This window comes from Bacillus sp. AM1(2019), assembly GCF_009906915.1.
GTDB lineage: Bacteria > Bacillota > Bacilli > Bacillales > Bacillaceae > Bacillus > Bacillus velezensis.
This window is the reverse complement of sequence record NZ_CP047644.1, coordinates 4146887-4203782: the sequence shown is the minus strand read 5'-3', so window position 1 is coordinate 4203782 and position 56896 is coordinate 4146887. Positions and strand designations below refer to the sequence as shown.

The 56896-nt window shown below is 43.7% G+C and carries 61 protein-coding genes and 2 pseudogenes (1 of these 63 only partly in view); 48 read left to right on the top strand and 15 right to left on the bottom strand.

What is annotated here, in order from left to right; all coding sequences use genetic code 11:
- Window positions 1–476: 476 nt before the first annotated feature.
- The 10 genes from rpmH to GNE05_RS20865 all read left to right on the top strand — a co-directional run bounded on the left by rpmH (window position 477) and on the right by GNE05_RS20865 (window position 9845).
- Window positions 477–611 carry a 50S ribosomal protein L34 gene (gene rpmH, locus GNE05_RS20910; protein ID WP_003178075.1) on the top strand — a complete coding sequence of 45 codons (135 nt, stop codon included), beginning with the start codon at window positions 477–479 and terminating at the stop codon, window positions 609–611.
- Between the two features lie 153 nt (window positions 612–764).
- A complete protein-coding gene (rnpA, locus tag GNE05_RS20905; protein WP_004392944.1) occupies window positions 765–1115 on the top strand; it encodes a ribonuclease P protein component in 351 nt (116 codons plus the stop codon).
- 160 nt (window positions 1116–1275) lie between these two features.
- Window positions 1276–2025: a YidC family membrane integrase SpoIIIJ gene (spoIIIJ, locus tag GNE05_RS20900; RefSeq protein WP_007409906.1), complete on the top strand. Its 750-nt coding sequence runs from the start codon at window positions 1276–1278 to the stop codon at window positions 2023–2025.
- Window positions 2022–2663: an RNA-binding cell elongation regulator Jag/EloR gene (jag, locus tag GNE05_RS20895; RefSeq protein WP_017418434.1), complete on the top strand. Its 642-nt coding sequence runs from the start codon at window positions 2022–2024 to the stop codon at window positions 2661–2663. The genes spoIIIJ and jag overlap by 4 nt, the downstream gene beginning before the upstream one ends.
- 289 nt (window positions 2664–2952) lie before the next feature.
- Window positions 2953–4332 (top strand): tRNA uridine-5-carboxymethylaminomethyl(34) synthesis GTPase MnmE, encoded by a 1380-nt coding sequence (gene mnmE / locus GNE05_RS20890; RefSeq protein WP_007409903.1) that lies wholly within the window; start codon window positions 2953–2955, stop codon window positions 4330–4332.
- Between the two features lie 16 nt (window positions 4333–4348).
- Window positions 4349–6235 carry a tRNA uridine-5-carboxymethylaminomethyl(34) synthesis enzyme MnmG gene (gene mnmG / locus GNE05_RS20885; RefSeq protein WP_007615086.1) on the top strand — a complete coding sequence of 629 codons (1887 nt, stop codon included), beginning with the start codon at window positions 4349–4351 and terminating at the stop codon, window positions 6233–6235.
- Between the two features lie 13 nt (window positions 6236–6248).
- Window positions 6249–6968, top strand: coding sequence for a 16S rRNA (guanine(527)-N(7))-methyltransferase RsmG (gene rsmG, locus GNE05_RS20880; RefSeq protein WP_160183181.1), 720 nt, complete (start codon window positions 6249–6251; stop codon window positions 6966–6968).
- Window positions 6969–7089: 121 nt separating this feature from the next.
- Entirely contained in the window at window positions 7090–7941 is an 852-nt protein-coding gene (gene noc / locus GNE05_RS20875) for a nucleoid occlusion protein (RefSeq protein WP_007615083.1), read from the top strand.
- A 298-nt stretch (window positions 7942–8239) separates the two neighbouring features.
- The gene (soj, locus tag GNE05_RS20870) at window positions 8240–9001 is read left to right on the top strand and encodes a sporulation initiation inhibitor protein Soj (protein ID WP_007409899.1); all 762 of its coding nucleotides are present in this window, start codon (window positions 8240–8242) and stop codon (window positions 8999–9001) included.
- A complete protein-coding gene (locus tag GNE05_RS20865; RefSeq protein ID WP_014419388.1) occupies window positions 8994–9845 on the top strand; it encodes a ParB/RepB/Spo0J family partition protein in 852 nt (283 codons plus the stop codon). Before soj ends, GNE05_RS20865 begins: the two co-directional genes overlap by 8 nt.
- Before the next feature lie 30 nt (window positions 9846–9875).
- Here the strand turns inward: GNE05_RS20865 and yyaC are convergent, their stop codons facing one another.
- Together yyaC and GNE05_RS21360 are read right to left on the bottom strand one after the other, a co-directional pair.
- The gene (yyaC, locus tag GNE05_RS20860; RefSeq protein WP_004392969.1) at window positions 9876–10490 is read right to left on the bottom strand and encodes a spore protease YyaC; all 615 of its coding nucleotides are present in this window, start codon (window positions 10488–10490) and stop codon (window positions 9876–9878) included.
- 265 nt (window positions 10491–10755) lie between these two features.
- Window positions 10756–11007, bottom strand: coding sequence for a GNAT family N-acetyltransferase (locus GNE05_RS21360; RefSeq protein WP_228903505.1), 252 nt, complete (start codon window positions 11005–11007; stop codon window positions 10756–10758).
- A 250-nt stretch (window positions 11008–11257) separates the two neighbouring features.
- Here GNE05_RS21360 and GNE05_RS20850 point away from each other — a divergent pair, with 250 nt between their 5' ends.
- The 12 genes and pseudogenes from GNE05_RS20850 to GNE05_RS20795 all read left to right on the top strand — a co-directional run bounded on the left by GNE05_RS20850 (window position 11258) and on the right by GNE05_RS20795 (window position 20421).
- The gene (locus tag GNE05_RS20850; RefSeq protein WP_088056347.1) at window positions 11258–12283 is read left to right on the top strand and encodes a YkvI family membrane protein; all 1026 of its coding nucleotides are present in this window, start codon (window positions 11258–11260) and stop codon (window positions 12281–12283) included.
- A gap of 85 nt (window positions 12284–12368) precedes the next feature.
- A complete protein-coding gene (locus GNE05_RS20845; RefSeq protein ID WP_004392973.1) occupies window positions 12369–12575 on the top strand; it encodes a DUF951 domain-containing protein in 207 nt (68 codons plus the stop codon).
- A gap of 46 nt (window positions 12576–12621) precedes the next feature.
- Window positions 12622–14625, top strand: coding sequence for a molybdopterin-dependent oxidoreductase (locus GNE05_RS20840; RefSeq protein ID WP_160183180.1), 2004 nt, complete (start codon window positions 12622–12624; stop codon window positions 14623–14625).
- Window positions 14626–14751: 126 nt separating this feature from the next.
- Window positions 14752–15852: a redox-regulated ATPase YchF gene (ychF, locus tag GNE05_RS20835; protein ID WP_004392975.1), complete on the top strand. Its 1101-nt coding sequence runs from the start codon at window positions 14752–14754 to the stop codon at window positions 15850–15852.
- A 111-nt stretch (window positions 15853–15963) separates the two neighbouring features.
- A complete protein-coding gene (rpsF, locus tag GNE05_RS20830) occupies window positions 15964–16251 on the top strand; it encodes a 30S ribosomal protein S6 (RefSeq protein WP_004392977.1) in 288 nt (95 codons plus the stop codon).
- Between the two features lie 39 nt (window positions 16252–16290).
- Window positions 16291–16809 (top strand): single-stranded DNA-binding protein SsbA, encoded by a 519-nt coding sequence (gene ssbA, locus GNE05_RS20825; RefSeq protein WP_004392979.1) that lies wholly within the window; start codon window positions 16291–16293, stop codon window positions 16807–16809.
- A 43-nt stretch (window positions 16810–16852) separates the two neighbouring features.
- Window positions 16853–17092: a 30S ribosomal protein S18 gene (gene rpsR, locus GNE05_RS20820; protein WP_004392983.1), complete on the top strand. Its 240-nt coding sequence runs from the start codon at window positions 16853–16855 to the stop codon at window positions 17090–17092.
- Between the two features lie 192 nt (window positions 17093–17284).
- The gene (locus GNE05_RS20815; protein ID WP_014419384.1) at window positions 17285–17866 is read left to right on the top strand and encodes a bifunctional transcriptional activator/DNA repair enzyme AdaA; all 582 of its coding nucleotides are present in this window, start codon (window positions 17285–17287) and stop codon (window positions 17864–17866) included.
- Entirely contained in the window at window positions 17863–18420 is a 558-nt protein-coding gene (locus GNE05_RS20810) for a methylated-DNA--[protein]-cysteine S-methyltransferase (RefSeq protein ID WP_014419383.1), read from the top strand. The genes GNE05_RS20815 and GNE05_RS20810 overlap by 4 nt, the downstream gene beginning before the upstream one ends.
- Window positions 18417–18983 (top strand): annotated as a pseudogene (locus GNE05_RS21580) (endonuclease/exonuclease/phosphatase family protein). The gene GNE05_RS20810 and the pseudogene GNE05_RS21580 overlap by 4 nt, the downstream one beginning before the upstream one ends.
- Before the next feature lie 62 nt (window positions 18984–19045).
- Window positions 19046–19984 carry a LacI family DNA-binding transcriptional regulator gene (locus GNE05_RS20800; protein WP_022554058.1) on the top strand — a complete coding sequence of 313 codons (939 nt, stop codon included), beginning with the start codon at window positions 19046–19048 and terminating at the stop codon, window positions 19982–19984.
- 56 nt (window positions 19985–20040) lie between these two features.
- Window positions 20041–20421, top strand: a complete 381-nt coding sequence (locus tag GNE05_RS20795) for a VOC family protein (RefSeq protein WP_014419381.1) — start codon at window positions 20041–20043, stop codon at window positions 20419–20421.
- A gap of 31 nt (window positions 20422–20452) precedes the next feature.
- Here the strand turns inward: GNE05_RS20795 and GNE05_RS20790 are convergent, their stop codons facing one another.
- A complete protein-coding gene (locus GNE05_RS20790) occupies window positions 20453–21784 on the bottom strand; it encodes an MFS transporter (RefSeq protein ID WP_159353682.1) in 1332 nt (443 codons plus the stop codon).
- 214 nt (window positions 21785–21998) lie between these two features.
- Between GNE05_RS20790 and GNE05_RS20785 the strand changes: the two genes are divergently transcribed.
- Window positions 21999–22895 carry a CPBP family intramembrane glutamic endopeptidase gene (locus GNE05_RS20785; RefSeq protein ID WP_160183179.1) on the top strand — a complete coding sequence of 299 codons (897 nt, stop codon included), beginning with the start codon at window positions 21999–22001 and terminating at the stop codon, window positions 22893–22895.
- Here GNE05_RS20785 and GNE05_RS20780 read toward each other — a convergent pair.
- Both GNE05_RS20780 and GNE05_RS20775 read right to left on the bottom strand, forming a co-directional pair.
- On the bottom strand, window positions 22892–24961 hold the full coding sequence (locus GNE05_RS20780) for a thioredoxin domain-containing protein (protein ID WP_160183178.1): 2070 nt from the start codon (window positions 24959–24961) through the stop codon (window positions 22892–22894). The two genes, GNE05_RS20785 and GNE05_RS20780, sit on opposite strands and share 4 nt — an antisense overlap.
- A gap of 149 nt (window positions 24962–25110) precedes the next feature.
- Window positions 25111–26022, bottom strand: a complete 912-nt coding sequence (locus GNE05_RS20775) for a DMT family transporter (protein WP_072176780.1) — start codon at window positions 26020–26022, stop codon at window positions 25111–25113.
- A gap of 128 nt (window positions 26023–26150) precedes the next feature.
- Between GNE05_RS20775 and GNE05_RS20770 the strand changes: the two genes are divergently transcribed.
- Complete coding sequence (locus GNE05_RS20770) at window positions 26151–27599, top strand: aminotransferase-like domain-containing protein (protein ID WP_160183177.1); 1449 nt, start codon at window positions 26151–26153, stop codon at window positions 27597–27599.
- Window positions 27600–27641: 42 nt separating this feature from the next.
- Here the strand turns inward: GNE05_RS20770 and GNE05_RS21340 are convergent.
- Window positions 27642–27783 (bottom strand): annotated as a pseudogene (locus GNE05_RS21340) (DUF255 domain-containing protein); the annotation flags it as partial.
- Between the two features lie 395 nt (window positions 27784–28178).
- Here GNE05_RS21340 and GNE05_RS20760 point away from each other — a divergent pair.
- From GNE05_RS20760 to GNE05_RS20750, 3 genes are all read left to right on the top strand, one after another.
- On the top strand, window positions 28179–29168 hold the full coding sequence (locus GNE05_RS20760) for a S8 family peptidase (protein WP_022554051.1): 990 nt from the start codon (window positions 28179–28181) through the stop codon (window positions 29166–29168).
- 14 nt (window positions 29169–29182) lie between these two features.
- Window positions 29183–29968 (top strand): SAR2788 family putative toxin, encoded by a 786-nt coding sequence (locus GNE05_RS20755; RefSeq protein WP_160183176.1) that lies wholly within the window; start codon window positions 29183–29185, stop codon window positions 29966–29968.
- A gap of 62 nt (window positions 29969–30030) precedes the next feature.
- On the top strand, window positions 30031–30489 hold the full coding sequence (locus tag GNE05_RS20750; protein ID WP_014419373.1) for a hypothetical protein: 459 nt from the start codon (window positions 30031–30033) through the stop codon (window positions 30487–30489).
- Window positions 30490–30617: 128 nt separating this feature from the next.
- On the opposite strand, the gene GNE05_RS20745 is transcribed toward GNE05_RS20750, so the two are convergent.
- The gene (locus GNE05_RS20745) at window positions 30618–31163 is read right to left on the bottom strand and encodes a hypothetical protein (protein ID WP_014419372.1); all 546 of its coding nucleotides are present in this window, start codon (window positions 31161–31163) and stop codon (window positions 30618–30620) included.
- Between the two features lie 304 nt (window positions 31164–31467).
- Here GNE05_RS20745 and GNE05_RS20740 point away from each other — a divergent pair, with 304 nt between their 5' ends.
- The 3 genes from GNE05_RS20740 to GNE05_RS20730 are packed head-to-tail and all read left to right on the top strand — an operon-like array spanning window position 31468 to window position 33013.
- Entirely contained in the window at window positions 31468–31920 is a 453-nt protein-coding gene (locus GNE05_RS20740; RefSeq protein ID WP_022554050.1) for a hypothetical protein, read from the top strand.
- A 14-nt stretch (window positions 31921–31934) separates the two neighbouring features.
- On the top strand, window positions 31935–32363 hold the full coding sequence (locus GNE05_RS20735) for an NUDIX domain-containing protein (RefSeq protein ID WP_022554049.1): 429 nt from the start codon (window positions 31935–31937) through the stop codon (window positions 32361–32363).
- A 2-nt stretch (window positions 32364–32365) separates the two neighbouring features.
- Window positions 32366–33013, top strand: a complete 648-nt coding sequence (locus GNE05_RS20730) for an HAD family hydrolase (RefSeq protein WP_021494604.1) — start codon at window positions 32366–32368, stop codon at window positions 33011–33013.
- Window positions 33014–33258: 245 nt separating this feature from the next.
- Here GNE05_RS20730 and GNE05_RS20725 read toward each other — a convergent pair whose 3' ends face one another.
- Together GNE05_RS20725 and GNE05_RS20720 are read right to left on the bottom strand one after the other, a co-directional pair.
- The gene (locus GNE05_RS20725; protein ID WP_021494606.1) at window positions 33259–34125 is read right to left on the bottom strand and encodes a DUF1259 domain-containing protein; all 867 of its coding nucleotides are present in this window, start codon (window positions 34123–34125) and stop codon (window positions 33259–33261) included.
- Between the two features lie 335 nt (window positions 34126–34460).
- On the bottom strand, window positions 34461–34892 hold the full coding sequence (locus GNE05_RS20720; protein ID WP_160183175.1) for a GNAT family N-acetyltransferase: 432 nt from the start codon (window positions 34890–34892) through the stop codon (window positions 34461–34463).
- A 120-nt stretch (window positions 34893–35012) separates the two neighbouring features.
- Between GNE05_RS20720 and GNE05_RS20715 the strand changes: the two genes are divergently transcribed.
- The 8 genes from GNE05_RS20715 (at window position 35013) to GNE05_RS20680 (ending at window position 41213) form a co-directional block, all read left to right on the top strand.
- Window positions 35013–35465, top strand: a complete 453-nt coding sequence (locus tag GNE05_RS20715; RefSeq protein WP_160183174.1) for a MarR family winged helix-turn-helix transcriptional regulator — start codon at window positions 35013–35015, stop codon at window positions 35463–35465.
- Window positions 35466–35647: 182 nt separating this feature from the next.
- The gene (locus GNE05_RS20710) at window positions 35648–36526 is read left to right on the top strand and encodes a YitT family protein (protein WP_014306188.1); all 879 of its coding nucleotides are present in this window, start codon (window positions 35648–35650) and stop codon (window positions 36524–36526) included.
- Window positions 36527–36663: 137 nt separating this feature from the next.
- Window positions 36664–37098: a MarR family winged helix-turn-helix transcriptional regulator gene (locus GNE05_RS20705; RefSeq protein ID WP_004393037.1), complete on the top strand. Its 435-nt coding sequence runs from the start codon at window positions 36664–36666 to the stop codon at window positions 37096–37098.
- A gap of 13 nt (window positions 37099–37111) precedes the next feature.
- On the top strand, window positions 37112–37750 hold the full coding sequence (locus tag GNE05_RS20700) for a nitroreductase family protein (RefSeq protein WP_004393039.1): 639 nt from the start codon (window positions 37112–37114) through the stop codon (window positions 37748–37750).
- Between the two features lie 30 nt (window positions 37751–37780).
- Entirely contained in the window at window positions 37781–38149 is a 369-nt protein-coding gene (locus GNE05_RS20695; protein WP_058906496.1) for a DUF1304 domain-containing protein, read from the top strand.
- Between the two features lie 301 nt (window positions 38150–38450).
- Window positions 38451–39344, top strand: a complete 894-nt coding sequence (locus GNE05_RS20690) for a DMT family transporter (RefSeq protein WP_053285368.1) — start codon at window positions 38451–38453, stop codon at window positions 39342–39344.
- A 91-nt stretch (window positions 39345–39435) separates the two neighbouring features.
- Window positions 39436–40653, top strand: coding sequence for an MFS transporter (locus GNE05_RS20685; RefSeq protein ID WP_021494615.1), 1218 nt, complete (start codon window positions 39436–39438; stop codon window positions 40651–40653).
- Window positions 40654–40703: 50 nt separating this feature from the next.
- Entirely contained in the window at window positions 40704–41213 is a 510-nt protein-coding gene (locus GNE05_RS20680) for a DinB family protein (RefSeq protein ID WP_021494616.1), read from the top strand.
- A gap of 77 nt (window positions 41214–41290) precedes the next feature.
- Here GNE05_RS20680 and GNE05_RS20675 read toward each other — a convergent pair whose 3' ends face one another.
- The 5 genes from GNE05_RS20675 to GNE05_RS20655 all read right to left on the bottom strand — a co-directional run bounded on the left by GNE05_RS20675 (window position 41291) and on the right by GNE05_RS20655 (window position 47449).
- A complete protein-coding gene (locus GNE05_RS20675; protein ID WP_104843016.1) occupies window positions 41291–41953 on the bottom strand; it encodes a GntR family transcriptional regulator in 663 nt (220 codons plus the stop codon).
- A 79-nt stretch (window positions 41954–42032) separates the two neighbouring features.
- Window positions 42033–43577: a glycoside hydrolase family 32 protein gene (locus tag GNE05_RS20670; protein ID WP_160183173.1), complete on the bottom strand. Its 1545-nt coding sequence runs from the start codon at window positions 43575–43577 to the stop codon at window positions 42033–42035.
- Between the two features lie 73 nt (window positions 43578–43650).
- Window positions 43651–45072 carry a glycoside hydrolase family 68 protein gene (locus tag GNE05_RS20665; RefSeq protein WP_014419358.1) on the bottom strand — a complete coding sequence of 474 codons (1422 nt, stop codon included), beginning with the start codon at window positions 45070–45072 and terminating at the stop codon, window positions 43651–43653.
- Window positions 45073–45418: 346 nt separating this feature from the next.
- Window positions 45419–46357, bottom strand: a complete 939-nt coding sequence (locus GNE05_RS20660) for a DMT family transporter (protein ID WP_370530878.1) — start codon at window positions 46355–46357, stop codon at window positions 45419–45421.
- A 162-nt stretch (window positions 46358–46519) separates the two neighbouring features.
- Window positions 46520–47449: a manganese-dependent inorganic pyrophosphatase gene (locus GNE05_RS20655; protein WP_004393053.1), complete on the bottom strand. Its 930-nt coding sequence runs from the start codon at window positions 47447–47449 to the stop codon at window positions 46520–46522.
- Window positions 47450–47655: 206 nt separating this feature from the next.
- Between GNE05_RS20655 and GNE05_RS20650 the strand changes: the two genes are divergently transcribed.
- Window positions 47656–48027, top strand: coding sequence for a winged helix-turn-helix transcriptional regulator (locus GNE05_RS20650; RefSeq protein WP_007615010.1), 372 nt, complete (start codon window positions 47656–47658; stop codon window positions 48025–48027).
- 36 nt (window positions 48028–48063) lie between these two features.
- Here the strand turns inward: GNE05_RS20650 and GNE05_RS20645 are convergent, their stop codons facing one another.
- On the bottom strand, window positions 48064–48549 hold the full coding sequence (locus GNE05_RS20645; protein WP_007407913.1) for a spore coat protein: 486 nt from the start codon (window positions 48547–48549) through the stop codon (window positions 48064–48066).
- A 133-nt stretch (window positions 48550–48682) separates the two neighbouring features.
- Between GNE05_RS20645 and GNE05_RS20640 the strand changes: the two genes are divergently transcribed.
- The 9 genes from GNE05_RS20640 to GNE05_RS20600 all read left to right on the top strand — a co-directional run.
- Complete coding sequence (locus tag GNE05_RS20640) at window positions 48683–48835, top strand: hypothetical protein (RefSeq protein ID WP_004393059.1); 153 nt, start codon at window positions 48683–48685, stop codon at window positions 48833–48835.
- A 243-nt stretch (window positions 48836–49078) separates the two neighbouring features.
- Entirely contained in the window at window positions 49079–50014 is a 936-nt protein-coding gene (locus GNE05_RS20635; RefSeq protein WP_160183172.1) for a YybS family protein, read from the top strand.
- A gap of 30 nt (window positions 50015–50044) precedes the next feature.
- Window positions 50045–52024 (top strand): DHH family phosphoesterase, encoded by a 1980-nt coding sequence (locus tag GNE05_RS20630; protein ID WP_012118906.1) that lies wholly within the window; start codon window positions 50045–50047, stop codon window positions 52022–52024.
- The gene (gene rplI, locus GNE05_RS20625; protein ID WP_004393063.1) at window positions 52021–52470 is read left to right on the top strand and encodes a 50S ribosomal protein L9; all 450 of its coding nucleotides are present in this window, start codon (window positions 52021–52023) and stop codon (window positions 52468–52470) included. Before GNE05_RS20630 ends, rplI begins: the two co-directional genes overlap by 4 nt.
- A gap of 140 nt (window positions 52471–52610) precedes the next feature.
- Window positions 52611–53174 (top strand): protein kinase family protein, encoded by a 564-nt coding sequence (locus GNE05_RS20620; RefSeq protein ID WP_063093729.1) that lies wholly within the window; start codon window positions 52611–52613, stop codon window positions 53172–53174.
- A gap of 87 nt (window positions 53175–53261) precedes the next feature.
- Complete coding sequence (locus GNE05_RS20615; protein ID WP_017418490.1) at window positions 53262–53918, top strand: PIG-L deacetylase family protein; 657 nt, start codon at window positions 53262–53264, stop codon at window positions 53916–53918.
- Window positions 53915–55249 (top strand): glycosyltransferase family 4 protein, encoded by a 1335-nt coding sequence (locus tag GNE05_RS20610; RefSeq protein WP_061861707.1) that lies wholly within the window; start codon window positions 53915–53917, stop codon window positions 55247–55249. The genes GNE05_RS20615 and GNE05_RS20610 overlap by 4 nt, the downstream gene beginning before the upstream one ends.
- On the top strand, window positions 55239–56426 hold the full coding sequence (locus GNE05_RS20605) for a carboxylate--amine ligase (protein WP_025285573.1): 1188 nt from the start codon (window positions 55239–55241) through the stop codon (window positions 56424–56426). Before GNE05_RS20610 ends, GNE05_RS20605 begins: the two co-directional genes overlap by 11 nt.
- Window positions 56419–56896: the start of a phosphotransferase gene (locus GNE05_RS20600; RefSeq protein ID WP_103526414.1), read on the top strand. Its footprint extends 578 nt past the window's final position; 478 of the gene's 1056 nt are visible here — the first part of the coding sequence; the start codon lies at window positions 56419–56421; the stop codon falls past the right edge of the window. Before GNE05_RS20605 ends, GNE05_RS20600 begins: the two co-directional genes overlap by 8 nt.

Genomic DNA, 56896 nt, shown 5'->3' with positions numbered 1-56896 from the left:
TTCCACAAGTTGTGGACAACAATCTACACAAGCTGTGTGAAAACAATCCACAACTTATCCACAAATTGTGGATAAGGAGAATGGACTGGATAAGTAATTAAGAGTTAAAACACAAATATAATATCAAATTAAGCGAGGACTTGCAATGGTTCTCGTAATCTTATCCACAAACCTGACAACTTGTTGAAAAATCTTTGTCCACAGGGGTTAGCAATGTGAAAATGTTGTCGATAACGATTGTGGATATTAAAAAAAGACCGAAAAATTATCCACATGTCGTTTTTTCGAGGGAGCCGGTTTTTTTTTTGCGTTAAAAAAAGGAATATGAAAAATAAGGTTTCTAAACTGATTAAGGTATGTTATCCTATTATGGTTGTAAGAAATAAAAGCACTGCTGAAGTTGACAATGAATAGGCAGCACAAATATAATAAGTAAGACTGTCTTTAACAGCTATTCCTCGAGGGAGGTGTCATAAATGAAAAGAACATTCCAACCGAATAACCGTAAACGCAGTAAAGTTCATGGCTTCAGAAGCCGTATGAGTTCAAAAAACGGTCGTCTAGTATTAGCACGCCGTCGCCGCAAAGGCAGAAAAGTATTATCAGCTTAGGCCACTGAATAATGTCAGTGGTCTTTTTTCACATTAAGAGAGTGAGATGTCATGCGTCGCCCGGTACTGGAGAAATTTCTTCAGTATTCCGGCGGCCCGTTTTTTTTAGATAGAAATAAAAGTTTCTGCGAGTGAATATCGGAGTGAATTAAAGTGAAGAAGCGAAATCGGTTAAAGAAAAATGAAGATTTTCAAAAAGTGTTTAAACGCGGAACGTCTATGGCAAACCGCCAGTTCGTGCTGTATACGCTTGATCAGCCGAAACAGGAAGAGCTCCGGGTAGGGCTTTCTGTCAGTAAAAAAATCGGCAATGCCGTCGTGCGCAATCGGGTGAAGCGGTTAATAAGGCAGGCTGTTCAGGAGGAAAAAGAGCTGCTCAAGCCGAAAGATTTTATTATTATCGCAAGAAAACCCGCCGGCGACCTCAGTTTTGAAGAAACGAAAAAGAGTCTGCAGCACTTATTCAGAAAAACCTCATTATATAAGAAATCTTCGTCAAAATAGCTCATATTTTGTTTTCTTCACGTTTTTAAAAGCGCTTCCTTTTATTTGGCGAAAAATGAACGCCATTTGAAACTGAAAGATGCTAAAATACATACAAGGTTTATAAAGATTGGTATAGGAGGAAACGTTCTTGAAAAGGAGAATATGGTTACTACTGAGTATGGTCGGTATGCTCGTGCTGCTGGCCGGGTGCTCGAGTGTGAAAGAGCCGATTACGGCGAATAGTCCGCATTTCTGGGACAAATATGTTGTGTATCCATTGTCAGAAGTCATTACGTACGTAGCGAAACTGACGGGCGATAACTATGGTTTATCGATCATCATCGTTACGATTTTAATTCGTCTGCTGATTCTGCCGCTGATGATCAAGCAGCTTCGAAGCTCAAAAGCGATGCAGGCGCTGCAGCCTGAAATGCAGAAGCTCAGAGAAAAATACAGCTCTAAAGATCAAAAAACGCAGCAGAAGCTTCAGCAGGAAACAATGGCCCTGTTTTCAAAGCACGGGGTAAACCCGCTGGCGGGATGTTTCCCGATCCTGATTCAAATGCCGATTTTGATCGGATTCTACCACGCCATTATGCGTACGCAAGCCATTTCACAGCACAGCTTTTTATGGTTTGACCTAGGAGAGAAGGATCCTTACTATATTCTTCCTATCGTTGCCGGTGTGGCCACTTTTGTCCAGCAGAAGCTGATGATGGCCGGAAATCCGACTCAGAATCCTCAAATGGCAATGATGGTATGGATTATGCCGATCATGATCATCGTATTTGCGATCAACTTCCCGAGCGCGCTTTCTCTGTATTGGGTAGTCGGAAACCTGTTTATGATTGCTCAGACATTCCTTATTAAAGGACCTGACATTAAACACGATCCGGAAACGCAGAAAGCGGGAGGAAAGAAAAAGTGAAGAAGGTGACTGCTGCGGGACGGAATGTCGAAGAAGCAGTTCAATCAGGCCTTCAGGAACTTCAACTGACGAAAGATCAAGTAGAAATAACGGTGGTGCAAGAAGAATATAAAGGGTTTTTGGGTATTTTCGGAAAAAAGAATGCGATCGTAGAACTGGAAGAGAAAAGAAATCCTGTTCAGGAAGCGAAAGCGTATTTGGAAGAAATCATCCATTCCATTGCCGGGCCTTCTGAGATTGTTACGGAAGAAAACAAGAAAACAGTCTGTTTTCACATTAAAGGTGAAAAAGCGGCGCTGCTTATTGGCAAAAGAGGACAAACACTCAATGCCCTGGAAACATTGACGCAGCTTGTTTTGAACCGCGGCTCCGGCCAGTATCGCCAAGCCGTTGTCGACGCTGAGAATTATCGGCGGAAAAGAAGAGAAATTCTGGATCAGCTGGCAAACAGGCTGGCCAAGCAAGTGTCGAAAACGAAAAAAGATGTGCATTTAGAACCGATGCCGTCAGGTGAAAGAAAAATCATCCATGACGCGCTGTCAAAGCATCCAAATATCAAAACGTTTTCTACCGGTGAAGGCCGGTACCGCCATCTCGTTATTTCCCATAAAGATAGCAGAAAACCGAAGTCCGGGTAAAATCGGAACTTCGGTTTTTTTATTGGTAAAAATGGCTCTATTCCTAAGCAGAATCGCATTTTTAGCGTTTAAGTTTTTTCTTTTTCGGTCTATGCTGTTGATAAAAAAGGTTTTAGGAAATAAAATTAATTGTTATTCACATGTGGATAAGTTAAAGTAATAAGGGATGAATTTCTGCCTTTGTGGATAACGTAACTTCCACTTCAAACCAAACTATGTTATCTTTTAATTTTGGCGTAAATAAAATTTTTTATATAGATGGAAACAGAGATAAAGAGAGGTGAACAGCATGGATACAATTGCAGCGATTTCAACTCCGATGGGTGAAGGCGCGATCGCGATCGTTCGGCTGAGCGGCCCGGAAGCCGTAAAGATCGCCGACAAAATGTACAAGGGTCCGAAAGGCAAAACGCTCAGTTCGGCAGAATCGCATACCATTCATTACGGGCATATCGCGGACAGCACGACAGGACGGATTATTGAGGAAGTCATGGTGTCTGTTTTAAGAGCGCCCAGAACATTCACAAGGGAAGATGTCATTGAAATCAACTGTCACGGGGGTATTGTGACGGTTAATCAGGTGCTCCAGCTTGCTTTAAGAGAAGGTGCGAGACTGGCAGAACCCGGTGAGTTTACGAAGCGCGCATTTTTAAACGGACGGATTGACCTTTCACAGGCGGAAGCGGTGATGGATCTGATCAGGGCCAAAACGGACCGTGCCATGAATGTCGCCATGAACCAGATGGAAGGACGGCTTTCCGCGCTTGTCCGCCGTCTGCGTGATGAGCTGTTAGAAACACTTGCACATGTTGAGGTTAATATAGATTATCCGGAATATGATGACGTCGAAGAAATGACGCATCAGCTTTTAGTGGAGAAGGCAAGCGGCGTGAAGAAAGAAATCGAGGCGCTGCTCCGTACGTCTGAGCAGGGGAAAATTTTGCGTGAGGGACTGTCTACCGTGATCATCGGCCGTCCGAACGTCGGAAAATCCTCTCTGCTTAACAGCCTTGTCCATGAAACGAAGGCGATCGTAACCGATATTCCGGGAACGACGCGTGATGTGATTGAGGAATATGTCAACGTGCGAGGCGTGCCGCTTCGGCTTGTCGATACCGCCGGAATCCGTGAGACAGAAGACATCGTCGAAAGAATCGGTGTGGAACGGTCACGGCAGGTTCTGAAGGAAGCGGATCTCATTTTGCTTGTGCTTAACCACAGCGAAGAGCTTTCTGAAGAAGATGTAAAATTGTTTGAAGCGGTTGAGGGAATGGACGTCATTGTCATTATGAATAAGACGGACCTTGAGGCTAAGATTGACGCTGAGCGCGTCAAGGAACTGGCGAAAGGCCGGCCTGTCGTCACGACCTCATTGCTGAAAGAAGAAGGCATTCAAGATTTAGAGGAAGCGATTCAGTCGCTATTTTATACAGGAGCGATCGAAAGCGGAGACCTCACCTATGTCAGCAACACCCGTCATATCTCGATTCTGCATCAGGCAAAGCAAGCGATTGATGATGCGCTGAACGGAATTGAACAGGATGTTCCGATTGATATGGTCCAAATTGATTTGACAAGGTGCTGGGAGCTGCTGGGCGAAATCATCGGTGATGCCGTCCACGAAAGCTTAATTGATCAGCTCTTTTCACAATTTTGTTTAGGTAAATAAAAGGGAGGAAAAAACCATGGGGTATGAAGCAGGCCAATACGACGTGATTGTCATCGGCGCCGGGCATGCCGGTGTTGAGGCTGCCCTCGCATCCGCGCGCCAGGGAGCCAAAACGCTTGTTTTGACGATTAATCTTGATATGGTTGCGTTTATGCCATGTAATCCGTCTGTCGGCGGCCCCGCAAAAGGGATTGTCGTCCGCGAAATTGACGCGCTCGGCGGAGAAATGGCTAGAAATATAGATAAAACTCATATTCAAATGAGAATGCTGAATACAGGAAAAGGTCCGGCCGTACGGGCGCTGCGTGCGCAGGCGGATAAATTCCAATATCAGCACGAAATGAAGCATACGCTGGAAAAAACACCGAATTTGACACTTCTTCAAGGGATTGCCGAGCGTTTAATCATTGAAGACGGAGAGTGCCGCGGTGTCATTACGCAAACCGGTGCTGAATATAAGGCAAAAACGGTCGTGCTGACAACCGGAACGTATTTAAGAGGGCGGATCATTCTCGGTGATCTGTCTTACTCAAGCGGTCCGAATAACCAGCAGCCGTCTATTAAACTTTCTGAGCACTTAGAGGAGCTCGGTTTTGATCTCGTCCGTTTTAAAACGGGCACGCCTCCTCGTGTCTCAAGCGATTCCATTGATTACAGCAAAACAGAAATCCAGCCGGGGGACCCGGTTCCGCGCGCTTTCTCATATGAAACAGTTGAATACATTACCGATCAGCTGCCTTGCTGGCTGACTTACACGAGTCCTGAGACTCATGAGATCATCGACAGCAACCTGCATCGTTCACCAATGTATTCCGGTATGATTAAAGGAACGGGACCGAGATACTGCCCTTCGATTGAAGATAAAGTCGTTCGGTTTAATGATAAACCGCGTCATCAGATTTTCCTTGAGCCGGAAGGCAGAAATACGCAGGAAGTATACGTTCAAGGTTTATCCACGAGTCTTCCTGAGGACGTGCAGCAGCGGATGCTGGCGACCATTCCGGGACTGGAAAAGGTGCAGATGATGAGAGCCGGATACGCGATTGAGTATGATGCGATTGTACCGACGCAGCTCTGGCCTACACTGGAGACGAAAAAAATCCCTAACCTGTACACAGCCGGTCAAATTAACGGTACATCAGGTTATGAGGAAGCAGCCGGGCAAGGAATTATGGCAGGGATCAACGCAGGCCGCAAAGCGCTTGGAAAAGAAGAAGTGATCCTCAGCCGTTCCGATGCTTATATCGGTGTATTGATTGATGATTTGGTAACGAAAGGAACCAATGAACCGTACCGTCTGCTGACTTCACGGGCGGAATACAGACTGCTGCTCCGTCACGACAACGCGGATCTTCGTCTGACGGAAATCGGCCACGATATCGGCTTAATTTCTGATGAGCGCTATGAAGCGTTTGAGAAGAAAAAAGCGGCGATCGAGGCAGAGAAAAAACGTCTCTGGTCTGTTATTATCAAGCCGTCTCCTGAGAATCAGGAATATATCCGTTCACTCGGCGGAAGCGAGCTGAAAGACGGAGTGCGCGGCACAGATTTAATGAAACGTCCGGAAATGAACTATGAAACAGTGACAAAACTTGCGCCTGCAGATTCTCCGGTTCCGCAAGACGTGGCGGAACAAGTGGAAATTCAGGTGAAATATGAAGGATATATCGAAAAATCCTTGCAGCAAGTGGAAAAGCTGAAGAAAATGGAAAACAAAAAAATCCCTGATCGGATTGATTATGACGCCATTAAAGGAATTGCTACTGAAGCCCGTCAAAAGCTGAAAGAAGTGCGTCCTTTATCAGTTGCTCAAGCGTCCCGTATTTCCGGCGTCAATCCGGCAGACATTTCAATCCTGCTGGTATACCTGGAGCAGGGCCGTATTGCCAAGGTAGCTGAATAGAAAGGATGACGGCATGAATATAGATGAATTTACATCCAGTTTAGCGGAGAAAGGGATTTCCCTTTCTGACCGCCAGCTGGAGCAATTCGAGTTGTATTACCGGATGCTCGTGGAATGGAACGAAAAAATGAATCTGACATCCATCACTGAGAAAAAGGAAGTTTATCTCAAGCATTTTTATGATTCGATAACGGCGGCATTTTATATTGATTTTGAAAAGGTCACCACTCTTTGTGATGTCGGCGCCGGCGCCGGTTTTCCAAGCCTGCCCATCAAAATCTGCTTCCCGCATCTGCATGTCACCATCGTCGATTCACTGAATAAGCGGATTACGTTTTTGGAAACTCTCTCTGATGCTTTACAATTAGAGCATACGACATTTGTCCATGACAGAGCGGAGACATTCGGACAGCGGAAAGACGTACGGGAAAGCTTCGATCTCGTGACGGCCCGTGCGGTGGCGCGTCTGTCGGTCCTGAGTGAGCTTTGTCTGCCGCTGGCCAAGAAAAACGGCGTATTTGCCGCACTGAAAGCAGCAGCTGCTGATGAAGAGCTGAAAGCGGGGCAAAAGGCGATTAAAGTATTGGGAGGAGAGCTTGAACAAGTTCATTCCTTTACACTTCCTGTTGAAGAAAGTGAACGGAACATTATGATCATTCGCAAGACGAAAAGCACTCCGAAAAAATATCCGAGAAAACCGGGTACTCCAAATAAATCGCCAATTGAAGGGTAATTTAGACAGCCTGATGTGACAATTCCATCATATTTTCTGCAAAATTGATGAAGATACAGCAGGAAAAACCATGAGAAAATAGAATTATAAAAATGGCAGTTTTTAAAGGTGGTGTAGGTACATGAAGCATTCATTCTCTCGTTTCTTCGGGTTTGGTGAGAAGGAAGAGGAACCGGAGATAGCTGAGCATGATACAAACAAAGAAGAGATACTCGAAATACCGGTACATGCTATCGTTCCCAACCGTTTTCAGCCACGCACCATTTTCTCAGATGAAAAAATCAAAGAGTTAGCAATGACTATCCATACACACGGCATCATTCAGCCGATTGTTGTCAGACATACAGAAGATGAAGGACAATATGAGCTCATTGCGGGTGAAAGGCGCTGGAGAGCGGTACAGACGCTTGAATGGGAGAAGATTCCCGCAATTATTAAAGATTTTTCTGATACGGAAACAGCATCTGTCGCTTTGATTGAAAACCTGCAAAGGGAAGAATTGTCCTCCATTGAGGAAGCTCATGCGTACGCAAGGCTGTTAGAACTTCATGATTTAACACAGGAAGCCTTGGCGCAGCGCTTAGGAAAAGGCCAGTCAACGATTGCGAACAAGCTCCGATTGTTAAAGCTCCCGGAACCGGTCCAGGATGCGATTATGGAGAAAAAAATTACGGAACGTCATGCAAGAGCACTGATTCCGCTCAAACAGCCGGAGCTTCAGGTCACATTGCTTGCGGAAATCATTGAGAAAAGCTTAAACGTCAAGCAGACGGAAGACAGAGTGGTGAAAATGCTTGAACAGAATAAGCAGAAACCAAAGCCGAGACGCAAAGCGTTCAGCAGGGATACAAGAATTGCGATGAATACGATTCGTCAGTCACTGTCCATGGTAGAAGACAGCGGCGTCAGACTGAATACTGAAGAAGAAGAATTCGAAGAGTACATCCAGCTTACCATTCGGATACCTAAATAAAAACTCTCCTGATGAGCAGGGGAGTTTTTATTTTAATCAAAAAACTATTTTGAGATAATGATAGATTTATTGTGCACTATACATTGTATATGTAAAATTTTATCTTTTTGTGTCGTGAATTGTCTTTTTACAGTCAAAAAAGTCACTTTATCGGAGAACTTATATTAGAAAGTGTCTTTTTCGTTTACATTTTTTTCACTTGCTGATAAACAAATTATGAAAAAAATAAAACGCTTTACTCTTTTTTTGATAAGATAGAAACAAGACAGTACATGTTCATGTGAAGGTAGGTGACATCGTGGGAAAAATCATAGCAATTACGAACCAAAAAGGCGGAGTCGGGAAGACGACGACTTCTGTTAATCTGGGGGCTTGCTTGGCTTACATAGGTAAAAGGGTTCTTCTTGTTGATATTGATCCGCAGGGCAATGCAACGAGCGGATTAGGGATTGAAAAAGCCGATGTGGATCATTGTGTGTACGACATTTTAGTAGATGATGCAGATGTTACAGATATTATTAAACCGACTTCAGTAGAGAACTTAGATGTCATTCCGGCCACGATCCAGCTTGCGGGAGCGGAAATCGAATTGGTTCCAACGATCTCACGGGAGGTCAGGCTGAAAAGAGCATTAGAATCAGTGAAACAAAATTACGATTACATGATTATTGATTGTCCTCCGTCTCTCGGGTTATTAACGATTAATGCGCTTACCGCTTCAGATTCAGTCGTTATCCCGGTTCAGTGCGAATACTACGCTCTTGAAGGATTGAGTCAATTATTAAATACAGTTCGGCTTGTGCAAAAACATTTAAATACCGACTTAATGATAGAAGGAGTGCTTCTGACGATGCTTGATGCCAGAACGAATCTCGGCATTCAAGTGATAGAGGAGGTAAAGAAATACTTTAGAGATAAAGTGTATCAAACCATTATCCCTCGCAATGTCCGTTTAAGTGAGGCGCCGAGTCACGGCAAGCCGATCATATTATACGATCCGCGTTCGAGAGGTGCGGAAGTATATTTAGATTTAGCAAAGGAAGTGGCAGCGAATGGCTAAAGGCGGGCTCGGAAAAGGGATTAACGCGTTGTTTAATCAGGTTGATTTGTCTGAAGAGACAGTGGAAGAGATTAAAATCAGTGATTTGCGCCCCAATCCTTATCAGCCAAGAAAACAATTTGACGATGAGTCATTAGATGAACTGAAGGAATCCATCATTCAGCATGGCATTCTTCAGCCCATTATCGTGAGAAAATCATTAAAGGGCTATGATATTGTAGCCGGCGAACGCCGTTACCGCGCCGCAAAACTTGCCGGTAAAGAGACAGTGCCGGCTATCGTGCGGGATTTATCTGAATCACTGATGCGGGAAATCGCTCTTTTGGAAAACCTTCAGCGTGAAGACTTATCACCGCTTGAAGAAGCTCTGGCATATGACTCACTGCTGAAGCATTTGGATTTAACCCAGGAACAGCTCGCTAAACGGCTCGGGAAAAGCAGGCCTCATATTGCCAACCATTTAAGACTGCTGACGCTGCCGGAAAGCATCCAGAACCTCATTGCAGAAGGTACGTTATCCATGGGACACGGCAGAACCTTGCTTGGTTTGAAAAATAAAAACAAGCTTGAACCGCTTGTGAAGAAAGTGGTTGAAGAACAGCTGAACGTCCGTCAGCTTGAGCAGCTGATTCAGCAGTTAAACAACAATGTTCCACGTGAAACAAAGAAAAAAGAACCTGTTCAAGATGTTGTGTTAAAAGAGCGGGAATCGTATTTGCAAAATTACTTCGGAACAACAGTAAATATTAAGAGACAAAAGAAAAAAGGGAAGATTGAGATTGAGTTTTTCTCAAATGAAGATCTTGAACGTATCCTAGAACTATTGTCTGAAAGAGAAGCGTAAAAACCATCTTTTTAAAAAAAGATGGTTTTTTTATATACGTCTTGTCAGCTTATGAAACGGACTGAGCCGTTCCTGCCGGCCTTCTGATTTATCTGTCAGCTGTAACCCCTCTGCTAAAACATTTGCCATGCTCATAACAAGATGAAGCCTCGTATTCTGCAGGACAAAATACTCCATAAACCCGCTGACATTGACGATTCCGTTGATATGGACGTCACCGATTTCGGGAAGATCTTTTTGAACACCTGCTCCGGGCTTCAGCGGCCCATCGCCGATTTGAAATGAGCCTACGCTTTTGACGCGGCCTAAACAAGCATCAACCGCTATAATAAACGGATTTTTATGTAGATGTTGAATATCTTTCAGCTTGTCTTTCATATTGACGGCGTGAACAGGATCTGACAGCGTGCCGTAAACGTGCAATCTGCCTAAATTCATTTTTTCTAACTTTGTTCCTACGAGCGGACCTAATGAATCTCCGGTCGACCGATCTGTACCGATACACACGGTGACTAACGGTCTGCCGGCTGCTTTACGTAAAGATGAAGTAAGGATCGCTTGTATTTGATTCGCAGCAGAAGAATCCGTATGAGATACATATTGTTTTGCCCGTTCTTGAGAAAAAAGCCCGCCTTTTCGATTCATAAGGTTCACTTCCTTGTCATGTCATACGAGTATTACATTGTTGTTTTTGGTGATGTATGGTTGTTTACAGTATATCCAGCGCTGCCTTTTTTTATGCTTATGTCATGATCAGCATGCCGGTTGTTTGAAAAGAGCGGGATAGAAAAAAGAACTCAGAGCAGTTATTCTTTAAGTTCATGAAAGAAATAAGACCATTTGATCTACATTACATATTGCTGATGATCTAATTTCAGCGCTCTTTTTTCTGCAGAAAAGAGGATAAATCCTAACTGAGCGTAGAGTTTCTTTGCGGGTTCATTTGTTGAGTAACAGAGAGAGGGAGCTGTTCTGTGTCTTTCATCTTTTTTGCTGCCTGGCTGATGGCTTCCGTCAGTAACGCTTTTCCCGCGCCTGACCTTCGATGTTTGGGGGAAATATACATAGAACCGATAACCGCAATGTATCTTAGGTTAAACAGCGAATGCTTGGAGATCTTGAGGATTCCCATCAGTCTGTCTTTTTCAAAGGCGCCAAGCACGATGGCATTGCCGGATTCAAGCCTCGCGTCCGGGTGATCTTTTAAGCTTTGAGCCTGATATCGGAGTAAGGCTTGGTATCACATACGGTTAAACGCCTGATGTACACGATTTGAGCTCCTTATATAAATAAAATTTTCTGAATAGTCAATCGTCGTTATCATACCATATTTGTCCCATTTGTATGAATGATTGCCGCTGTCACTCAATATAGTAGCAATATGCGGAGATTATCAGAAATTTTATGAGGTGATGAGGGTGTGGAGAGCCGGGATGAAGTGGATGCTGCTCATATTAAGCAGCCAGATTGGGGCTGGGTATGCAAGCGGGCAGGAAATATGGCAGTTTTTCGGTGTCGAAAGCGGACTGGCTATTGTATTGTTTACAGTCATGTTTACGATTTCGGCTTATATTGTGTTGAAGATCAGCTATCGGGTTCAATCAACGCACTTTTTACCTGTGCTTGAGCATCTGATGGGGCCGGCTCTTGCTAAAGTCTATGATGTGCTTATTATGTTTTATTTGTTTTCGATGACGATGGTTATGATTGCCGGCGGCGGTGTGACGCTGCAAATGTACAAGCTGCCGTTTTGGATCGGTATTTTTCTTCTTTGCATTGTGACCGTCGGTTTATTCTTTTGGGATATAAAAGGAATATTATCTCTGAATAGTATTTTGATACCGATTCTTGTAGCGGGGCTGTTATATGCATTGGTCTTTTTTCAGACAACCCATCATTACACGTGGACGATAGATTTGACCCGCCAGTATAATTGGCCGGCAAGCATTACCTTCACGTCCTTAAACATCCTTTCTGTTGTCGCTGTTCTTTCTTCAATCGGGAAAGATATGAAAGGACTGGGAGAAGCGAAAATCGCAAGTGTTGCAAGCGGGCTGATTTTCGGTGTGATTTCATTTGTTTACAATGAAACGCTTGTGCAGCTTTCAGGCAGTCTTACACAATATGAGATGCCTCTTTTCGCCGTCCTTGAAGGCGCTCCTTATCCGTTATTTCTTTGTATGGCCGCCGTGCTTTTTTTAGCCATCTATACGACAACCGTGACCGGTCTGTTCGGGCTGTCCAGCCGCATGCTTGCATTTTTGAAATTGCCGAGATGGACGCTCGTATCTCTTCTTTTAGCTGTGATGGTGCCTTTTACGACAATCGGTTTTTCAGATTTGATCGCCATTTTATATCCCATTTACGGGCTTTTAAGTCTTTATTTGCTGGTATGTCTTCTTCTTTACCCTATTTTAGGGAGATGGAAAAAAGTATAATGCTCATTTTGAGTGCGGCCGTTGCTCTTATCCTGTCTTTTTTTGTACAATAAATAAAGCAGTCTATGGAGAGAGGTGAAGGGTCTTGGCGGATAAAGACTTTGGCCTGAATGATATTGTTGAAATGAAGAAACCGCATCCTTGCGGTGAAAACAGGTGGAAAATCATTCGGATGGGAATGGATATTCGGATCAAATGCACGGGTTGTTCCCACAGTGTCATGATTCCGAGAAGAGATTTTGAGAGAAAGCTGAAAAAAGTACTCGTCAAGCATGAGGAGCCCACATCATAAGGGCTGGCGCTCATGCTTTTTCATATAGAGGAGAGGAAGAGGCCCGATGAGCAAAGTGCATCAGTCAGCGTGCCCGCTGAATTGCTGGGACAGCTGCGGCTTTTTGGTGACAGTTGAGGATGGAAAGGTGACGAAAGTAGACGGAGACCCGAATCATCCCATTACGGAAGGAAAAATTTGCGGCCGGGGCAGAATGCTGGAGACGAAAACGAATGCGCCGGAACGGCTTCGTTTTCCTTTAAAAAAGAAAGACGGCGAATTTGTCCGCATTTCCTGGGAGCAGGCGTTAGATGAAATTGCTGAAAAAATGGCGGTGATTAAGGAGACGTTGGGCACTGCCGCAGTGCTGCACAGTCATGATTACGCCAATAACGGTCTTTTGAAGGCGCTCGACCAGCGTTTTTTTAATGGATACGGCGGTGTAACGGAGATTGCGGGCAGCATTTGCTGGGGTTCCGGCATTGAAGCGCAGCGCTGGGATTTCGGGCGTTCTTACGGGCATGGACCGCTTGATATTTATCACAGCAAGCATGTGATCGTATGGGGAAGAAACGTGTCCCGGACGAATATGCACCTCTATCATCATCTTCAGCAGGTGAAGAAAAAAGGAGCGACACTGACGGTCATTGATCCTATTTTTAACCCGACTGCAAAGCTTGCCGATCGGTATATATCCGTCAAACCCGGCATGGATGGCTGGCTTGCGGCGGGTGTTTTAAAAATATTATGCCAAACCGGCAGAACCGATTCCGATTTCATTCAAAGGCATTCGGTCGGTTTTGAAGAAATAGAAAAGCTTCTGAAGACGATTTCTTTTGAGGAGATCATTGAGAAAACAGAAACGTCTTTAGAAGTGCTTGAATATCTTGCTGATTTATATGCTGACGGTCCCGCCTCCACTTTTATGGGTCTTGGGATGCAGAGATATAAAAACGGGGGCGGGACGATACGGTGGATTGACGCTTTAGCTGCGGCGAGCGGAAATGTCGGTATCAAAGGCGGCGGCGCAAACTTCGGAAATGTGCAAGTCGGTGAAAGCTTTGCAAAGGCCGAGCTCACCCGTCCTGATCTGAAGAAAAGTTCGAGAACGTTTTCGATGATGACTCAAGCTGAAGAGGCGCTGAATGCAGCCGATTCGCCGATTGAGATGATCATCGTGACGTGCGGCAATCCGCTGACACAGGTGCCGAATACAAAAAAAGTGAAGGAAGCGTTTGAAAAAACACCGGTCACAGTGGCCATTGATTCGGTCATGACCGATACGGCGAAGCTCTGTGACTATGTGCTGCCGACGGCCGTTGTTTTCGAAGAGGAAGATATTTATTATTCCAGCATGTATCATCACTATGTTCAATATGGCAAGAAGCTTGCGGAACCGCAGGGAGAGGCAAAATCAGACCGCTGGATCTGGACGGAACTCGCAAAGCGTCTCGGATTCGGGGAGCTGTTTGATTACAGTACGGAAGATTTCTTAAAAATGGGGCTCTCTTCTTTGGAGAAAGAAGGAATCACCCTTGAGCAATTAAAGGAAAAAGGACATATGCCGCTTCCGGTCAAACAGGTTCCGTGGAGTGATTTTCAATTTTTAACCCCGAGCGGAAAATTTGAATTCGTCTCGTCACTGGCAGAAGAGAAAGGATACAGCGGCCTCCCTCAATTGGAGGTGCCGGAGGAGTCTGTTTATCATGACGCCGGGCTTGCCGGGAAATACCCGTATACGCTGCTGTCCATTCACCCGCAGCGCTCCAATCATTCACAGCACGTGCCGTTTATTGAAAAGCTCCAGCAGATTCAGGTGGACCTGTCGCCGGATATCGCCGAGGAGCTTTCACTTCAAGACGGAGATACGGCAGAGGTATACAATGACCGCGGCCGTCTGCGCGGCAGGGTGAAAATCATGAAGCAGGCTCACCCGAAGACGGTGAATATAGATGAAGGCATGTGGGCGGCATTCGGAGGCTCCGTCAACATGCTCACAAAGGATTCAAATTCCGATAATGGAATGGGAAGTACGCTTTTTGACTGTCTGGTAGCGGTTAAAAAAGGATAATCTAAGGAGAGAGAGGGCGGGAAATGCTTTTTTCTCAGCTTGTCTTTTCCTATGAACCTCCTTATAATTGCTCTAGGTTTACAATACGTTTATACGATGATGGTTTGATATAGAGGAGATGAAAGAATGGCTTTAACTGCTGGAATTGTCGGTTTGCCGAATGTCGGAAAATCGACGTTATTTAATGCAATTACCCAGGCTGGTGCCGAATCAGCCAACTACCCGTTCTGTACAATTGATCCGAACGTGGGAATCGTGGAAGTGCCGGATGAACGTCTGCAAAAGCTGACTGAATTGGTGAACCCGAAAAAAACGGTGCCGACAGCGTTTGAATTCACTGATATCGCGGGGATCGTAAAAGGCGCATCTAAAGGTGAAGGACTCGGAAATAAGTTTCTTTCTCATATCCGTCAGGTAGATGCGATCTGTCACGTTGTACGGGCATTCGCTGATGACAATATTACGCACGTGTCAGGGAAAGTCGATCCGATTGACGATATTGAAACGATCAACCTTGAATTGATTCTTGCCGACATGGAGACAGTCGAAAAACGCATCACGCGTGTAAGCAAGCTTGCGAAGCAAAAAGACAAAGAAGCGGTTTTTGAATTTGACATTCTGTCTAAATTAAAAGAAGCTTTCGAACAAGAAAAGCCTGCCCGTTCCGTTGAATTTACGGAAGAACAGCAAAAGCTTGTGAAGCAGCTTCATTTGCTTACGTCAAAACCCGTGCTTTATGTGGCAAATGTAAGCGAGGATGAAGTGGCTGATCCTTCAGATAATGAATATGTTGCGAAAATCCGGGAGTACGCCGCGGGTGAAAACGCCGAAGTTATCGTCGTCTGTGCGAAAATCGAGTCTGAAATTGCTGAATTGGAAGGCGAAGAAAAGCAAATGTTCCTTGAGGAGCTCGGCATCGAAGAGTCAGGTCTTGATCAGCTGATTAAAGCGTCATACTCTCTTCTCGGCCTTGCGACATACTTTACGGCGGGCGAACAGGAAGTGCGCGCATGGACATTCAGAAAAGGCATGAAAGCTCCTGAGTGTGCGGGTATCATCCACACTGACTTTGAACGCGGCTTTATCCGCGCTGAAACGGTTGCTTATGAAGACCTTTTGGCAGGCGGCGGAATGTCCGGAGCGAAAGAAGCCGGAAAAGTGCGTCTGGAAGGTAAAGAATATGTAGTCCAAGACGGAGATGTCATTCATTTCCGATTTAATGTATAGGACACAGTTGTAAAGGGACAAGAGCTTTGGTATAATATAAACTTGTGAGTAATAGAATTATTGCTCCTTGCCCATTATAGGGCCGCTTAGACCAAAAGGAGGTGCAAACAGATGAAAAAGTACGAAGTTATGTACATTATCCGTCCGAACATTGACGAAGAGTCAAAGAAGGCAGTTATCGAGCGTTTCAACAACGTATTGACTTCTAACGGAGCGGAGATCACTGGAACAAAAGATTGGGGTAAACGTCGTCTTGCTTACGAAATCAATGATTTCCGTGACGGTTTCTACCAAATCTTAAACGTTCAGTCTGAAGCTGCAGCGGTTGCTGAATTCGACCGTTTAGCTAAGATCAGTGACGATATCATTCGCCACATCGTTGTTAAAGAAGAAGAATAAGCAATTTGAAATATATAATGTTAAAAGGTGGTCTTTCATATGCTTAACCGAGTTGTATTAGTCGGAAGACTGACAAAAGACCCAGAGCTTCGTTATACGCCAAGCGGTGCGGCTGTCGCCACGTTTACTCTTGCTGTGAATCGTACATTCACGAACCAGTCCGGAGAACGTGAAGCCGATTTCATTAATTGTGTCACTTGGAGAAGACAAGCCGAAAACGTTGCAAACTTTCTTAAAAAAGGAAGCCTTGCCGGCGTAGACGGCCGACTCCAGACAAGAAATTATGAAAATCAGCAGGGACAGCGTGTCTTCGTGACAGAAGTCCAAGCTGAAAGTGTTCAATTTCTTGAGCCTAAAAACAGCGGCGGTTCTGGATCAGGCGGATACAACGAAGGAAACAGCGGCGGAGGCCAATACTTTGGCGGAGGCCAAAATGATAATCCGTTCGGCGGAAATCAGAACAACCAGAGACGAAATCAAGGGAACAGCTTTAATGATGATCCATTTGCCAACGACGGCAAGCCGATTGACATCTCGGATGATGATCTTCCGTTCTAATAGATTATCGCTATATTCATAACGAGAAAGGTGGGAAATGACAATGGCAGGAGGACGCAGAGGCGGTCGTGCGAAACGCCGTAAGGTTTGTTACTTCACTTCTAACGGCATTACGCACATCGATTACAAAGATGTAGATCTTCTTAGAAAGTTTGTTTCTGAGCGTGGTAAAATCTTACCTCGCCGTGTAACTGGAACAAACGCGAAATACCAACGTAAATTGACTATCGCGATCAAACGCGCACGTCAAATGGCTTTACTTCCATACGTAACTGGCGAGTAAGCCGAAAAAAGAGCAAGAGCCTGCGGGCTCCTGCTCTTTTTTTATATCAGTCCCCCTCCATCCTGCCGAAATGTTTCACATGAAACATGGAAGTGCTCCTGACACCTATATCTTTGTTATCTTGCTCCTCTATTCAAAAACGCGTACTTATGCAATGAATTTGTTTATACTGAAAAACAGGGGGTGGCTGAGATGGAGACAGACAGAAATATCCTGACTGATGAAAAGTGGAGCGCAATCATACGCAATGATGCTTCTTATGACGGAGTATTTTATTATGCAGTAAAAACGACGGGGATTTTCTGCCGGCCTTCTTGTAAATCGAGAGTTCCGAATAAAGAAAACGTGCTGGTGTTTGATACGGCTGATGCAGCGCTCGAGAGACATTTTCGTCCCTGTAAAAGGTGCCGGCCGAACGGTCTTCGTCTTCCTGATGAAGAATGGATTGCTCAAATCATTGAATACATTGAACGCCATTATCACGAATCCCTGACTTTGAGTGTACTGGCCGAAATGTGTCACGGCAGCCCCTATCATTTACAGCGGACATTTAAAAAAATCAGGGGAATGTCCCCGATTGCGTATATACAGAAAATAAGATTGTCGAAGGCGGAACACCTTTTAAAGCATACTGATATGACAGTCATGGAGATCGCTCTGACTGTCGGAATTCCAAACACAGCGCATTTCGCGACTCTTTTTAAAAAGAGAACCGGGAGTTCGCCCACAGAATACAGAAAAACGGCCAAAATGGGACAGGGAGGTTCAATATGAGTAAAGAGCCTATGATCTATTGGACACTCTTCACACGGAATGATTGGAGCCTGTATACAGCCGCCACATCTAAGGGGCTTTGCTTTATAGGTTCAAATCATGGAAGCTTTGAAGAGCTTGAGCAGTGGGCAAAAAAAGCAATACCGCAATACCGATTGGCACGTGATGATGAAAAGCTGGCGTCTTACACGGCAGAGCTGTCCGAGTACATCGACAATGGCAGATCAGCTTTTTCAGTGCCGGTGGATCTTTACGGGACAGAATTTCAGCTTGCTGTATGGAAAGCGCTTATGGACATACCGTACGGCGAGACATACTCCTATTCGGATATAGCAGAAATGATTCAGAAACCGGCAGCTGTAAGAGCAGTGGGCGCCGCGATTGGAAAAAATCCGGTATTGATTACGGTTCCGTGCCATCGCGTCATCGGGAAAAACGGGAAACTGACCGGATTCAGAGGCGGTTTAGAAATGAAAAAGCAGCTGCTGGCATTAGAGGGCGGAAACATTGAAACACTGGAATACCGGCTGAGCCGGACAGGAGGGATCACATGAAACTGATTTCTTGGAATGTAAACGGCTTGCGTGCCGTGATGAAAAAGATAGATATCAATACTTACGTTCAGGAAACGGAAGCCGATATTCTATGTCTGCAAGAAACAAAAGTACAGGACGGACAAGTATCATTACAGCCTGAAGGATATCACGCCTATTGGAACTATGCGGTGAAAAAAGGCTACTCAGGCACGGCTGTTTTTTCGAAAGAAAAGCCGCTGCACGTGTTCTATGGATATAAATAGCGGAATGAATCGGTAAATCCGGCGTTCAGCAGGGCGCTGAACGCTTCCCGCTCCTGATCCGAGAAACCGGCGTTCTTCCGGTTGGCTTTCGGATTTTTTAAGTCTATCTCCCTGTGTGCGACATTCAGATCGCCTGATCGGGAAGGCGCCTATTCCTGGTGGTCTTACAGGACGAACGCACGTGAGAAAAACATCGGCTGGCGGCTTGATTACGTTATTGTTTCAGACAGACTGAAGCAGCGGATCAGCGAAGCGGCCATTTGTGCCGATATCATGGGTTCTGACCATTGCCCTGTTGAAATGACAGTGGATTTATGATGAGATAGCAGTAAGAGAAATCCACTCTTGCTGCTTTTTTATCACCGAAAATGGAGGAGCGCATGGCAAATATAAAAGAGATTGCGAAACTGGCGAATGTGTCGGTGGCCACCGTATCACGCGTATTAAACCGACACCCGTACGTATCTGAGGAGAAAAGGCGTCTTGTGAATCAAGTGATGAAGGAGCTGGATTATACCCCTAATCGAACCGCCATTGATCTGATTCGCGGAAAGACCAATACAATCGGCGTGATTTTGCCGTACAGCGACCATCCCTGCTTTGACAAAATTGTAAACGGTATCACGAAGGAAGCGTTTGCCCATGATTACGTGACAACCCTTCTCCCCACCAACTATGACCCCGCTATAGAGATGACCTATTTCGAACTGCTGAAAATGAAAAAGATTGACGGACTGATTGTCACGTCCCGTGCGAATGAATGGGAAACCGCCGTGCCTTACCTGGAATACGGTCCCATTGTCGCTTGTGAATATACACAGCATCAAGAGATTCCCTGCGCTTATAATGACAGGCAGGCAGCATACAGAGAAAGCTTTTTGTATTTGAAGAACCGCGGGCATCAAGACGTTGCTTTTACATGTGTGCGGGAAGCGGAAAAAAGCCCGAGTACGGCCGACAAGGTAACCGCATATAAGGCGGTTTTCGGCTCTCTTGATGAAACCCGCATTCTGGTCGGATGCCATGATATGGACGACGGAAAGCGGGCGGGTGAGCACTTCCGGGGTTTCGACAAGGTGCCGACGGCCATCTATGCGCACAGTGATGATGTGGCTGCCGGCTTGTACCAGTTTGCGAAAGAACAGAAATGGGACGCGGAGATCATCGGCGAGGGAAATCTGAGCGTCAGCCGGGCATTGAATATTCCATCCCTGGAACTTCATTTGGAACGGGTCGGAAAGGAAGCATTTTTGCTGTTTTTTCACGAAGAAACGGCTAAAAAACAAATTATGCATCAATTTCAGCGGAAAAAGTCTTGAGCTGAAATGGGTTTCATGCTTTATAACTAGATTGAGAAAAAAAGGGAGGCGGACATATGCGAATTGAACATGCAGCGATATGGGTGAAAGATTTAGAACGGATGAAAGAGTTTTATGAGACATACTTCGGCGCCAAGGCCAATGACCTTTATCATAATGAGAAAAAAGATTTCAAATCGTATTTTCTGACATTTGACTCCGGATGCAGGCTGGAACTTATGAAAAAAGGCGGCATTGATGAAGCTCCGTCACAGAATATGACCGGATGGGCGCATCTCGCATTTTCTACAGGCAGCAAGGAGCGGGTGAATGAATTGACGGAGACGTTTAAAAATGATGGATTTCAGGTTGTAAGCGGCCCGCGCGTGACGGGTGACGGATATTATGAGAGTGTGATAGAGGATTGGGAAGGCAATTTGATAGAAATCACAGTGTAACAGTGCGGGGGAACCCGCACTGTTTTATTGATTAAATTTGCTGTGCATTTGTTTTCGGGCCGAAGAGGATTAACAAAACGGAACATAGAAGCCAGCAGCCGCCGATGAACAAAAAGACGCTGATGTAGCCGAGCTTAACGGCAATAAATCCGACGAGCAGGGAGCCGAATATATTGGAAAAACGGCCGAGCCCGTACGCCAGCCCGCTCCCGGCCGAGCGATATTCCGTAGGATACGGCTCCGATGTATATGCGTATAAGTTTGAGGTGAAAACCCGTTCCGTGACGTTGACGACAAATCCAAACACAATAATCATGACGGGAATAAACGTCATGCCGTATAACAGTCCGGCAATGGCAGTCAGAAAAGCGCTTGCGGCCAGAATCCATTTCCTTTGGAACGTCTCGGATATCATGGAACCGAGCAATGCGCCAAGCGGCGCGCCGACAGAGTGAAGCACATTGTACCACAGCGTTTTTTCCATGGTGATGCCGTTGCTTTTCAGCAGGCTGGGCACCCATGAAGCAAAGCCGTAAAAGCCAAAGGTTTCAAGAATCCATACCGCTGACAGGATGATGGTGATCTTTAAATTCCTGCCCTGAAACAGCCCTAAGTAGCCTGCGTGCTTCACTGTATGTACTTCAGCCGCCTCTTTTGGCGCGGGAAGCGGGCCTTTTTCTTTCTCTATACGTGCTTCAAGACGGTTCATAATGGCGTTTGCCTGATCATATGCGCCCCGATTTTCGTGCCAGCGCGGCGATTCCTCAAGCCGGCGGATAAAAAAGAAATAAATGAGACCGGCCGCCCCCCATACGAATACGAGCCGCCACCCCCATGAGCCTAAAGGAATGACAAAAGCGGAAACAACGTTTGTGACGGGAACGCCGATCAGTCCGATCATGGCGCAAAGGGAGATGTATTTTCCCCGTACGGAGGATGGAAAAAATTCCGCCAAATAGCTGTTCGTCACAATCATGGCGGCCGCGACGCCGAGCCCGGTCAAGAATCGGAAAATCATTAAGGACGGAATGTCCCATGCCAGCGCATTCAGAAAAGATGAGACCGAAAAGACAAGGACAAAACAATTCAGCGCTTTTTTCCTGCCGATCCGATCGGACAGCCTTCCGCCGATGGACGCGCCTAAAAACATGCCCAGGAAGGATGCGGCCGTAATGTCGGCAATGGTGGACAGCTTCACGCCCCAATGCTCAATCAGCGCCGGAGCCACGTTGCTGAGCGTAAACAGATCAGCGAGATCGAAAAAATAGATGATTCCGAGAGCGGTTAATACTTGATAGTGCACACGCGAAATGGGGAGACGGTCTAATCGGTTCGCTACATTTGAGAATGTCTGATGTTTCATAAAAAACCCCCTGACTTTGCAATTGTAATCAGAAAATACTGTAAATTTAGCTGACGAATACATTATAAAGGTCTTTTTTTGGCAAAAACAGAGTGTAAATAACCAGAGCCAAAGGAAACGGCATAGCGCTTTCTTCTTAAAATATATAACATTTCCTATATCTGTTTCTGTTTATATTGTAAAATGTTGAAGGAAAGGAAGTTGATGCATAAATATGAATACGTTTGTACGGCCCGGAGAGGGAAGAAATAGTGTATCGAGATATCTTCTTTCTCTGTTGGTCATTGTGTGTTTGTTCTTTTTTGGAAGCATACTGACCGTGTTTTATATGTTTCTCACGTCCGCTTTCAACCCTTCACTGACGATAAATTGGGATGAGGCGGCATTAAGTGACCCGCTGGCGGATATTTATTTACAGCATATCGTCTATTTCATAGCGATTCCGGGCATTTGGATAGCGGTTCGTTTCATTATGAAGCGGCGGTTTTTATCCATCATCACACCGAATCAGTCGCTGAACTGGAAGAGAATTTTCTTTGGATTCGGCACATATGTTGTGCTGATGTTTGTCGCGGGGCTGATTGATTTTACAATTCATCCGGATCGTTTCATGCTTCAGGAATTCCATGCTTCACGTTTTCTGCTGCTGTTAGCGGCGGCCGTCTTATTGGTGCCGATTCAAACCTCTGCGGAGGAATTTCTCTTTCGCGGTTTTCTGCTTCAGTTCGCCGGAAAATTGACGGCAAACGCGGTGGTTCTGACAGTCATTATCGGCGGATTATTCGGCGCACTTCATTTCGGAAATCCGGAGATGGAAAATGGAGCTCTCTGGGCGGGAATCGGATATGTCACCATCGGCATGATCTGGACCTTTATCACGATTAAAACGGGCAGTTTGGAGATGTCCCTTGGCGGTCACGCTGCCAATAATATGTTTTTATTTATCTTTCTCACAGAGGATCATTCGGTGTACGGCGGCATTCCGTCGATATTTACAACAGCAGCCGGCGGCTATGAAATATATGATTGCATATCGACTCTGGTGATCAATATCATCTTCGTATGGCTCGCGTTCCGTTTTGTGAAAAAAGAAAAGCAGCAGGCCGCCTAGGCTCTGCTGCTGATTTGTAAGGTGTTCATTGCTTCATCAATATCTGTCGTCGGCCTCCGGCAGGCGAAATTCTCGCAAATGTAGACCGTTGTCTTCCCATCGATTATTTGATAATCCGCGGCAAAGTCAGAAATGCCGGCAAGCTCTTCCGGATGTTCTGCGGCGAGAATCGTATAGGCGGGAGTGAAATGCTCCTGAAGCGCCTCAATGAAACGTTTTCTGTCCGGGTCATCTTTCCTTCCGAAAACAACGATTTCTTTTTGGGGCATTGTATGTGCCAGTACGCTTTGCATGAAGAAAGCGTTGCTGCTCGGATAGGCCTCTATTTCCCGTTTGAACACGGAAAACATCGCTTCGGCTTTTTCAATCAGTGATATGTCACCCGTCAAGCGGCCGAGACGAAGCAGATGTACGGCAGCCGCGCTGTTTCCGGAAGGCACTGCCCCGTCATAAACCTCTTTTTCCCTGACAAGAAGGGTTTCGGCATCATTCCCCGTAAAGAAGAAGCCTCCGTGCCGTTCATCCCAGAACAGCTCCAGCATGCTTGTACATAACGTTTTCGCTTTCTGCAGATAAGACGGATGAAAACCCGCTTCATACAGTTCAAGGTAAGCCCAGATGAGAAAAGCGTAATCATCGATAAACCCTTTGTTTTTCACTTCGCCCTCGCGATAGCGGACCATGACGCGCCCGTCCGGCATGAGGTGCCGTTCGAGAAAGCGGATCGCTGTTTCCGCCATGCTGAGAAAGTCAGGCTCGTGAAATACCTTTGCGGCCTTTGCCAGCCCGGCAATCATGAGCGCGTTCCATGAGGTCAGCACTTTGTCATCTGTATGCGGATAGCTTCTGTTTTCACGGGCCTCCAGCAATTTTGTTCTTGCCTCTTCAAGGCGTTCGGCCAGCTCATGTTCTGTGAGGCCGGTCTCTTCTAGGATGGCCTCACGCCGCGTGAAAATGAGGTGCGGGATGTTTTCGCCTTCAAAATTGCCTTGGTCTGTGATGTTATACACCTTGCAGTAAAGCGGGCCGAGTTCATCACCGAGAAGGTTCATGATTTCTTTTTTGGACCATATGTAATATTTCCCCTCACGGCCTTCGGTATCAGCGTCTAAAGCTGAGAAAAAGCTGCCGTCTTCATGCATCATTTCCCGCTGAATAAACGTTACGATCTGCATCGCAATCTGTTTGTAGCGCTCATTACCCGTGACTTGGTAGGCTTCTGTATATGCGGTCAGGAGAAGGGCGTTGTCATACAGCATTTTCTCAAAATGCGGCACGAGCCATTCATTATCAGTCGAGTAGCGGGCGAATCCGAACCCGATGTGGTCAAAAATCCCGCCGTTCGCCATGCCGTCGAGTGTCTTGGTTACACCGGCCAAAGCCTGTTCCTTGCCCGTATAGCTGTAGTAGCGAAGCAGAAACATGAGCATATGCGGCATCGGAAATTTCGGAGCCTGGCCGAACCCGCCGTACACCGTATCAAACCCGCCGGCCAGCTGGCGATACGTGTCATGAACCGCCTGTTCGCCAAGCATGCCCTCAGCCGGGTGAACCTTAACTTCAAGATGAGCGGCGGCGTTTTCGGCGATATCCTCGACATGCTGCCGGTCATTCGCAAACGTTTCGGACAGATGTTCAAGCACATCGATAAAGCCCGGACGGTTATATTTGCTCGTCTTCGGAAAATACGTCCCCGCATAAAACGGCTTTTGATCTGGTGTGACGAACACGTTCAGCGGCCACCCGCCCTGCCCCGTCATCAGCTGGCAGATTCTCATATACACGGAATCCACATCAGGCCGCTCTTCACGATCAACCTTGATGGCTATGAATTTATCGTTTAGAATACGGGCGATCTCTTCGTCCTCAAAAGATTCGTGGGCCATTACATGGCACCAGTGACAAGTCGAATAGCCGATGCTGACAAGAACCGGCTTGTTTTCGCGTTTCGCTTTTTCAAAGGCTTCTTCTCCCCAAGGGTGCCAGTTTACGGGATTATGGGCGTGTTGGAGCAGATAGGGGGACTTCTCCGTGATTAGACTGTTGGGTTTACTATTGTTTGGCATGGGCTCACCTGCTTTCTCTTATTATTTGTACGTTTAACATACCACAATCCTCTAAAAAAATTCATACACTCAACTTTGTGAACCACACCCAAGTCATTAAAAAGGAGAACTGCTTATGACTCTATTTTCAGGGTTAAACTTCATCTACCTTATTGCTTTTTAGATAAGAAATAAGGATTTAAAATCTTTATCACTTTATTTACTGTCAGATAAGTGAAACACACCCCAACGACTGTAACCATCCCGCCTGTCAGTGCAATAAACGCAGGTACTTCACCTAACCACACCCAAGAAACGGCCAAGGCTACGGCTGGTGTTAAATAAAGTGAAATGGCTGCTTCTGAAGCACCGACGAGTGAAGTTACATATGCAAGTGCAAAGTAAGGCACAACCGTTGGTAATAAACCTAAGTAAACGATAGACAATGTTGAGTTCATTGAAGCGTTCAAAAACTCTTCCCCTAAGCCAGGCAGAAATACAAGCATAGGAATTGTCCCGCCCCAAATAGTGAATGTAACGAATGGAATAAATCCATATTTTTTTATATAGCGGGCTTGAAAAACGAAATAAATACTCTCCGAAAAAGCTGCCAGCAGGATTAACAAAATGCCGTTCACTGAATTTGTATAGTTTCCTGCCCCGAATGAAATGATCGACACACCCAATAAACTTATGATAGAGCCAATCCATTTATAAAGCCCAAAATGTTCACCAAAAAACAGACGAGATAACATTGCAGAAAAAATAGGTGTCATGGTCACGAGTAAGCTTGCTACCCCTGCGCTGACGGTTTTTTCTCCGATATTCAGCAAAATGTGATATAGTGCAAAACCTAAAAATCCTAAAGATAAAATAGCAGGGATATCCTTCATGTCAGGTAAACGCATATGAGTCAAAACAGCAAAAACCAGCAGTGCCATTGACCCAATCAACAAGCGAAACAAAGCGAGGTGTTCCGGTGTGTAACTCTCCAAACCCGCGCGAATTCCCGGGAAAGCGGATGCCCACAACCCAATCATCAGACTGTAAGATATACCGATTCGAACTGTTTTCTTTCGCATCTTTCTCACTCCTCTTTACAAAAACCAACCAGTTATTTAATGTGTTTCTATATTAATAAAGATTTGATGATATGACTTCAACCAGTTAAATAGATTTTGACCCAACCACTTTAAGGAGGATACTTTTTATGAGCGCTCCAGAAGAAAAAAAGATGAAAAAGCTTCCTAAGTACATACAAATCATTCAATTTATAAAAGAGAAAATAGGAAATGGAGAATGGCCGATTGGAAGTAAGATTCCAAGCCAGCGCACGCTTGCCAAACACTTTGAGGTGAACAGGAGCACAGTCATTACAGCTTTAGAGGAATTGACGGCGGATGGATTAATCGAAGGCAGAATGGGCAAAGGGACAGTTGTTACGAACAATACATGGACACTTTTGGCTAAGAATTCCGCCCCCGACTGGGATCAGTATGTAACCTCCGGAATCCAGCAGCCAAGCCAAAAAATCGTTCAAGAGATCAATAAATCAGAATCAAATTCCGATCTTATACAGCTCAGTAAAGGAGAACTTTCACATGAGATTTTTCCTTTAGCTGTTATGAAAAAGATGATGGGAAAGGTATCTCAAAACTTAGAGGCATTCGGGTATGAGGAACCAAAAGGATATTTGCCTTTGAGAGAGGCATTAAGCGGCTATTTAAGAACAATCGGTATTCAAGCTTCATCTTCTTCCATTCTTATTGTTTCGGGCGCATTGCAAGCCTTGCAGCTGATATCAATGGGGCTTTTACAAAGGGGATCGACCGTTTATCTTGACCAGCCGTCCTATCTTTATTCATTACACGTATTTCAATCAGCCGGTATGAAGCTGACTGGAGTCCCTATGGATAATGATGGACTTTTGCCGGAACATATCCACATGGCAAGGGGGGAACGGGGGAGGGCTATCTTATATACAAATCCTTGTTTTCATAATCCGACAGGTATTTTAATGTCAAAAAAGAGGCGAGAAGAAATCCTTGCGGCAAGTGAGAATGCACAGCTTCCCATTATTGAAGATGATATTTATCGTGAGTTATGGATAGATGAAATTCCTCCAGATCCTATTAAAACAATAGATAAAAATGGGCATGTGCTTTACATAGGAAGTTTATCGAAGACATTAAGCCCCGGCTTAAGAATTGGATGGATCGTCGGGCCGGAACCAGTGATTGAACGTTTATCCGACATAAAAATGCAAACAGATTACGGCTCCAGTTCGTTATCCCAGAGAGTAGCGGCAGAGTGGTTTACATCCGGTGAATACCAGCAGCATCTAGAACAGGTGAGAAGTCAATTAAAGGTGAGAAGACAATTGGTCATGAGTCTCTTAGAAACCAATTTGAAGAATGTCGCTGCATGGAATATGCCGAAGGGAGGATTCTTTGTCTGGGTAAAAATATTGCCTTCACTATCTATGAAATTACTTTATACAAAAGCTTTGACAAAAGGGATACTTCTCAATCTCGGCAGTATCTATGCTCAAGAAAAAGGGAACTATATTCGCTTATCATATGCTTATGCATCTCTTGAAGACCTTCAAAAGGGAATTTATGAATTGGGTTTGATGATTAAGGAATTGGCAAGCAGATAAATATATAATGATTACTTTAATAGAAAGAGACATGCTATCAATGACAAGAATCGGCTTGTTTTCGCGTTTCGCTTTTTCAAATGCTTCTTCTCCCCACGGGTGCCAGTTTACGGGGGTGTGGGCGTGTTGGAGTAAATGGAGACATCTCAGCGATTAATCTATTGGGTTTGTTGTTAATTGGCATGGGCTCACCTGCTTTCATGATCCTGGGAAGTTTTCGAGATAAAAAGAGAAAACTCCGGTGATCAAATTCGATTAAGTTAAATGGCGGATTGTTCGCTGACTACGGTTGGGGTACTGGTTTAAAAATAATGAGGAGAACTTAATATTCAAAGAACCGTAAGAGAAAGATTATCTTTAAAACCGTCACTAGCAGAAGTCTTCAAAATTATTTAAGTTAATATGCCAGTCTTTATTGAGATTTGTTTTAAATATGTATGTATTTGAAGGTCAATTTTCTTTATAGTGACTAAGAAATACACTACTTTATAACTGCAATTTATTAATGAAATATTTCCTAAAATAACTTTGATTTTTAATTGTAGATTGATATAATATATTTGTTATTCTTGGCCAAGGATGAGAATATTTACAAATCTTCAAAAAGTGGTGTTATCAATTAAAAAACCTCATATTTTATTATTTATATTAATCTTTACATTAGGTTTTTTTGCGTGCTTTTTATTCATTTTTAAGCATATAGAGAGAAATGGAACAGAAAAAATTAATCATAACCGTGTACAAGAAGTACCGTGGGGGGTGAAAAAAATCAATGCTGCTTCAATATGGACTTCAAGAGAGAAACAGAAAGTGAAAGTTGCTATATTAGACAGTGGTATTGATAAAGAGCATAAAGATTTAAAAGGGAAAGTTAAAGGAGAATTTAATCCAATAAACATGACTTTAACCTCAGATGATGATGTGGGGCATGGAACTGCTATTGCAGGCATTATAGCAGCTAAAGATAATAGTTTTGGATTAGTTGGAATTGCTCCAGACACTGAAATATATTCAGTTAAAGTACTAAATTCAAAAGGAAAAGGTTCATTAGATAACCTTGTTAAAGCTATAGAGTGGTGTATTGATAATAATATTCAGGTAATAAATTTGAGTTTTGGATTATCCAAAGATAAACCGTTGTTAAGAGGTGCAATTGATAAAGCAGTAAACAGTGGGATCATAATCGTTGCGGCCGCAGGTAACAATTATGGCGGAGATGTTGATTATCCAGCAGCTTATGAAAAAGTTCTCTCTATTAATGCTGTAGATAGAAATAATAAAATAGCTAACTTTTCACCTAAAGGAAAGATTGACTTTTCTGCACCTGGTGTAGATATACCGATACTATCCCTCAATAATGGATATAAAACTGAAAGTGGTACATCTTTAGCAGCTGCACATGTTACCGGTGTAATATCATTAATTTTACAAAATAGAGATAAATTTGGAATTAATTCAAAAGAGGATATTTATAATCAGGTTAACCATGTATTGTCCAAATTGTCCATCGATCTTGGAAAGAAAGGAAGAGATGAAATTTATGGAAAAGGTTTTTTATCTTTTAAGTAAAGGGGTTAATTTGAATGAAATGTTTTAAAAAGAGTATTGCAGTTATTTTAAGCCTAGTATTAACTTTCACTTTTATTTTACATAATGAATCAAAAGCTGAGGCTTTAAACAATAAGGATTACCAAATTGTAACAAACGATGAAGAGAAATTAGTAATCACAGCAGAAAAAGGCGGAGTTAAAGGTTTAATGACTTTAGATAAAGAAAATATGAAACTTTCATTAATAACCGATGAAATTTCGCAGAAGACTGGTGAAAAAGGTAAAGAATATAAAGTTAATATTGAAAATGCTACAAATGAGAAGATAGAAGCAACTTTTACTGATACGGAATCAAATAAAAAATATGAGATTAATTCAGATGAGGTAACAGCTTCTTTTGTTTGGTTTATACCTATAGGAATAGTTATTGGAGAGGCACTTTTAGCGCATTTAATTTCAATTGGATTAGCTGTGACTATTTCAGGAGTGACTTATGTTGCCTATTCTGAGTTTAAGAAGCGTAAAAGAACCTATTCTCATTATATGGCAGTAAGAAAGTCTAAAGGATTATTTATCGGTAATGGTTTGAAAAGACCTGCTGCAATTGCACGCCTTAAAAGGGGTGATGACACTTGGTCTACGTCGAAGAACAATGCCAAATCTATTGCTAAAGCCGCAAGTCCGATTAAAAAAATAGTTGGTCCGGAGATAGATAAAAAGGGTAAAGGTAAACATTATCATTATCACTCGATCTCTAGGTATAAACATGGAAAAGGTGTCCGTATGAAAGCTCATGCTTTCTATGGTGCAGCAAGATAATATAGATTAATTTATAAACATCTAACTTTAAAGTAATTAAAAGTTAGGAGAAGGAGGTAACTATGTTAATTATTGATCACAACCCAAAGGATCAGCTGTATTCAGAGTTAATTGATTTGGCTTTCGAAATTTGCGACGAATTTCATTTAGTTTTAAGAAAAGATATGGGATCTTTAAAATCATTTGATCCTCTGTTAAAAAAACTTGAAAGTTCGTTGAAAGTAATGAAAGAGCAATCAGAATGGGCCAGTACTATTCTAGGAGACAATCAAAAAGCAAAAGTTTATTACTATTATACAGATGAAAACGCAAAAAACATTCTGAAAGAATCCGCAAATTCTTTATATGCTTGGGAGCAGCCACATTTACCAGAAGACTTGTCTTTTTTCAAAGATGGAAAGGAGTGGTTGGTAACATGCTCTCATGAAGAAGAAAGTTATATCGATACTGAAGATGATAAAGAAATACAAAGAATATTGAGTATACCAGGATTAAAAGTGCATTTTGAAAAATGGGATTAAAATCATTCAACTTTTTATAAAAGAGTTGCATGGTTTTTAGTGAATAATAATATATATAAGTAAGGAAACCGTATAGAATGGTTTCCTTACTTATTAAACTAACATTATTCAATTGGGATTTTTCTTGTTTATTTCTTGACTAATACATATTGTTTATCTTCCAAATAGAATATATGACTAAGGTGATTTATATCTTTAAACTTTATATGTTTTCCAAATTGTAAAGTATTTAAATTGATAACTACATCCATACTGTCATCTTTATCTTCATCTTCATATCCATCTAAGCAGGAATATATTTCAACTGATTCACCTTTTGACAAGTGTTTTTCAATGAAAAGAAAAAGTGATTTAATAGATTTACGTTGGCCAGGTGTATTGTTGGCGTGTAAGTACCCTTGTAATTCATATATATAAGGATGTGTGAATTTGTTTCTGACTGCTTCATATCCAGGATCTAAATGAACAATATCAATTCCGTATGCATCTTCTTCTGTGTCATAAACCTTTACAAGTGAATTTTCGCTATTCTTTCGATTTTTTTTAAATTGAGAGCGTTTGTTGACATCAATTCCTTTTATTTCTAGTTCGGAGATGGGCTTAAGTGTAGGATTCCTGCCATACTCACCAATAGGAAGTTCTTTGTCAGCCCCAATAAAATGATGTAAAGTCAATCTATTTCCTCCTTTATTTTATACAACTAAAATACTCAATCTGACTTTGGATAATGAGATCTTTTTTGTTGTGTCTAACTATGATACTCCGTGTTTGCTTGCCTCATCAAGGCTTGATAATGTTTGGAGGCTGAAGATGGATGATGTGACTGATTTTTAGGCACAAGTTTTTCTTTAGGGAAAGAGGAACCGAATTGAATTAATTTAATTGTTATATTGCCGACGCATACTCCATCAATGTCCATTTAGATTGTATGTTTACAGCTGCAGCTTTTTCTTCGACTATTTCTAACGTTCTTTCAAGTTGATTATATATGTATCCGGAAAATTAAGTATACCGTTTGACCAATTCCAGCGTTATGAAGGTTTCGTTGCCAGAATACCAACAATTGAAGAAAAATTGAAGCAGAATAGCATTAAATCTACTCTGCCGGATGCAGCGCCAACAAATCTGCATTGGGTTCTTCCTCAATATGTAACAGAAGCAGTGGAGGAATTTTTAAATCATTTGTCTTTATTATCTGAAGACCTAATTAATGGTGATACCTTACTGCACGCTCCGGTATGGGAACTATGCTGGGATCGTGTTCAAGCAGAAGAGGGTCTTCGTACCAATGTACCTGGATTCTATGTTGCCGGAGATGCCATTGGATGGGCACGCGGAATTATTCAAGCAGCGACTACTGGAATCGTTATTGCAAGAGATATTCTTAATGATAAAAAACCTTGCAATAAGGAGCTGACATCTACTGTCTAAAAGGAGGACTAACAGTGGAAAAAACAGAGCACCCAAGAGTGGGAGTCGGAGCATTTATTCTGAATGAGGAACAGGAATTACTTTTAGTTTTACGAAAGAAGGACCCTGAAGCTAATCATTGGAGTATACCCGGCGGTAAAGTTGAGTGGATGGAAAAGGCAGAAGATACAGTTATCCGTGAAATAAAAGAGGAAGTAGGGGTAACTATTCAGGTTGATTCTTTACTTTGTGTCACAAACCATATTTTACATGATGAGGAGACTCATTGGGTATGTCCGACGTATCAATGCAGTATTCAAACTGGGACTGTAAGAAACTGCGAGTTAAATGCAATAATTGATGTTGGCTGGTTTTCTCTTCAAAATTTGCCTGATCCCTTAACGTTAACTACTAAAAATGCTTTAGAGAGTTATCTTATTAAATTTGAAAGTCAGAGAAAATAAAAATGCATACAATTCTATTCGATTTAGATGGAACCTTGGTAAATAGTGAATGGTTGGCAAAAGAGGCTTATAATCATGGAATTGAAACAGTATTAAAGAGAAAATTAACGAATGAAGAGAGAGAGTCTCTTGTCGGTAAGCCTATTGCGGTTTTTTTGAGAAGATTTCCAAACGAGGCAGAGCAAATACGTTCCTCGATATTGCAGTATTTCGAAAATAAAATCCATCAAATCAGACCGTATCCGGGTGTTATCTCTTTGCTGGAAAGTTTAAGTGAAAGAGGATATGGTTTGGGGATTGTGACCTCACAATTGAAAAAATTTGCTTATGGCGAGTTAATCAATAATAAATTAGATGGGTTTTTTAAAGTCGTTCTCACGGCTGAAGATTGTGATGAGTACAAACCGAGTCCTAAGCCATTACTAACAGCGATAAATCACTTACGTGCAGATATAAGCGATTGTTTATATATTGGAGATCAAATGACAGATATTGAGGCAGCTCATGCTGCTGATATGAAAAGTGCGGGCGCTTTATGGGGAGAGGGGAATCTTACACACTTATCTGCAGCTTCACCGACATACTTTGTAAAAGAACCCCATCAACTTCTTCGGATTCTGCAAGACAAAAACTATTCCGCTGCTTTTTAACATTCTCACATTAAAGGATTCAGGATAAAAAAGCCGCCGACAAAGCGGCTTTTCTTAAGTTAAGATGCCAAATATAAAAAAAGGCTAACCTCTGCTCTCCTTGTTTTATTCAAACTTCAATCTGTATGGCTAGGTCTTTCCTAGAGGCACATAGGCTTGGTTTTTGAAGAGTAAATCTTTTTTGTTTTCGGTTGATCATATGTAAAAGCGATTATTTTAATCGCTTTTTGATACTTCAAAACATGCTAAGCTTTGACCTCTTTATCAGTAAGCACTCTTAAAGCATCTCTCACTTTTAAGGCGAAGTTGACAGGTTTATCAATCGATTCGAAATGAATATACATCAGTCTCGGTTTATCAAACAGCCAGTGATTGTGAAGTGACGTTACAGTCAGATCATGTTTCCGAAGGACGCTGATAAATGGATTGATTTCTTTTTGCAGAATTACAGTTTCTCCGCTGCAAAGAGCACGGCCGTCTTTTGTCATTGATTCAAATGAAAACATTTGCGGAATGAGCAAAAATGATCTTCCGGGCCGTCCCAGTACTACTGGTTTTATATTCGTTCGGGATCTCATTACTGTACAAATTCCATTTTCAAACGTATGCATGGTTCCGCCTAGAATATCGTTGAATTCGTCACAAAGACCATGCCGTTCAATCATTTCCCCGTCAGTTTTTGGTACCGCACGCACAGTTTTAGTAGTTAGAACTCTCAGGGCCTCTCTCACTTTTCTTGCAAAATTGAGAGGTTTATCAATTGATTCAAAATGCATAAACATCAGACGCGGTTTATCGAACAGCCAATGGTTATGAACGGCAGTTACGATGATACCGAATTTGCGCAGCTCACTCATTAACGGGTTCACTTCTTCTTGCAGTAAAACAGTCTCACCTAAACATAAAGCTCTGCCTTCCCGATCCATGCTTTCAAATGAAAAGGCCTGAGGAATAAAAGGAAATGCCTCGGCTCTTCTTCCGAGTACCACCGGATGAATGTTGCTTCGAAATCTTGTCGCCGTACATACGCCATTTACGACACTGGGCGTTGAATTGAGAATTCTAGCAAATTCTTTGCAGAGCCGTGATGGCTCCATACTCGTTTCTTCCACTTCATATCTCCTCCTGGAATCTATTTATAACGTACTTAGTATTAAAGATATGTGAAGATAGAAAGAATGTAACGCGTCAGCAGTCCATATTAGAGAGAATCAGCCTTTCTTGCATAATTCAGGATTTCATTCCCTTTTTATAATCTCTTTAACTGTTAATTTTTAATAGATTAAAAGCTTTTGATCGGACTATTTAAGAAATGAAAACACTATAAATTGGTAGTTTTATCCTGGGTTTGATTTTTTTAAGGCGTTCAGGCTAAGAAAAAAAGCCTTTATACAAGGCTTTCGGTAAATAATTCATACAGCCGTTTGGCTGCTCATTCAGTGACAGCTCACAGCTCTTTTGTCATTAAGACATGCGGGATGCCGTCTTCCATAAATTCCGGTGAATCTGTCTGATAGCCCAGTTTGTGATAAAAGCCTTCCGCATGTGTTTGTCCATGCAGTTTACATTGGGTGATGCCTTTTTCTTTTACCATGTTTTCTAGTTCGCTTATGATTACTTTGCCCAACCCGTATTTTCGGTAAGGTTTCAGGATGCAGATTCGTTCGAGCTTGCCTGTATGGTTTACGATGCGGACCCGTCCTGTGCCGGCAGGCTGATTTTCATGATAAACCAAGACATGCCCGCACTGTTCCTCAAGCGTATCGAACTGATCAAATTCATCGGATTCAGGTACATGCTGTTCCTCAATGAATACTGCTTTTCTAATCTCAAGCGCTGCTTGCAATTCAATTTCCGTTGTTATTCTTTTTATCCTCATGATCAATCAATCCTTTTCACATATTAATCTGGACTGCACGGCTTGCTTGTGGTCTTATAGAAGTAACGATAAAACAATTATATTGCAAATGCAACAAAAATATGAAAGGTTTGAAAAGATATGACTGATATTTTGCGGGAAATCGGCATGATCGCACGGGCATTGGATTCCATCAGCAATATTGAATTTAAGGAATTAGACTTAACAAAGGGGCAGTATCTCTATCTTGTGCGTATATGTGAAAACCCGGGAGTGATACAGGAAAAACTGGCGGAAATGATTAAAGTTGACCGAACAACAGCGGCGAGAGCGATCAAGAAACTGGAAATACAAGGATTTGTTGAAAAGCGTCCTGATGATCAAAATAAAAAAATAAAAAAACTGTTCCCGACCGAAAAAGGGAGAAAGGTTTATCCGTTATTGCAAAGAGAAGGAGAGCACTCTGCGGAAGTAGCCCTGTCCGGCTTTACGTCTGAGGAAAAACAAACCATTTTCAGCCTTCTTCAGCGGGTGAGAAAAAATATAGAGCATGATTGGGAATATGTGAAGAAGGGAAACAAAAGAGACTATTAATGGATGATAATTCCTTTTACTGAATGATTGCGTTGTGAATGATTAAAGTCATAAATGGATACGTTATCTGTGAAATCTCCTTCCTCGGTTCCTGCTTCAACTAGCCGATAGGCTTATTTTTAACGAAAAGTATCAATTATGGTATATTTAAATAAGACAAAATAATTGAAGCGGGGAATGATATGAGTACAATCGAAAAACAAAGACGTAAGAAATTCAGAGCGAAATCAATCGTACGGGCCATCATGGTCATCATCGGCGGAATTATTGCCGCGTATGGACTGGAAACCGTACTGATTCCGAATAGTGTATCTGACGGCGGTGTAACCGGACTCAGCATTGTCGGTTCACAGCTCTTTCATTTGCCTCTTGGGATCTTGATTGCGGTGATCAATATACCGTTTGTCTGGTTAGGATATAAGCAAATCGGGAAAGGTTTTGCGTTTCTATCAATTATCGGTATTGTCTCACTTGCCGCGGGCACGAGTTTTTTCCACCACACGCCGGCTATCATTGAGGGAGATACCCTGTTAATCACCGTTGTCGGCGGGATTATTCTCGGCTTGGGAATGGGATTGGCATTGCGCAACGGCGGCGCCTTAGATGGAATTGATATGCTGGCTGTGCTTCTGTCACGGAAATTGCCGTTTGGCACGAGCGATCTCATTTTATTTTTAAACATTTTTGTGTTTATTTTTGTTTCTTTTGTATTCGGGCTGCAAGGCGCATTGCTTTCCGTCATTGCTTACTACATCGCATCCAAGGTGATCCATGTGGTTGAGGAAGGCTTAAGCGGTTCTAAAACATTTCAGATTATCACCAACGAGCCTGCATTAATGGTAGAGACCATTCGTGAAGAATTGGGCCGGAGCGCTACGTATAAAGAAGCATACGGCGGTTTTTCTCATGAAAAGTTCAAAGAAATCACATGTGTCATCAACCGTTTGGAAGAAACCAAACTGAAGGAAATTATTAATGACATTGATAATCAAGCCTTTGTGACGGTATATGATGTCGCTGAAGTAAAAGGCAGTAATTTCAGAAAAATCCATAATCATTAAGAAGGAGCTGCCGTTCACCGGCAGCTTTTTTTAAAAAAGGAGAAAAAACTTGCAAAAAAAGAATGGCGGCTGTATATTATTGATATATCAATCATTGACTAGTCAATTAATTGCGCAAAAGAAAGTAGGGATGGGTTTTGACAGCATGTTGTTCAGAGGAAGGCGAGATTTTGTATCAGCTCCAATCACTGCACAAAGTGATCGGCACGAAGTTTGAAGCGTGCACCGGAATCAGCCAATCCCGCCTTGAGCTTCTTGCCGTGCTTTTTTACGTCGATGAGATCAGCCAAAGCGATCTTCAGAAAAAGGTGAATATTGACGGCGCAGCCGTGACAAGACACTTGAAACAGCTTGAAGCCAAAGAAATGGTCACAAGAAGGCGGAAGCCCGAGGACAACCGAATTATACTTGTCCGGCTTACTGATCAGGGGCGGGAGAGAATTGAGGCTTCCAAAAAGGAGAAAGAGCGTTTCATAAAGGAAATGCTTGCCGGTGTCAGCGAGGAAGAACGCAGTATGTTAAAAAACGTATTGTCGCAGATGCAGAATAATATAGAAAATATGAAAGCATAGGAGTGTATTACACATGAAAACAGAACTGAAAACAAACGACTTTATGGACATTATGAAAGGGCGCCGTTCCATTCGGAATTACGATCCGGCCGTAAAAATCAGCAAAGAAGAAATGACTCAAATTCTTGAAGAAGCAACGACAGCGCCGTCTTCAGTCAACGCGCAGCCATGGCGTTTCCTCGTCATTGACAGCCCGGAAGGAAAAGAAAAACTCGCGCCGCTTGCCAGCTTTAACCAAACACAAGTCAGCACATCATCTGCGGTGATCGCGGTTTTCGCAGATATGAACAGTGATGACTATTTAGAAGAAATTTATTCAAAAGCGGTCGAACTGGGCTACATGCCGCAGGAAGTAAAAGACAGACAAATCGCTGCTTTGACGGCGCATTTTGAAAAACTGCCGGAGCAAGTGAACCGTGAAACGATTCTGATTGACGGAGGTCTCGTTTCCATGCAGCTGATGCTTACGGCACGCGCGCACGGCTATGACACAAACCCGATCGGCGGCTATGATAAAGAAAAGATTGCCGAGGTTTTCGGAATGGATAAAGAGCGTTATGTACCGGTCATGCTGTTATCAATCGGAAAAGCGGCAGACGAAGGATATGCTTCCTACCGTCTTCCTATCGAAACAATCGCACAATGGAAATAAGGTTGAAGTGAAGCTGAGAGGAGAGGGACAGTGGACATAATTGCGGCTGTTTTCGTCGGAATTGTAGCTTTAGAACATATATTTATCATGATACTTGAAATGTTTTTTATCAATTCGAAGGCTGCCAAGCGGTCTTTCAAATTGCCGAAGCATTTAGAAGGTGATCGGAATGTGGCGGTCATGTTTGCAAATCAAGGTCTGTATAATGGATTTCTGGCTGCCGGCCTCATTTGGGGACTGATCCTCGGAGCTGATCCGATTGGCCATATGATTCAAATGTTTTTCGTCATCTGTGTGGTCATCGCGGCCATTTTCGGAGGCTTTACTTCAAACAAATCAATTATCGTAAAACAAGGACTTCCGGCTGTTCTAGCGCTTATTTTTCTTTTAGCGGCGTAGCAGACGGAGTGAGGGCTTCCGGAATGGGAGCCCTCTTTTTTTATTCTGTTTTGAAAATCATTCCTGATAAATGGGTGATTCCGGTCGCTTGTTCTTAAGATGATAGATTAATTTGAAAGCCGATGCCTGCGCGCATCGGCTTTTTTTCGGGTGATAGAAATACATTTTAGTATATAAAACAAAAAGGGAAACTGCTCACAGAATCGAAATAAATAATATTCGCACTAAGGAAAGGTGTAAATCTATGAGCAAAGTCTAAGTGAATACTCCGCCAAAACTAAACCATCCGTTTCTCGCCGGAATGTTGTTTATGATTGTTGGTAGGCTGTGTTTTGCCTCAAAATCGATCTTTATTAAGTGGGCTTACACATTCGGAGCCACCCCGGAGTCAACGCTATTTTTCAGACAAATGATTGCAACCCCTCTTTTTTGCATCATTTTTCTTATGTATCGTGCAAAATTATCTGAAAAACCGGCAAAGGCTGATATAGTCAGAGCAGGGATCACGGGTCTGCTCGTTTTTTTTCTATCACCGCTGTTGGACTTTATCGGGCTGCATTATGTTTCAGCTATTGTAGAAAGGATGCTCGTTATGAGTTATCCGATTTTTGTCATGATTATCTCTTTTTTCGGAAAAATGGAGAAAATCACCGCTGCAGACATCATTTCTGTCGTTGTGGTCAGCATAGGAATCTTTTTTTCCATTGGCGGCTGGAACCTGCACGAATTGAGTGCTAATATATTTGGCGCTTTTCTCGTTCTTCTGTCGTCCGCGGTTTACGGACTTTATTTGGTCTTATCCGGTCAGCTTGTTCGCAAAGTAGGGAGTATCCGTATGAATGCATATGGGATGTCCTTAGCAAGCATTGCCATGGTGCTTTTTTTAATCGCAAGAAAGGGTTTTGGCTATCAGACAGAGCTATGGTCGTTTCAGCCACCCGTATATTTCCTTTTTTTAATCATTGCTGTATTTACAACAGTCGTTCCTTTTTTATTTATGCTGGAAGGTATCAAACGGATTGGGGCAGTAAGAGGGTCTTTGATTTCAATGATGGGCCCGATCATCACAATCATCTTTGGCGCTTTTTTCTTGGGCGAGCGCTTAACATGGATACAGTGGATAGGCTGTTACATTGTCCTAAGCATGATTACTTTTTCGGAAGGCAGAAAGATCAAATTAAAGGTGAGAGCCTGACATACGAAAGCCTCCCACTAAGGAGAGAAAGTAAACGAAAAAATAAGCCGATGCCTGCGCGCTTCGGCTTTGGGGAGTGAGGTTGCTGAGGATGAATATGAAGAGAGCGTATTATGCTATTTTATACAGCCAGACCGCTATCAACTTGGGGTTCTCACTTTATACGATGGCTGTCATCTTGTTTTTGTTTACAAAAACCGGTTCGACGGCGATGGCCTCTCTTATGACGTTCGTCAGCATTGTATGTCGCGTATTGGGCAGCGCCGTTTTGCCGCTGGTCACCGGCCGGTTCACGCTTCGTTCTTTGTTAATCAGTTCTCAATTGATACAGATCACACTGTTAGTCTGTTTGTTTTTTGTCATCCAAACCGGTTCATCCGCATTCTTTTTTCTGCTGTTTTGTCTGATCGGAGGCATTTCTTTTTGCAACGGATGGTTTGCTCCGATAAAAAGCGCGCTGATTGGGGAAATCATTCCTCCTGATCGAAGGGCGAAAGCGAACGGTTTATTATCTGCGGCGGATCAAACCGTTCAGTTTGCGGGGTGGTCTCTCGGCGGCGTCATCATAGCGTTCTTGGGAGAGAGCGATACAATGATCGTCACTGTCATGTTATTGGTTTCTTCGCTTTTGGGCATCATTCTGTTTCTTCAAGTACGCATGTGTGCGCCGGCAGCAGTCAGGGAACGTTCCCTTTTTGCAGATGCGGCAAGCGGCTGGGTGTATTTATTTCAGCAAAAACAGCTCAGGGTTCTCATTGTGATGGATGTGATCGAATCGTGGGCAGGCATGATATGGATCGGGTCTGTGTCCTTAACTTATGTGCATGACGTCCTTCATAAAGGAGAGGCTTGGTGGGGGTATGTCAACGGAGTCTATTATGCGGGGACGATGATCGGCGGACTGATCATCTATAAGTTATCCGGTAAGTTTCAGCATCATCTCATTCCGCTTATGCTGACGGGAGCTTTGGCATATGGAATGTTCACGTTTATTTATGGGTTGATCACAAGCGCCGTTGCGGCCCTTTTTCTGGTGCTGTGTATGGGGCCGGCTTGTGTATTACGAGATCTCACGCAGGAAACATTACTTCAAAACATCACGACCGAAAAGACACGGGTCAATATATTAGCGGCGAGATCAGCTTTAGTTCAGTTCATTTTTATGTTTTCCATTATCGGAACGGGGGTTATCTCGGATGTATTCGGCGTGCGGTTTATTTATATTGGCGCAGGCCTCCTCTTATTAATTTCGGCTTTTATCGGATTTTCTCAGCTGCGAATGAAGAAGATGGTACAAAGCCGCATGTAGTTTAGTATAATTAGGAACGTACGTTCTATACCGAGAGAGGAGAGGGTAATGTGGGACATCTGGCACTGCAATTGTATGATTATCATCTTTGGGCAAATCAGCAAATATTCACCCGGCTTAAAGAGCTTCCGGAGGATGTGTATCGTAAGGAGATTCAAAGTGTCTTTCCGTCGATAGCCGGTGTATTGACTCATGTGTATCTGTCGGATAAGGGGTGGTTTGATGTGTTCTCCGGAGAGCGTCTGGAGGATACGCTGAAATCAGCTGAACAGCAAAAAGAGGACATCTTGTCTAAAGAGATAGAAGAGCTGGAAGATATGTTCTCGGAATTATCAGACCGGTATCAATTATTTTTGCAAAAGGAAGAAAATATCAGTCTCCCCCTTGAAATAGAGCATCCGTCAGGTGACATCATGAAAACCGCAGCGGCCGATATGATCCTCCATGTTGTGAACCACGGAACGTATCACCGCGGGAATATAACAGCCATGCTCAGACAGATGGGGTATGCTTCTGTGCCGACGGATTACGGTATTTATTTATATATAAACAAAAAGTAAACAAGACAGCCAACGCGGCTGTCTTGTGATATCAGTAAAAAAGCCAAATCATATGAGTGATTTGGCTTTTTCGTTTGCTATGCCATGTTCTGCAGCCGTTCTAAACTGTTTTTCCAATTCGCTTCAAGCGCTGTAAAAGCAGCGGCGGCATCTTGCTGTTCTAATGCGTGAATGATATCAGAGTGTTCATTATATGATCTGTTTAAAGCGCCGTTTTCACTGAAATAGCGGATTTCCATTCTCTGAATTTTGACTTTCAGGCTTACTAGCAATTTGTGAAGTTCGGCGTTGTCCGCAAGCAGAATGATGCGATGGTGAAATGCATTGTCCGCTTCCAGGATGGCCGGTTTATCGCCGTCTTTCATCATTTGAAGAAGATTTTCATTCAGCTGTTTCAATTCCTGAATCACGGCATCGTCCACATGCGGGAGAGCTTGCTGCAATGCGAGTTTTTCAAGCGTCCAGACGATGGAATACAAGTTTTCCGCTTCTTTTAACTCAATCGGAGCGACAAGCGTCCATCTGTTCGCTTTTGTTATCACCAAGCCGTCATCTTCCAGCCGCAATAAGGCTTCCCGTATCGGGGTGCGGCTGATTCCCAATGTTTCCGATAAATCCTTGTCCTTTAACTTTGTTTCCGGTTTGAGCTTGCCCGTTATGATCCAGTTTCTGAGTGTGCGATACACTTCGTCCCGCATGATGGTTCTTTTCAGCACAGGTTCTTTGTTTTGATTATCCAATGGAACACCTCATGAATCGTAGTATACATATTTGCATTTTACCACAGTCCGGGCGCTGGTTAGAAATGAAGAGGGACGTCTAAGAATGAATCGAACCGAGATGCTTCATCTCAATATGCTGAAAGTCAGCGGAGCCGCCTTCAGAAAAGAGCGTGATTCCCTGATCTTCGTGTTTTGGGAACACTTCATTTGTCAGAACGGTTTTTCCGTCGTCTGCAAATACTTCAATACTTGTTTTGTCTACGAGAATTTTCAGATGGACACGCCCTTTGTTTCCGTCAAATGGGGCTTTGCTTTCGGCGTATGCACCGGTTTTATCAGGCTGGCCTGTAAACGATCTGTTCACATAGGCGTAGCCGCCTTCTGCTGAAATACCGACATCAATATGCCGGCTTTGGTCTGCTGATTCTCTGAGTCTGACGCCTGCATTTTTGATATCTGACCAAGCGATATCCATATCAAGCTGATATGTATCGCCTTTGATCGGCAGTGTCTCTGAACCGTTCACCTGTTTGTGTTCTATGCTGTCAGTTGAAGAGGTTAATTGGTTCAATGCTTCAACCGGCTCTGACACAAGGCTGTATGTGCCGCCGTCTTGCTGCTGAAGGCGGATTTCACGGACGATAGAATCCGTGCCGTTAAAGCCGTTTTTTAGTGTCGGTGTTTCATTCGGATAATCCCAATTGTTCATCCATGCCAGCGCATAGCGTTTTGTCAGCGGATCTTCGCTTTTACCGTCCTCAAATGTGACGCCGCCGTACCAGTCAAAGCCGTAATCGAGCCATTGCGGTTCTTCTTGATCGGCGGTAAATTCCTTCCCGTCAAAGTTTCCGGTCCAATACGCGTACGTATTCGGTTTGCCTGCGGGTTTGCCGTTTGCGCTTACGCCCAGAACCCACTTGGCTGTTTCGTCATCTCCACGCATCATATAAAGGTCGGGGCATTCGACGAGACCGATCTGCTGAGTGATAAAACCGCCCGTGTAAGTCCAATTTTTTAAATCGGGTGATTCATAAAAACCGATTTTTTCGCCTTCGGCCATGGCCATCACCCATTTGTCATCCTGTTCATCCCAGATCACTTTCGGGTCCCGGAAATCCTTAGTTCCCGGGTTTTTCATCACGGGCTGATCACTATAGGAAGTAAACGTTTTTCCTTTATCCATGCTGTACCATAAATATTGTTCCTGGGCTTTTGTTTTGGCTGTCGGCTGCGTTGTGACGGCGACCAGCGCGTTTTTGCCGAAGCCCGCCGTGTTGTGCTTGTCAATGACGACAGAACCGGACCATATATCGCCGTTTTCGTTGGTGTATTTCGGAATAGCCGTGCCTTCGTCCGTCCAGTGCACCAAGTCCTCTGATACGGCGTGCCGCCATTCTGTGCCGTTGCCGTTCGGGTAATCCCGATTATAAAGATAGTAGTAATGATATTTCCCCTCGAAAAAAATGGGCTTTTGAGGGTCGTTTTTCCATTTGTCCGGGGTCGTAAAATGATACGCCGCCCGGTAATCCTTCTTATGCTCCGTGTTTGTGTCAGAGGAATTGTGGGTTTTGTTCGGCAGTAAGCCGACAAACAAGAACGCACCCAAAAAGATCAATATTACAATGGGCCATTTTCGTACCATGATTGAATTCACCATCTTGTTGAGAAATAAAAGAAAATGCCAATGAAGCATCGGCATTTTCTTTTTGTTGTTATTAGTTGTTAACCGTAAGCTGTCCTTGTTCAAGGATACTGTTTTTGACAACGGATGTTTTCTTGTTTTTGATGTTCAATAAGAAGCTTGGCGCAAATGTTGCCTTTTTATCCTCAAAGAAGCCTCTGTTTGTCATGTAGCTTGTGATCACGACATTGTTGCCTTTGGCTTGCGGCACTGCGAAGTGAGAGTAAGTGAACGTCACATCGTTAGGATCAAGACCCATTTGCAGCACAAGACCAGTTTTGTTCAGCGGCTTGTAAGGACCTGTTAAAGAGTTTGATACATAACCAAGCATGTAAATATCGTTTGAGTTAATACCGTCGATCGTCATTTTTGAACCGCGTGAATCAGTGAACAGGTACCATTTGCCGTTCATTTTGAAAACATTCGCGCGCTCGATTTCATCAGTTACCGTGTTTGAAGTGATCAGCGGCTTCATGACTTTTTTCAATGTGTAGTCATCGTTTAACTCTACGATACCGAGGGCGCCGTTCGCTAATTCAGCATCGCGTTTTTTAGCACTTTGCTGAAGCTTCTGACTTTCTTTACGGAAGAAGTTTGTGCTGCCGCCGTAGTACGCTTTGTTAAATAAAGATTCTTCGCCTTGGTATCCGTTATCTGTTCCCGTGTTGGCTTCGAATACAAGGTATTTATGGCCTTTGTCTTCAACGTAGTGAGGGTCTCTCAGCGTGTGGTTGTCGCCGGATGTATAGTTCCCTTCATCGATAAACTGCTGAACGTTTTGATATGTTTTTCCGTCACCGTCAAAAATCGTTTTATGATCTTCCACTCCGTTGATCTTGAGCGTGTCATCAGATTTTGACACATTTACCTGCGCCGTTGTCAGGCTTTGTTTACCGTAATGTGTACCGGAAAAGTCAGTGTAGAATAAACGGATTTTTCCGTCAGATGTAAAGGTTGCAGAACCGGACCATTCTTGTGTCTGTTCTTTCAGGATTTCATCGTTGGCGTCGAACTTATCGCTGTCTTTAAAGACACGGCCCGCGTTTTTCCAGCTGTCGATCGAGTTGTCGCCGACTTTTTGATAAAACATGTAGATGGATGTGTCATCAGCGTCTTTCGGGCTTCCCGCTAAAGCAAACACGACGTGATAGCCGTTGTATTCAGCTACTGTTCCGTCAGCGTTTTGGAGCGGCCAGCTGTCCCACACATCCAGTCCTTTTGCGGACTCGATATTTTTAATGGTTGATTGGTCGAATTGAGGCACTTGGTATTTTTCACTTTGCTGCTGTTTAGGGATCTGCAGCATATCATGGCGTGTGATATGAGAGACGCCGTACGTTTCTTTGTAAGGTTTTTGGGTATTTTCTTTCGCGAAGGCTTGAGTCGCTCCCCCTGCCAGAAGTGCAGTCGTAAAAGTTAGAACTGTGGCTTGTTTTGCAAATTTTTTGATGTTCATGTTCATGTCTCCTTTTGTATGTACCTTTTTTTGCGATCTGCCGATTCGATCCTCCTGCATCCATGGATGGCAGGTTTGTTACAGAAAAAAGACCTAAAATATGTAAGGGGTGACGCCAAAGAATACACTTTGCCCTTAACACATTTTAGGTCTTGCCTGCTTTATCAGTAACAATCCTGCATGATTTACTTGTCGACATCATTCTATTAGAGTCTGATTCTATTGACAACTGGTCTATTTTCCTCTTTTGGATGATAGTAAAATGAAAAAAGACCTTTTAATTTATGGGTAATTGAGACTAAGGTGTGCTCTGAGCCTAGGAAAAAACCTCTCTAAAAAAGAGAGGCTATTTTTTCTTGATAGATAATAAAGCGATGGTGGCTAAAATCAGCAAAGTACCCAGCCATTCTGATATTCCGAAGGGAACATGCAGCCAGATAACAGCTAAAAAAGCTGCCGACAGCGGCTCCGCACAGGCGAGCAGGCTGGTTTCAGAGGCACTCAGATATTTCAGGCTTTCCAAGTAGCAATAAAAAGCGATGAGCGTCCCGAAAATGATGATAAACACAATCGCAGCATATGCCGGCAAGGACCACTCGCCTTCAAATTTCCAGGGCGGGCGGATCAAGCTGAGGGCGGCTCCGCCGATCAGCATGCCCCATCCGACAATAATGGCCGATCCCCATTTCTTCAGCAGACGATGCGGCTGAAGGGTGTAAAATGCCAGTGCAAACGCCGAACTGATGCCCCAAAAGACAGCCAGACCGGATATGGACAGGCTTCCGACATTCCCGTGCGTGACCAAAATGAATGTGCCGGCAACCGCCAATAAGACGGCGAGAAGCTCTTTTGCTGAAGGTATTCTCTTTGCGCGAATCGCTAAAAAGCATGTAATGATCGCTGGCCCTAAATACTGAAGAACGGTAGCAGCGGCCGCGTTGCCGTACTCAATTGCCGCGAAGTAGGTGTATTGAACGCCTAACATTCCGAAAACCCCGAATAAAAGAAGGGGAATTCTGTCCCGTCTGTCTTTCCAAACAGCCCATATCCGTCCTTTTTCTTTGCGGTACGCGATGCCGAGCAGAAGCGCCCCTGACACCAGAAGGCGCACTGAAGTCAGCCATTCTGTATTAAAATGGCGGTGCTGGAACAGATACTGGGCAACCGTTCCCGAGACCCCCCATAAGATAGCTCCTGTCAGCACAAGCCAAATGCCTGTTGTTCGTGAATAAGAATGAGCAGCGTGTTTTTCCAGGATAGACCCCCCCGATTCTGATGTTGTGATATTGACTTACAATAATTAGGAAAACGAACGCCTTTCATGTGATATATTATATATTGTATATCAAATCCCGTCAAAATGATTTTCGGAGAAAGCGCTTACGAAACGGCCGTCTGATGAATGAGCAATAAAAAAACACCCCGGCGGGTTTCCGGGGTGTTTTGGTTATTCTGCAATCGCGTCTGTTAAAACAGGGACGACTTGTTTCTTTCTGGATACGACGCCTTTTAAAAGAGCCGTGTTGTTTTCTAAAGTCACGTTGAATGCTTTTTCCACTTTTGACGCTTGATCACCGATGGCAAGCGCAAGGGAATCGTTTTCCAGAATATCCGTAATCACGAGAAGGAACAGGTCAAGGTTCTTCTCAGCAATTACTTTTGAAAGGGCCGCTTCTAATTCCGGCTGCCGCTTTTTCACATCTTCAATATCAACTGTGTTGACTTGGGCGATTTCGACTTTTTTGCTGCCGAGCGTGAACTCTTTCGCATCAAGAGAAATCAGTTCTTCCACAGTTTTTTTGCTTAAGTCGGCGCCCGCTTTCAGCATGTTTAAGCCGTACTCTTCCGCATCTACGCCGGCAATTTCAGCAAGCTCTTTTGCCGCTGCGATATCTTGCTCCGTGCAAGTCGGAGATTTAAATAACAGAGAGTCGGAAATGATTGCTGACAGCATGAGGCCCGCAATTTCTTTCTCGATTTTCACGTTATTTTCTTTGTACATTTTGTTTAAAATTGTAGCCGTACAGCCGACCGGCTCAGCACGGTAGTAAAGGGGTTCCGCTGTTTCGAAGTTGGCGATACGGTGGTGGTCGATAACTTCAAGAACCTGAACGTCTTCGATATCCTTGATGCTTTGCTGGCGTTCATTGTGGTCAACAAGGATGACGCCGTTTACTTCGTTTGCGGCTGTTTCCACCAAACGCGGGCTTTCCTGCTTGAAATAATCAAGCGCGTATTGTGTTTCGCCGTTGACTTGTCCGAGGCGGACGGGCTCAGCATTGAAGCCGAGTTTATTTTTTAGATCAGCGTAGGCAATGGCAGAGCAAATGGTATCTGTGTCTGGGTTTTGATGTCCGAAAATAAGAATTTTTTCCATAATAACTCCTTGTCCTTTTTTGTAGTGTAAACAATCTTTTTATAGTTTAACACGTCTTGAGGAGGGTGTAATCTTCAAAACCTTAAAAATTGATGTGAAAAAGAAGCATTTTTGTTGAGAGTTGGGGAGGGTTGCGAGTAAAATACTGGGTAAGTCAGATGCTAATCAGCATATAGTATCAAAAAAGGTACTATGGAGGATGAAAAATGAACATATATCCGAATAAAGAAGGTTGTCCGGTTGAACTGACGCTTTCCGTTATCGGCGGAAAGTGGAAGGGTATTTTGTTTTATCATATGATCGGCGGAAAAAAGCGGTTTAATGAGTTTCGGCGCATTTGTCCCAGCATTACGCAGCGTATGCTGACGCTTCAGCTTCGCGAGCTCGAGGCGGACGGCATCGTGCATCGCGAGGTATATCAGCAGGTGCCTCCAAAGGTGGAGTATTCTCTTACCGAATTCGGCAGGTCGCTGGAACCGATCGTTTTGCAAATGAAGAAATGGGGAGATGCCAACCGGGAGTTTCTCGAGGCATACCGGGAAAAAACGTCTCCTCAAGATCAGTCCGCTCAAAAATAAGAAGCAGCAAAGGATTAAATTCCTTGCTGCTTTTTTTTATTTCATCGCGATGGCCTTTCTGGCGTTGCGCACGTCATTCTTCAGCAATTCGCTCAGGTTGTAAGCCGGATATTGACCGCGTTCTTCCATATACTCAAAGACCATTTGGTGCCACTTGATGGCCGCGTTTAAGTGCTTGACGAAAACATGTCTTAATTGAGGTGTGGCCGTCTCTGTAATGGCTCCGGCGTAATTGCGGACAGACGTTTTGGCCAGAATGAGCAGGCCGCCGCTGTAAAAGGAAGAATCAGCGCGCTCTTCTGTTTCATCCTCACGAAAAGCGGGAGCTTCAGGGAAGAAAGGAAGCAGTTCACGCAGATTTTGTTCGAGCGAATGGATGGAAAATCTGTAAAGCTGTTTTAATCTGGCATCGCTTACGTCCCGCTCTGTTCTTTTTAATTTCACAAGTCCGTTTGCCTGGAAAGCTACTAACTCATGCAGTTCTAATGTTTCATGCCATGCTAATGTTCTCCGCTCAGTCATGGTGTAAGAATCTCCTTTATCCTTCATTTTCACTTTCAGCATATGCCCCGGTCCCGATGTTGTTCCTGATGTTTTGAAGTTTCCAGAAAGGGAAACTCAATGTAAAGGAAATACGAAATAGAGGTGAAACTATATGTGGGACATGATAAAGAACTTCTTCCTTTTCAGCAGCGGGGTTTTGCAGGCGACCACTCTCTTACTTATCGTTATCGTCTTGTTATATGTACGAAAAACCAAAAAGAAAAACAGAGATACTTCTGGTTTCATGGATGATCAGGATCACTGATACAACGGGCATTCTTTCACTGGGATGTCCGTTTGTCTGTTTTCATGTTTCACATGGAACATTGCGGCTGTCCGCGCTCATTTTACTTGCGATTTCGACTTATGTTAAAATATATACGTGTATTTTGGAGAGTTTATGGAAAATTCAGGTCTTGAAAGAGACATTGCGGCGTCAAAAGAGCAGTCGTCTAAGCTGCTCTTTTCTATTCGTATGTTCGAATGATACAAGGTTTGAGGTGAGTAAGTGAAAAATACAAGGGCTCTATTAGAAGGCGCCATTTTGATCAGTATTTTTGCAATCATTTCCCTTTTGGTCGTGTACCTCCCTTTACTGGGGGCAATTCTTCTCTTTGCTTTGCCGCTGCCGATCATTCTTTACACCATTCGGCACGGTCTGAAGCCCGGGGTATGGATGGGGCTTGCCAGCCTTCCTGTCAGCTTTATTGTAGGTTCGTTTACCGGGCTTACAGGCGCTTTTACGGCAGCCTATACGGGAATCGCCATGGGATATTATTTTAAAAAGAAACAGCCCGGCTATGCGGTTGCTGCCGGCGCTATGGCGTATGTGCTGTGCGGCGTCGTTTTTTTTGTGGTCAGCATCGTGTTTCTTAATATGAATGTGATCGATACCACCATGTCCCAGCTTCGGGAGTCGATGTCTTTAGCAGAAACCATGTCAAAGCAGCTCGGTTACGGAGATCAGTTCGGGAAGCAGATCAAGCTGATGGAAAGTCAGCTGAGCACGGTTCAATATCTTTTTCCGACAGTGCTCGTATTGACCGGCATCGTTTTTTCTTTCCTCAGTTATGCTATGGCAAGGCCGCTTTTACGGCGATTTTCCCCTGATCTTCCGAAGATGAAGCCTTTTAGAGAGCTCAAACTCCCGCAAAGCGTTGTCATTCTGTATTTTATTGTGACGATATTAGGGTTTCTGCCTTTAGAAAAAGGGCATATGCTGTATTCGGTTTCATTGAATGGGGGATTTATTCTCAGCTTGCTGATTTGTATTCAAGGGTTAGCGTTTATTTTTTTCTATTGCCGCGAAATGGAGATGCCGAAAGCCGTTCCTGTTTTAGCAATTGTGCTGGGTGTGCTTTTTCCGCTCATCTTGTCCGTGTATCTCCTCTTAGGCATCATTGACATAGGCTTTAACATAAGAAATAAGGTGACGCGAAATTGAGTGTGACTTACAGGTGGGGAGTTGATAGAAATGCCTAGTTTTTATGAAAAACCGTTGTTTCGGTATCCCATCTATGCATTGATTGCATTGTCAATCATCATAATCCTCATCAGCATTTACTTTAACTGGCTGATAGGAGCCATCGGCGTTGTGCTGCTCGCCGTGATCTTGTTTTTCATTAAGCGTGCGGATTCTCTGATCAGAAAAGAAATTGACGATTATATCTCCACGTTATCGTATAGATTGAAAAAAGTAGGCGAAGAGGCATTAATGGAAATGCCTATCGGGATTATGCTGTTTAATGACCAATATTACATTGAGTGGGCGAATCCGTTTTTGTCTTCCTGTTTTAATGAAAGCACGCTCGTCGGACGGTCGCTGTATGACACATGCGAGGCCGTCGTGCCGCTGATCAAGCAGGAGGTCGATTCGGAAACGATCACCTTGAATGAGCGGAAGTTTAAAGTAGTGATTAAAAGAGATGAGCGCCTGCTTTATTTCTTTGATGTGACAGAACAGATTCAGATTGAAAAGCAGTACGAAAATGAGAGAACCGTGCTGGCATATATCTTCTTAGATAACTATGATGACGTCACACAGGGGCTGGATGACCAAACGAGAAGTACGATGAACAGCCAGGTCACCTCATTATTAAATGCGTGGGCGCAGGAGTACGGCATTTTCCTGAAACGGACGTCCTCGGAGCGGTTTATCGCGGTGTTAAATGAACACATTTTAACGGAGCTTGAAAACGCGAAATTTTCGATTTTGGATGAAATCCGAGAAAAAACATCCGTTCACACTGTATCTTTGACCCTCAGCATCGGGATCGGCGCATCGGTTTCTTCCTTGAAGGAGCTTGGAGATCTGGCGCAGTCCAGCCTGGATTTGGCTCTCGGCCGCGGAGGCGACCAAGTGGCGATCAAAATGCCGAACGGCAAGGTGAAATTTTACGGCGGCAAAACGAATCCGATGGAGAAGCGCACAAGGGTGCGCGCCCGGGTGATTTCTCACGCGCTCAAGGAAATTGTCTCAGAAAGCAGCAATGTCATTATCATGGGGCACAAATTTCCTGATATGGACGCAGTCGGAGCCGCAATCGGAATATTGAAGGTGGCGCAGGCCAACGGCAAAGACGGCTACATCGTCATTGATCCGAACCAGATCGGATCAAGCGTTCAGCGTCTGATTGAAGAAATTAAAAAATATGAAGAGCTGTGGTCGCGGTTCATCACGCCGGAAGAGGCGATGGAAATTTCAAATGACGACACGCTGCTTGTCGTCGTTGATACACATAAACCATCCCTTGTGATGGAAGAGCGTCTCGTGAACAAAATCGAGCACATCGTTGTGATTGACCACCACCGCAGAGGCGAGGAATTTATTAAAGACCCGCTGCTCGTTTATATGGAGCCATATGCTTCATCCACCGCAGAACTCGTGACGGAGCTGCTTGAATACCAGCCGAAGCGGCTCAAAATCAATATGATTGAAGCGACGGCCCTGTTAGCTGGTATAATAGTGGATACAAAGAGTTTTTCCCTTCGCACGGGCTCGCGGACGTTCGACGCCGCTTCTTATTTGAGAGCGAAAGGCGCAGATACGGTTCTGGTGCAGAAAGTTCTCAAAGAATCGGTCGGTTCTTATATCAAGCGGGCGAAGCTGATCCAGCATACGTCTCTTTATAAAGAACATATCGCGATTGCTTCTCTTCCTGAGAACGAAGAGGAGTACTTTGACCAGGTGCTGATTGCGCAGGCGGCTGATTCCCTCTTATCGATGAGTGAAGTGGAAGCTTCATTTGCGGTAGCCAGACGGGATGAGCATACGGTGTGCATCAGTGCGAGATCGCTGGGTGAGGTCAATGTGCAGATTATTATGGAGGCGCTGGATGGCGGAGGGCATTTAACCAATGCGGCAACCCAGTTATCGGGCATTTCTGTCTCAGAAGCGCTCGTCCGGCTGAAGGAAGCCATTGATGAATATTTTGAGGGAGGCGTTCAGAGATGAAGGTTATTTTCTTACAAGATGTAAAAGGTAAAGGAAAAAAAGGCGAAATGAAAAACGTAGCAGACGGTTATGCACATAACTTTCTCATTAAAAAAGGCCTCGCTGTCGAAGCAAATGCGACAAACATCAGTGCATTGAAAGGACAGAAAGAAAAAGAGAAAAAAGAAGCGATTGCCGAGCTTGAAAGAGCGAAAGATTTGAAAGAAACGCTTGAACAGCTGACTGTTGAGCTGAGTGCCAAATCCGGTGAAGGCGGCCGTCTATTCGGATCTGTCACAAGCAAACAAATTGCAGAAGCGCTGCAAAAAACGCATAAGATTAAAGTGGATAAACGGAAACTGGAGCTCCAAGACGGTATCCGCACACTGGGATATACAAACGTTCCTGTAAAGCTGCACCCTGAAGTTCAGGCTGTGCTGAAGGTTCACGTAAAAGAAGAAGCGTAAAATACAATGAAAAACCCGCCGATCCGGCGGGTTTTTTTCATGTCAGCAAACGGCGCAGCGCAAGAAAATGAGGAGAATGTTTCATTTCCGATCGTTACGGATTGAATATTATATTACATCATGACGAAGGATGTGTCGGTATGAAACGATTTTTTTCTGAAACATATTTTAATTATCCGGAGAATAAAAAAGCGCTGAAACACTATCCGCTGATCGGAGACGGAAAAGACGGGGAGGTCTATCGCTTAACACACAACAAATGCATAAAATATTTTTTTAAAAAAGAGACGTGTAAGAAGGAATTGGAAGCTTTACAGCTCGGATATGGTTCACCGGTGATCCCGAAACTGTATGAATACGGAGATCATTATATTGTGATGGAATACGTCAAAGGCACCTCCCTTGCGCGCCATATCAAAAAAGAAAAATCCCTGTCCGTCAAACTGACAGCTGATATTTTAAACATGCTGGATGAATTAAAAGATATCGGTTTTGCCAGGTGGGATGCCGAAATCAGGCACATTCTGATCAACGAACAAGGTGAACTTAAAGTGATCGACCATAAAAGAGCCTTTTCGACCGTTACCCGAGTTCCCGTAAAACTATTAAAAGGACTGGACAAATACGGCTTGGCGGATGAGTTTTTGAACACCATAAAAAAATTAAATCCGTCACGCTACCGGGAATGGCGAAGGAAATGGTAAGTTTCTGAAAATCCGCATATGTAAGTTTCCTTTTTTTAGGGTCGTCATATGATATTTGTAACATTTGTTTGGTGGAGTGTGGAAAAAATGGGAGAATATATTATGGTTATCGGCGCTCATCCCGATGATGAACTATTGGGATCAGCGGGCACCATAAAACGGCTGATCAATGAAGGATATAAAGTGATTTCCATTATTACGGCATTAGGAAGAAAAGAAGAAGCTCATCATATTAAACAATTAGGCGAACGCGCGAATCAAGAGCTTGGAATTGAGAAAGTCATCTTTTTGGAGCATACGAATTTAGAGCTGGAATGTATCCCTCTTCATAAGCTTGTCAAAGAATTAGAGCAGCTCATTCGCGTCTATCAGCCTGAAAAAATCTTTACACATCATTACGGCGATGTCAATATGGACCACCAGAGAACATTCCAAGCAGTTTTAACAGCCGCCAGACCGCTTCCGAATCAAAAGCCTATCGAACTGCTTACGTTTGAAACGCTATCTTCAAGCGAGTGGGAGAGGAATACGGCTGATAAACTCTTCAAGCCTAATTACTTCGTTAACATCACAGACACAATGGATGCCAAACTCGCGGCGCTTCACCACTATGACGTAGAAATGAGGGATTACCCTCATCCCCGTTCATATGAAGGCGTTACACATTTAGGAAGAGTCAGAGGGATGACGGCGGGTGTGGAATACGCTGAAGCTTTTGAAGTCGTGCGGAGGATCTGGAAATGATCAAGACATTTTCCGTCCCGTATCCGTATATGATTCAGACGCTTGACCGCTACTACGGGGTCAAAGCGCACCCGCAAAAAAAGACGGCAGTAAAGACTCAGATGAAACATGCACATCATATTCCGCGATTATACGGAAAAAAACAGAAGTTATCCATTTTGATTGCCACGTTTTGGGACTACCCGCACACGGGCGGTTTATCAAACTATATTAAAACGCTTAGTGAAGGACTGAAAAAAAGAGGTCATAAGGTGGATGTCATATCCCCCAATCAGTTTCCTTCCGCACAGGTAAAAGAATTGCGGGCGGATGTTGTTCCGAAATTAAAAGATTTCTTTAGTGACAGATACGGGGATTACAGTGATCATATTTTGAAGAATAATCGGCTGATGTTTATATACGAGCAAATGCTTCAAAAGATTCATTTGGAAAAATATGATGTGTTTCATGCTCAAGATTTATTTACAGCCAATATATTGGGCAGGTTCAACCGTATTTATAAAAAACCTTTGTTTTTTACACCGCATGGCATGTTTACTTTCAACAGACTTAAATTTCACATTTTTAAAAAAGGATCGGTAGAAGAGTTTTATTATAAAAAACTAGAGATGAAAGCCATTGAATACGCAGATCGCCTGATTATTATCAGCGATACGTTCCGCAGCCCGCTCATGAAGCTCGGAGCCGAACAGGAAGACATGGCAACGGTGATCACAGGAATCGATTACGATGCAAAAACAGGCGGGAAAAGAAAAACCCCGATACCGAAAAATAAGATCATCATCGCGTGTATTGCAAGATTAGGCCCGAGAAAAGGTCACAAATATTTACTGGACGCACTTTCGAGAATTCCGTCTGATGTACTTGAACATGTTGAAGTGCTGATCGCGGGCGACGGAGAGATGAGGAGCGCCTTAGAGGAACAGGCTCGAAAACTGAATCTATCTATGGTCTCCTTTTTAGGAAAAAGAGATGATGTTCCCGCTATTTTGAATATGACGGACATATTCGTACTGCCGACCATTAATGATAGTCTGCCGATTTCGATTATTGAAGCGATGTTCAGCGGATCGGCTATCATTGCGACCGATTGCGGGGGTATTCCGGATCTGATCCGCCATAACAAAACGGGACTTATTGTCGAACCGGGAAATGCAAAGGTTCTTGCCCGGGCTTTAGCATTTTTTATCTCGAACAAATCTGCGCGGGAGAAGGCTGCTTCAAACGCAAAGGCCTACGCGGAGAAATATTTAAGCAGTGAGACGATGATAAAAAATATCGAATCGATTTATCAAAATACCAACAGCTCGGAGGGAGATCATGAAACATGAACATGCAGCCGTTGTACTTGATTTCAGTGCAAACGGGATTGGGATCATTCGCAGTCTTGCCCGAAGAGGAATCGATGTTTACGCGTTTGACACGGAGGGACCTTATCGTATCGGAAAATCAAGATTGGCAGATTGCGGGATATGTCCCAGCCCATTAACACAAGAGGAAGAACTGCTGACATTTCTGACTGATTTCGGGAAGCGATTCCAAGCAAAGCCGGTTCTGTACGCAGGATCTGATGATTATGCGGGATTTATATCTAAATTCCGCGAGACATTAGCCGGTTTTTTTTTATTTTTGCTCCCGAGCCACTCTCTGTTAGAAACGGTCTTAGATAAAAGCAAAGCATATGAATTAGCGGTCAAGCATCACATCCCCTGCCCGAAAACCTTTTTTCCGAACAACCAGGATGAGCTGGAAGAGGCCATCGCCAATATTGACTTCCCGTGTATTTTAAAACCGGTGGCCGGCCATGAATACAGAAAAAAAGTAAACAAAAAAGCAATTGTAATGAAGGATGCCGCACAATTGCGCAAGGAGTTCAGCTCCTACAGAGAAAATGGAGAACTGCTCGTACAGGAGATCATCCCCGGAGACAACCAGTGTTTTTATAAAGTCGCCACTTTTTATGATGACCAAATGAAATTAATGGGCTTATTCTCTCTGCAAAAGAACCACCAATTCCCTGCAGATTTTGGCGCGGGGGCCCACGTCGTCAGCAAACGGCTTCCTGATTTAATCGAAAAGACCCTGCCGTTTTTTGAAGCGATTCAGCTGAAGGGAGTAGGCATGGCGGAATTTAAAAAGGATCCCCGGGACAATGTTTACAAGTTTATCGAAATTAATCCGCGCTTTTGGCTCAGCCATAGCCTGACAGAACCGGCAGGCGTTCATTTCGTTTACATGTACTATCTGTATTTGACCGGGCAGCATGTGAAGCCCCAGCTCGAACAAAAAGACGGAATCAACTGGATTTATGAGGTGCGTTATTTCTTAACGTTTTTGAAGAAACGAAAAAGAGGAGAAATGACGTTCCGGGATTTTTGGAAAGGGTGTAAAGGAAAAAAAGAGTACGCTCTTTTTGCTTGGAATGACCCGATGCCATTTATCAGAAACACTTGGTCTCATCTCAAAAACAGCTGGAAACGGAAGCGGAAGGAAGATCGGCATGTATGAAAAGGAGATTTTGTATGGCGCATTTCAAAAACTGAGAATTGACGAAAAACTGTCGTATTCGTTCGGTGAAAGGGCTGCGGTGAATCCGGATGACATCACATGCCTGAAATCGACGGACAGAAGCGCCATTTATAAACTGTTTGTAAAGAAAAAATCCGGCACTGTTCCGCTGATATTGAAGGTATATAAATCTTCCCGTGAAAAAAATAAGGTCGAGATTAATATATACGGGAAAGCCCGTTCTGTTTTAGGGGATTTGCTGCCGGATATCTATCTTATAGAAGAAAGTGACCATGAAACGTGGATATTTATGGAGTTTGTCAGCCAGATCAGGGGACAGCTTACATTTCACCCGAAGCATTTCAAGTATATTATTCCGTCTGTCGCAGAACTGCACAGCCGCACCTTTGAAAACAAGAATATTTCTGACGGTAAATGGCGGTCGTGGCTGCCGGTATACAAATCGGAAA

What these genes read in the sequence shown, in the direction of transcription:
- rpmH (WP_003178075.1), top strand. Translation starts at nt 477, where the DNA reads ATGAAAAGAACATTCCAACCGAATAACCGTAAACGCAGTAAAGTTCAT.
- spoIIIJ (WP_007409906.1), top strand. Translation starts at nt 1,276, where the DNA reads ATGGTCGGTATGCTCGTGCTGCTGGCCGGGTGCTCGAGTGTGAAAGAG.
- mnmE (WP_007409903.1), top strand. Translation starts at nt 2,953, where the DNA reads ATGGATACAATTGCAGCGATTTCAACTCCGATGGGTGAAGGCGCGATC.
- mnmG (WP_007615086.1), top strand. Translation starts at nt 4,349, where the DNA reads ATGGGGTATGAAGCAGGCCAATACGACGTGATTGTCATCGGCGCCGGG.
- rsmG (WP_160183181.1), top strand. Translation starts at nt 6,249, where the DNA reads ATGAATATAGATGAATTTACATCCAGTTTAGCGGAGAAAGGGATTTCC.
- noc (WP_007615083.1), top strand. Translation starts at nt 7,090, where the DNA reads ATGAAGCATTCATTCTCTCGTTTCTTCGGGTTTGGTGAGAAGGAAGAG.
- GNE05_RS20865 (WP_014419388.1), top strand. Translation starts at nt 8,994, where the DNA reads ATGGCTAAAGGCGGGCTCGGAAAAGGGATTAACGCGTTGTTTAATCAG.
- yyaC (WP_004392969.1), bottom strand. Translation starts at nt 10,490, where the DNA reads ATGAATCGAAAAGGCGGGCTTTTTTCTCAAGAACGGGCAAAACAATAT.
- GNE05_RS20850 (WP_088056347.1), top strand. Translation starts at nt 11,258, where the DNA reads ATGAGGGTGTGGAGAGCCGGGATGAAGTGGATGCTGCTCATATTAAGC.
- GNE05_RS20840 (WP_160183180.1), top strand. Translation starts at nt 12,622, where the DNA reads ATGAGCAAAGTGCATCAGTCAGCGTGCCCGCTGAATTGCTGGGACAGC.
- ychF (WP_004392975.1), top strand. Translation starts at nt 14,752, where the DNA reads ATGGCTTTAACTGCTGGAATTGTCGGTTTGCCGAATGTCGGAAAATCG.
- rpsF (WP_004392977.1), top strand. Translation starts at nt 15,964, where the DNA reads ATGAAAAAGTACGAAGTTATGTACATTATCCGTCCGAACATTGACGAA.
- ssbA (WP_004392979.1), top strand. Translation starts at nt 16,291, where the DNA reads ATGCTTAACCGAGTTGTATTAGTCGGAAGACTGACAAAAGACCCAGAG.
- rpsR (WP_004392983.1), top strand. Translation starts at nt 16,853, where the DNA reads ATGGCAGGAGGACGCAGAGGCGGTCGTGCGAAACGCCGTAAGGTTTGT.
- GNE05_RS20815 (WP_014419384.1), top strand. Translation starts at nt 17,285, where the DNA reads ATGGAGACAGACAGAAATATCCTGACTGATGAAAAGTGGAGCGCAATC.
- GNE05_RS20810 (WP_014419383.1), top strand. Translation starts at nt 17,863, where the DNA reads ATGAGTAAAGAGCCTATGATCTATTGGACACTCTTCACACGGAATGAT.
- GNE05_RS20800 (WP_022554058.1), top strand. Translation starts at nt 19,046, where the DNA reads ATGGCAAATATAAAAGAGATTGCGAAACTGGCGAATGTGTCGGTGGCC.
- GNE05_RS20795 (WP_014419381.1), top strand. Translation starts at nt 20,041, where the DNA reads ATGCGAATTGAACATGCAGCGATATGGGTGAAAGATTTAGAACGGATG.
- GNE05_RS20790 (WP_159353682.1), bottom strand. Translation starts at nt 21,784, where the DNA reads ATGAAACATCAGACATTCTCAAATGTAGCGAACCGATTAGACCGTCTC.
- GNE05_RS20785 (WP_160183179.1), top strand. Translation starts at nt 21,999, where the DNA reads ATGAATACGTTTGTACGGCCCGGAGAGGGAAGAAATAGTGTATCGAGA.
- GNE05_RS20780 (WP_160183178.1), bottom strand. Translation starts at nt 24,961, where the DNA reads ATGCCAAACAATAGTAAACCCAACAGTCTAATCACGGAGAAGTCCCCC.
- GNE05_RS20775 (WP_072176780.1), bottom strand. Translation starts at nt 26,022, where the DNA reads ATGCGAAAGAAAACAGTTCGAATCGGTATATCTTACAGTCTGATGATT.
- GNE05_RS20770 (WP_160183177.1), top strand. Translation starts at nt 26,151, where the DNA reads ATGAGCGCTCCAGAAGAAAAAAAGATGAAAAAGCTTCCTAAGTACATA.
- GNE05_RS20760 (WP_022554051.1), top strand. Translation starts at nt 28,179, where the DNA reads ATGAGAATATTTACAAATCTTCAAAAAGTGGTGTTATCAATTAAAAAA.
- GNE05_RS20755 (WP_160183176.1), top strand. Translation starts at nt 29,183, where the DNA reads ATGAAATGTTTTAAAAAGAGTATTGCAGTTATTTTAAGCCTAGTATTA.
- GNE05_RS20750 (WP_014419373.1), top strand. Translation starts at nt 30,031, where the DNA reads ATGTTAATTATTGATCACAACCCAAAGGATCAGCTGTATTCAGAGTTA.
- GNE05_RS20730 (WP_021494604.1), top strand. Translation starts at nt 32,366, where the DNA reads ATGCATACAATTCTATTCGATTTAGATGGAACCTTGGTAAATAGTGAA.
- GNE05_RS20720 (WP_160183175.1), bottom strand. Translation starts at nt 34,892, where the DNA reads ATGAGGATAAAAAGAATAACAACGGAAATTGAATTGCAAGCAGCGCTT.
- GNE05_RS20715 (WP_160183174.1), top strand. Translation starts at nt 35,013, where the DNA reads ATGACTGATATTTTGCGGGAAATCGGCATGATCGCACGGGCATTGGAT.
- GNE05_RS20710 (WP_014306188.1), top strand. Translation starts at nt 35,648, where the DNA reads ATGAGTACAATCGAAAAACAAAGACGTAAGAAATTCAGAGCGAAATCA.
- GNE05_RS20700 (WP_004393039.1), top strand. Translation starts at nt 37,112, where the DNA reads ATGAAAACAGAACTGAAAACAAACGACTTTATGGACATTATGAAAGGG.
- GNE05_RS20690 (WP_053285368.1), top strand. Translation starts at nt 38,451, where the DNA reads ATGTTGTTTATGATTGTTGGTAGGCTGTGTTTTGCCTCAAAATCGATC.
- GNE05_RS20685 (WP_021494615.1), top strand. Translation starts at nt 39,436, where the DNA reads ATGAATATGAAGAGAGCGTATTATGCTATTTTATACAGCCAGACCGCT.
- GNE05_RS20670 (WP_160183173.1), bottom strand. Translation starts at nt 43,577, where the DNA reads ATGGTACGAAAATGGCCCATTGTAATATTGATCTTTTTGGGTGCGTTC.
- GNE05_RS20665 (WP_014419358.1), bottom strand. Translation starts at nt 45,072, where the DNA reads ATGAACATCAAAAAATTTGCAAAACAAGCCACAGTTCTAACTTTTACG.
- GNE05_RS20655 (WP_004393053.1), bottom strand. Translation starts at nt 47,449, where the DNA reads ATGGAAAAAATTCTTATTTTCGGACATCAAAACCCAGACACAGATACC.
- GNE05_RS20650 (WP_007615010.1), top strand. Translation starts at nt 47,656, where the DNA reads ATGAACATATATCCGAATAAAGAAGGTTGTCCGGTTGAACTGACGCTT.
- GNE05_RS20645 (WP_007407913.1), bottom strand. Translation starts at nt 48,549, where the DNA reads ATGACTGAGCGGAGAACATTAGCATGGCATGAAACATTAGAACTGCAT.
- GNE05_RS20640 (WP_004393059.1), top strand. Translation starts at nt 48,683, where the DNA reads ATGTGGGACATGATAAAGAACTTCTTCCTTTTCAGCAGCGGGGTTTTG.
- GNE05_RS20630 (WP_012118906.1), top strand. Translation starts at nt 50,045, where the DNA reads ATGCCTAGTTTTTATGAAAAACCGTTGTTTCGGTATCCCATCTATGCA.
- rplI (WP_004393063.1), top strand. Translation starts at nt 52,021, where the DNA reads ATGAAGGTTATTTTCTTACAAGATGTAAAAGGTAAAGGAAAAAAAGGC.
- GNE05_RS20620 (WP_063093729.1), top strand. Translation starts at nt 52,611, where the DNA reads ATGAAACGATTTTTTTCTGAAACATATTTTAATTATCCGGAGAATAAA.
- GNE05_RS20615 (WP_017418490.1), top strand. Translation starts at nt 53,262, where the DNA reads ATGGGAGAATATATTATGGTTATCGGCGCTCATCCCGATGATGAACTA.
- GNE05_RS20610 (WP_061861707.1), top strand. Translation starts at nt 53,915, where the DNA reads ATGATCAAGACATTTTCCGTCCCGTATCCGTATATGATTCAGACGCTT.
- GNE05_RS20605 (WP_025285573.1), top strand. Translation starts at nt 55,239, where the DNA reads ATGAAACATGAACATGCAGCCGTTGTACTTGATTTCAGTGCAAACGGG.